The organism is Burkholderia sp. Ac-20353, assembly GCF_017104785.1.
In the GTDB taxonomy this organism is placed as follows: domain Bacteria; phylum Pseudomonadota; class Gammaproteobacteria; order Burkholderiales; family Burkholderiaceae; genus Burkholderia.
In genome coordinates this window covers 1-44,523 of the sequence record NZ_JAAGPL010000063.1, presented here as the reverse complement: position 1 = coordinate 44,523, position 44,523 = coordinate 1, and the positions used below count along the sequence as shown (strand labels likewise).

Here is a 44,523-nt window from a genome sequence, read left to right as displayed (position 1 = left end):
CGGCGCGGCCGCTGCCGCCCGACGCGCGCGGCGCGGCCGCCGAGGCTGGCTGGCCGGCCATCGTCGCGGTCGTGCCGGCACGCAACGAAGCCGACGTGATTGCCCGCGCGGCGACGTCGCTGCTCGAGCAGGACTACCCTGGCGACTTTCATCTGATTATTGTCGACGACCACAGCGACGACGGCACCGCCGACGCGGCCCGCGCGGCGGCGCTCGCGATCAATCGTGCGGACCGCCTGACGGTGCTGGGCGCGAAGCCGCTGCCGGCCGGCTGGTCGGGCAAGGTCTGGGCGCAGTCGCAGGGCATCGCCGCCGTGCAGACGCTCGGCCTGCCGGCCGATTACCTGCTGCTGACCGATGCCGACATCGGCCATCCGCCGGACGCCGTGGCCCAGCTCGTCACGCGCGCACAGGCGGAAAGCCGCGATCTCGTGTCGCTGATGGTGCGGCTGCGCTGCGATTCGTTCTGGGAAAAGGCGCTGATCCCGGCGTTCGTGTTCTTCTTCGCGAAGCTCTACCCGTTCTCGTGGATCAACGATCCGCGCAACAAGACGGCCGGCGCCGCGGGCGGCTGCATGCTCGTGAAGCGCACGGCGCTCGAGGAGGCGGGCGGCATCGAGTCGATCCGCAACGCGCTGATCGACGACTGCAGCCTCGCTGCGCAGATCAAGCATCGAGGCAGCGGCCGCCATCCGATCCGTCTCGATCTTGCCAACCGCAGCGTGTCGCTGCGTCCTTACGACAGCTGGCGCGATATCTGGAACATGATCGCGCGCACCGCGTTCACGCAGCTTCATTATTCGCCGTGGCTGCTGGCCGGCACGCTGCTCGGGATGGCGATCATCTATCTCGTACCGCCCGTCGCGGCGCTCGCCTACGGTGCACGTGCGTGGCCCGCATGGCTCGCATGGGCGTCGATGTGCACCGCGTACGCGCCGATGCTGCGCTACTACCGGCGCTCGCCGTGGTGGGCGCCCGCGTTGCCGCTCATCGCGGCGTTCTACGTCGGTGCGACCTTCGCGTCCGCGTGGCGCTACTGGCGCGGCAAGGGCGGCCAGTGGAAGGCCCGCGTGCAGGCGCCGGTGGACCGCTGAGCGCCGGGGCCCGCGCGCTCGGCGGGCGGGCCCGATGCTGATCAGGGGCGGCAAACCGAGGGGCGGCAGGTCGCCGCCCCTGTGCTGGCCAGCCTTCGGCCAGCTCCCCTGCGGATAGCCGCAGGATCGACGCCCCGTGCTTAACGCTGAGTGAGCATCATGTACATCTGAACCACCACATCCGGCGAGAACGTGAACGGCACCCAGCCGTAGCCGGTGTGGCGCGCGACCAGCAAGCGGTCGCCGTTCGGCTGCTTCTGCACGGCCATCATCGGATTCTTCGTCGACACGAACCGCCAGCCCGCCGGGATGCCCGCCGGTTGCTCGAGCTGCATCGACGCGCGCACGTGCGCGAGTTCCTCGATCAGCTGGCTCAGCTGCTCCGGATGCAGCGTGATCGATTCGCCGTTGACGGTCAGCGTCAGTTCGTTCTGGGACGGGCGCGCGACGTGCAGCGTCGAATTGTTCGCAGGAACGGCCGGTGCGTTGGTTGCGGCTGCGGAGTCGGCTGCGGCTGCGGCGGGCGCGAGTTCCGTCGCGATGGCGGTTTCGGCTTCAGTTACCGTGGGCGCAGGCGCGTCGGTGTCTGCTGCCGCTGCTTCCTGCGCATTCACCGGTTCCGCTTCGGCGGCCTCGGCTGCGACCGGCGCATTCGCCGCTTCCGCGTCTGTGGCCTCGACCGCATCCACCGTTTCCGCCGCTCCGGCTCCCTTGGTGATCGCTTCCTTGACGACGGCTTCGACCAGCGCTTCGGCGTCGGCGATTGCCTGTTCGTGACGCTGCGCGGCGGCTTGCGCTTCCGCGATCGCTTCGGCATGGCGCTGCGCGATGGCCTCTGCCTGGGCGGTGGCCTCGGCATGGCGTTGCGCGGCGGCTTCGGCTTCGGCAATCGCTGCGGCGTGGCGCTGCGTGATGGCTTCGGCTTGGGCGGTCGCGTCGGCATGGCGCTGCGCGGCGGCTTCGGCCTCGGCGATCGCTGCGGCGTGACGCTGCGTGATGGCTTCGGCCTGCGCGGTGGCGTCGGCATGGCGTTGCGCGGCGGCTTCGGCCTCGGCGGTCACATCGGCATGACGCTGCGCGGCGGCTTCGGCCTGCGCGATCGCATCGGCGTGGCGCTGCGAAGCGGCTTCTGCGTCGGCGACAGCGGCCGCGTGATGTTGCGCGGCGGCCTCGGCTTGCGCGGTGGCGTCGGCATGGCGCTGCGCAGCGGCTTCCGCTTCGGTCGCGGCGGCGTCGTGACGTTGTGCGGCGGCTTCGGCTTCGGTGATCGCGGCCGCGTGGCGCTGCGATGCGGCTTCGGCATCCGCATGGCGCTGCGCGAGGGCTTCGGTCAGCGCGGTTGCTTCCGCGTGACGTTGCACGGCGGCCTCGGCCTGCACGGTTGCGTCGTTGTGGCGCTGCGCGGCGGCTTCGGCTTCGGCGCTCGCTTCCGAGTGGTGCTGCAGCGCGGCTTCGGCCTCGGCCGCAGCTTGTGCATGGCGTTGCGCGGCAGCCTGCGCTTCGGTCTCGGCCGCGGCGTGTCGTTGGGCGGCCGTTTCGGCTTCGGCCGCGGCCGCGCGCGCGAAGGCATCCGCGCTGCGTGCCGCCTGCTGGGCGGCGCGGTGATCATGGAGGAGCTGATCGACGCCGCCATTGAGCGCATCGATCTGATCGTTCAGGTTCATGCGTGCTTTCTCTACGTAAGACCCGCGATTTTACCTGCTGCGCCGATGCCGGTCCGCACGCGCGTGTAACAAAGTGCAGGCAAAATGCCGGCGCCTGCGTTTTTGCAGGCGCCGGCATGAGTATCAGGGGAGATGAACGTGTTGCGCGCGCCGCGTGAAATGCGTGCGCGACGCGCGGAGCGCATGGCCCCGCGCGCGTCGGATCACTTCAGGTAGCCGGCGGAGCGGAACCAGTCGAGCGCGTCGCGCAGCCCTTCGCGGTACGGCCGCGCGCGGTAGCCAAGCTCGCGCTCGGCCTTCGCGGACGTGAAGTACATCTTGTTCTTCGACATCCGCAGCCCGTCCACGGTGACGAACGGCTCCTTCTTCGTCAGCTTCGCGACCGCTTCGGCACCGACCGCGAGCGGGTAGAGCGGCCAGCGCGGCAGCGCGAGCGTCGGCGCCTTGCGGCCCGTCATCTGCGCGATGTCGGCGAGCATCTGCTGCAGCGGCAGGTTCTCGCCGCCGAGGATATAGCGCTCGCCGATACGGCCGTGCTCGAGCGCGAGGAAGTGACCGTTCGCGACGTCGTCGACGTGCACGAGGTTCAGCCCCGTATCGACGAACGCGGGAATCTTGCCGAGCGCGGCCTCGACGATGATGCGGCCGGTCGGCGTCGGCTTCACGTCGCGCGGGCCGATCGGCGTCGACGGATTGACGATCACCGCGGGCAGCCCTTCGTCGGCGATCATCCGCTCGACCGCGCGCTCCGCGAGCACCTTGCTGCGCTTGTAGACGCCGATCGCCTGCTCGGGCGTGAGCGGCGCGTTCTCGTCGGCCGCGTGGCCGGCGCTCGTGACCTTCAGCGTCGCGACGCTGCTCGTGTAGACGATCCGCTCGACACCTTCGGCGCGCGCCGCGCGCATCGTCGCGAGCGCGCCTTCGAGGTTCGCGCGCTCGATCTCGAGCGGGTCCGGCGCCCACAGGCGGTAGTCGGCGGCGACGTGCAGCAGGTAGCGCACGCCGCGCAGCGCGGTGCGCATCGACGCCTCGTCGCGCATGTCGCCGGTGACGATCTCGGCGTCGAGATCCGCGACGTTCGTGCGCGGGCTGGTCGGGCGCACGAGCACGCGCACCGCATAGCCCTTCTGCTGCGCGATGCGCGCGACGGCGGAGCCGACGAAACCGGACGCGCCGGTGACCAGAACGAGATCGCGGGATGTATCAGTCATGCAAGTCCTCATGGCCGCGCGCGAGCGGCGCGGCAGTTGTGCGTCGAGCGAGATTGTACGTGGTCGGCGTGAGCGGCGACGGTTAGCGTGGCGGCACAAGGCAGCAGCACAACGTGGCAGCACAACGTGGCAGTACAAGGCGCCTGGCCGGCACTGACATGGTGCAGCCACACGACTACAATGCCGGGCTTGGACGCAACTGGAGGGCGACGACGATGAGCCGCGACGAACTGGACGAACGGATCGAGACTTACCACGTACGGGTGCGCGGCGTCGTGCAGGGGGTCGGCTTCCGCCATGCGACGGTCCGCGAGGCGCACGCGTTGAAGCTGCGCGGCTGGGTCGCGAACCTCGAAGACGGCAGCGTCGAGGCGATGATCCAGGGCCCCGGGCCGCAGATCGACCGGATGCTCGCGTGGCTGCGGCACGGGCCGCCTGCCGCGCACGTGACCGAGGTGACGTTCGAGGAGCGGCAGTCCGACAAGCGCTACGAACGCTTCCAGCAGCAGTGAGCGCGCGATGACGGGGTATCCGGAGGCCGGGCGCGGCGTCGTGCTGTCGGTGACGGCGTCGACGCTGTTTGCGCTGATGTCCGCGTATGCGAAGCTGCTGCAGCCGCTCACGGGGCTCGACATTTTCGCGTGGCGGGTGCTGTGGACCGTGCCGGGCGCGTTCGCGCTGATCGCGCTGCGCGGCCGCTGGCCGGCGCTCGTCGCGCTCGCCGGGCGGGCCGTGCGCGACTGGCGCCTCGTGATCGCGCTGCCCGCGAGCGCCGCGATGCTCGGCCTGCAGCTGTGGCTGTTCCTGTGGGCGCCGCTGCACGGGCGGATGCTCGAAGTGTCGCTCGGCTATTTCCTGCTGCCGCTGACGATGGTGCTCGTCGGCCGCTTCTACTATCACGAGCGGCTCGACCCGCTGCAATGGGCGGCGGTCGCGTGCGCGGCACTCGGCGTCGCGCACGAGGTGTGGGCGACGCGCGCGTTCGCGTGGCCGACGCTCGTCGTCGCGCTCGGCTATCCGCCGTATTTCGTGCTGCGCCGCCGGATCAACGCCGATTCGCTGGCCGCGTTCGCGCTCGAGATGGCGCTGCTGTGTCCGGTCGCGGCCGCGATGGTCGCGACGAGCACGACGCAGGTTGCGGACCATCCGGTGCTGTGTGCGCTGCTGCTGCCGGGGCTCGGCGTGCTGAGCACGCTTGCACTCGCGAGCTACCTGAAGGCGAGCCGGATGCTGCCGATGGCGCTGTTCGGCATTCTCGGCTACGTCGAGCCGGTGCTGCTCGTCGCGGTGTCGCTGCTGCTGCTCGGCGAGACGCTCACGGTCGCGAAGCTCGCGACCTACGGGCCGATCTGGGTCGCGGTTGCGTTGACTGCATGGCACAGCGCGATGCTGATGCGGCGCTTGCCCGCGCGTCGCGCGTAGCGCTACCGATCGCGCGCGTGTAACCGAACAGAAGATTCCGTTGCACTTTGTTACTTAGGGTATGCCCTGATCGGCTATTAGACTGAACGGACCGTCTTTCCTCCGTATGCAGCTTTCCGATGAACGGTCATCCCCCTGCCTGGCCAGCCGGGTTGGCGCGATACAAGCATACGTGTATCGCCGCCGACTGCGTGCGCCATCCTTTCCCGACTATCCCCGGCGCATGCTGCGCCAGCATTTCGCGGGCGCGATCATGTCCTTGAACATACCGTCCGCTGCACTTCCGCCGCCCCGCGGCGGCCGCCTGATCGAAGTCGATTTCTTCCGCGGGATCGTGCTGCTGATGATCGTCGTCGATCACATCAGTACGAGCATGCTGTCGCGCGTGACGCTGCACGCGTTCGCGCTGTGCGACGCGGCCGAAGTGTTCGTGTTTCTCGGCGGCTTCGCGACCGCGAGCGCGTATGTCGCGATCGCCGAGCGGCACGGCGCACGCGCCGCACAGCGGCGGTTCATGCGCCGCGCGATGCAGATCTATCGCGCGTTTCTCGCGACGTCGACGCTGATGCTCGTCGTGTCCGCGGTGCTCGACCATTACGGGATCGATGCGCCGAACCTCGCGCTCGACGACGTCAGCGTGATGCTCGCGTCGCCGCTCACGGGCCTCGCCGAGCTGCTGACGTTCCAGCGCCAGCCGTATCTCGCGTCGGTGCTGCCGATGTACGTGCTGTTCGCGCTGGCGGCGCCGGCGCTCGTGCCGTTCGCGCGCCGTCACCCGTGGCTGCTCGTCGCGTGCAGCGCGGCGTCGTGGCTCGCCGCCGGCTGGCTCGGCCCCGAGCTGCTCGATACCGACACGTTCCACTGGAGCTTCAACCCGTTCGCGTGGCAGCTGATGTTCGTTGCCGGCGTGCTCGCGCGCTGCCAGCCCGTCTACCGGCGGATCGCGCCCGGCCGCTGGAGCGCAGCGGCGACCGGCATCGCGTGCGCGGTCGTGCTGGGCTGCGCGAGCTACAAGCTGTTCTCGGGCTTGCCGCTGCCCGAAGGCTTGCTCAAGCGCGACCTTGCATTCGCGCGCATCGTGAACTTCGCGGCGATCGCGTGGCTGATGGCGGATTGCGTGCGTTACGGCTGGATCGCGCGGATCGCGCAGGCCGTGCGCCCGGTCGTCGCGGTCGGCCAGCGCGGGTTGCCGTGCTTCGTCGCGGGGGCCGCGATCTCGCTGGTGCTCGATTCTCTGCTGCATCCGCTGTCGCAAGGCGCGCGCCTGCCGCACCTGGTCGGCGTCGGGCTCGCGGCCGACGCGTGTGCGCTCGGCCTGATGATGGCGCTCGCGAGTTCGGGAATGTGGTTTGCGCGATGGCGCAGGGCGGCCGCGTGAGCAGCGCGGTGCGCGTGATGCCGGGCCCATTCCGGGCCGGCGCACACGTGGGGTGAACGCTAGTGAGGTGAGCCGATACGGGAGCGGGGCGCGATCGGTGCGTCGTTGGTGTCCCCTTCGCTGCACTCGTCGGACGTTGCGTCGTCGTTGCGCTCGGCAAGCACCGCGTCCGCTTCGGCGGCCGCCTTCGCGGCCCGCAGCGCGGTGCAGCGTTGCGCGCGCCGGATATCCGACAGCATCCTCAAGATCCGCGTCGTCTTGCTTTTCATGATTTTCTCCCGCCTGCCGCGCGTCTCGTCGGAAGCGCTCCCTGAAACCAGTGTAGGACGGGCGCGCGCGATCGGCAGGAGAATGTGGCGCGCACGCAGCGCGCCGAGGGATTTCACTGAGCCGCGGCGACTGCCGGCGCCGGCGCCGCTGCTTCTTCGCGGCGCTCTTCCACGCAGCGCTGATGCTGGCGCGACAGGCGCTTCATCAGCGGCAGCAGCAGCAGTGCGATCAGCATGCCGAGTGCCGCGAGCCAGCCGAGCTTCTCGAACAGCGACAGGTAGAGCGGCAGCGATTCGGTTGCGGGCAGGTCGTGCGACGGCATCTGCGCGAAGTTCGCGACCACGCTGCCGAGATACTGCGACACGCCCGTCGCGACGAAATACGCACCCATCATGAAGCCGCTCATGCGCGCCGGCACGTAGCGGGCGATCATCGCGAGACCGAGGCCGCTCACCAGCAGCTCGCCGAGCGAGTAGAGCGCGTAGCCCCACACCATGAACCACGACGACACGCGCCCGTCGACCGCGTAGCGGCCGCTGATCGTGAACACGAGGTAGCCCGCCGCAACCGCGCCGAAGCCGAGCGCGTACTTCAGCGCGACCGGGATGTCATGGCCGCGCTTCGAGAACGCGTTGTAGATCACCACGAGCACGGGGCTCAGCAGCATGATCGAGATCGGGTTGAGAGCCTGGAACTGCGCGGCGCTCCACGAGAACATCGTCGTGCCGAACAGGATGAAGCGCGGGTCGACGTTGCGCAGCGCGAACAGCGTCAGCGACGTCGACATCTGCACGTAGAAGATGAAGAACAGGATCACCTGCGCGATCAGCACGAGCGCCGCGATCAGGCCCGCGCGCTCCGAACGCTCGGACTTCGCGATCATGTATGCGAAGATCGCGAGGATCGCGGCTGCCGCCGTCCACACGCTCGCGACCGCGAGCTGCTTGTGCTCGAGCACGTACATCGTGACGAACGCGAGCGCGACGCCGCCCGCGACCACCGCACCGAGACGGCGCCACTGGATCGGCTGGTCGTCAGGCTGCGAGCCGATGTGCGCGAGCGTGCGGTGCATCAGCACGAAGTTGAGAATGCCCAGCAGCATCCCCGCGCAGCAGACGGCGAACGCGGTGTGCCAGCCCCAGTGATCCTTGATCCACGGCGTCGCGAGCATCGACACGGTCGAGCCGATGTTGACGGCCATGTAGTAGATCGTGAACGCACTGTCGATGCGCGCGTCGTCGCCTTCATAGATCCGGCGCACGAGGTTCGCGGCGTTCGCCTTGAACAGGCCGTTGCCGACCACGACCACGCCGAGCGACGCATACAGGTAGCCGAGCTGGTCGTTCGGCATCGCGAGCATCAGGTAGCCGGCGCACAGCACCGTGGCGCCGATGATCATCGTGCGGCGCGCGCCGAGCACCTTGTCGCCGATCCAGCCGCCGATCGACGGCGACGCGTAGACGAGCGCGGTGAACGCGCCCCAGGTCAGGTTCGCACGGCCGTCGGTGAAGCCGAGCTTGTCGACCATGAAGAGGACGAGAAGCGCTGCCATGCCGTAATAGCCGAAGCGCTCCCACATTTCAATGAGGAAGACCGTCGTAAACGATCGGGTTTGGGAAACAGGTGAATGCATCATCAATATCGGTTCAAGCGGGCGGCGCGGATCGCGCGCTGCCGGGGTCAATCTGGTGCCTGCGCGCGTCGGCCGGGTGGGCAGCGCGAAAGCGGCGGCAAGGTCGGTCGGGCTGCGCCGACGCCGGGGTCAGCGGCCTCCCGTGGCGGGTGGCGCAGGGCCTCGGCCGGCGCGTGACCGGTAATGTTTCCGTGCGCGGCGCGTCAGCTTCGCGCCACACCGGGTAATCCCTGACATGTCAGGTGCTTTCGGGAATATTCGTCTCGTCATGTCTTTGTAAGATTGACTTCGGCGCCTCCGAGAAATCCCGGAGAGCCGCTTGCAGCTTGCCTGTGGTGGCGGCGAGTCTGGCAAGATAGCGCGTTTCCCGGCCGGGGCCGGATGGTGTTCAGCGGATCGCGCGTGACACCGGAGACGTGCGAAGACCCGAAGACTAAGCCATATCGATCTAACTTAGTTATTTTCCATCAAACATTTTTTGACGACCACATTTCGGCCTGCTATGGTTCCCCCAACTGAAAACACGCGGTCTGCCAACGCTGCCGCCGTACTGGGCAGCAAGATTCGCGCGTTGCGCCAACGACTGAAGCGCACGCTGGATGAAACGGCGACGGCCGCGGGTATTTCCAAACCGTTTCTGTCGCAAGTCGAGCGCGGGCTCGCATCGCCGTCGTTGACGTCGCTTGCAGGTATCGCGCACGCGCTCGGTGTGACGGTGCAGTACTTCGTCGACACGCCGAGCGAGGAGCGTTCGGTTTGCCGAGGAGACCAGCTGCGCTTTTTCGGGTTCGCCGATTCGGCCAACCTGTTCGCGCGGCTGACGAACGTGTCGGAAGGGCGTCAGCTCGAGTCGATCCTCGTGCGGCTGCCGCCGGGACAGAAGCGGTCGGAGGTGACGACGCATGCAGGAGAGGAGTTCCTGTATGTGATTGAAGGGGAAGTGTCGTTGACGCTGGAGGGCAAGACGTTCGTCCTGCATGCCGGCGACAGCGCGCACTATCAGTCGACGGTCCCGCACAGCTGGGCCAACACCGGAAAGATCGAAGCGGTGGTGGTCTGGGTCGGTACCCCCAGGCTGTTCTAACGCACAGGTATTCCTTCGTTTCGACGATGGGGTATCTGTCGAAAGAAATGTAAGGAATACTAAGATGACATACGAGATACACGGGCCTCCTCAATCGCTGCGCCCGTCAGCGTCCCACGCGTAACGCGCGGCATCCGCCGCATTTCGCGCACCGAAGAACCCTTCTAAAGACTGCCACGATGAAATCCTTGCATGCCATGTCGGCCGTGCTGGCCGCGCTCGCCCTGACGACGTCCGCCGCACACGCCGTTTCCGTTCCGTCGAACGTCGCGCTCGCCGCGCAGCAGGACCTGACGCGTCAGGTGCCTGCGGAAATCGAGTCGCTCGATCCCGCTCATATCGAGTCGTGGACCGGCAACACGATCGGCCTCGACCTGTTCGAAGGGCTCGCGCGCATCGACGCGGCCGGCCAGGTCGTGCCGGGCGTCGCGCTGTCGTGGGAGCGCAAGTCGCCCGACACGTGGGTGTTCAAGCTGCGCCACGATGCGAAGTGGAGCAACGGCCAGCCGGTGACGGCCGCCGATTTCGTCTATTCGTGGCAGCGCCTCGTCGATCCGAAGACGGGCTCGAAGTACACGATCCTCGTCGAGTTCGTGAAGAACTCGAAGGACATCATCGCAGGCAAGGCCGCGCCTGCGACGCTCGGCGTGCGCGCCGTCGATCCGTACACGCTCGAAGTGACGACCGACGTGCCCGTCGCGTTCTTCCCCGAGCTGACCGCGATGGTGCCGCTCGCGCCGGTGAACAAGGACAATATCGCGAAGTTCGGCGACGCGTGGACGCGCCCGGGCAACATCGTCAGCAACGGTGCGTACCAGCTCGTCGACTGGCAGCCGAACAACCGCATCGTGATCTCGAAGGATGCGAAGTACTGGAACGCACCGAAGGTCGTGATCAACAAGGTCACGTACCTGCCGATCGAGAGCGACGAGACGGCGATGCGCATGTACCAGGCCGGCCAGATCGACTACAGCTACTCGATCCCGTCGGGGATCTTCCAGCAGGTCAGCAAGCAGTTCGGCGGCGAACTGCGCCCGGGCCTGCAGCTCGCGACCTACTACTACTACCTGAACAACAGCGATCCGGCGCTGAAGGACAAGCGCGTGCGCCAGGCATTGTCGATGGTGCTCGATCGCGACGTGCTGACGTCGAAGCTCACGCAGGCCGGCGAGAAGCCGATGTACGGCCTGATGCCGAACGGCACGAAGGGCGTGCAGCCGTTCACGCCGGACTGGGCGTCGTGGCCGATGGCCAAGCGCGTCGAGACCGCGAAGAACCTGCTGAAGGAGGCCGGCTATTCGGACGCGAAGCCGCTGTCGTTCACGCTGACGTACAACACCAACGACCTGCACAAGAAGGTCGCGCTGTTCGCGGCGTCGGAATGGCGCACCAAGCTCGGCATCAACACGAAGCTCGAGAACGTCGAGTTCAAGGTGCTGATGAAGCAGCGGCATGACGGCAAGGTGCAGATCGCGCGCGACGGCTGGTTCGCCGACTACAACGACGCGATGTCGTTCTTCGACCTGATCCGCTGCGGCAGCTCGCAGAACACCGTCGGCTACTGCAACAAGCAGGCCGATGCGCTGGTCGAGGAAGGCAACCAGAAGCTCGACGACAAGGCGCGCGCCGCGCTGCTCACGCAGGCACACGACATGGCGCTGACCGACACGCCGATGGTGCCGCTGTTCCAGTACTCGGCCGACCGTCTCGTGAAGCCGTACGTCGGCGGCTATTCGCTGAAGAACGTGATCGACATGCGTGCTTCGCAGGACATGTACCTGATCAAGCACTGAGCGGAGCGATCATGCTGGCCTACGCACTGAGACGCACGTTGTGGGCGGTGCCGACGATCCTCGCGGTCGTCACCGTCTGCTACCTGCTGCTGCACTTCACGCCCGGCGGTCCGTTCGACACGGAAAAGCAGCTGTCCGCTGCGACGCTCGCGAACCTGAACGCGAAGTACCACCTCGACGCACCGCTGTGGAAGCAGTACCTGATGTATCTCGACGCGCTGCTGCATGGCGATCTCGGCCCGTCGTTCCGCTACGTCGACTGGTCGGTCAACGATCTGGTGAAGAAGGCGCTGCCGGTGAGTCTCGGCGTGGGCGGCATCTCGATCCCGATCTCGATCGGGTGCGGCGTGCTGCTCGGCACCGTCGCGGCGGTGCGCCGCGACAGCTTCATCGACCGCGTCGTGATGCTGATCGGCAACTTCGGCAACGTCGTGCCGCCGTTCGTGCTCGGCCCCGTGCTCGTGTGGATCTTCGCGATCCTGCTGAAGACGTCGTCCGGCAACGGCTGGCTGCCGGCCGGCGGCTGGGGCAACGGTGACTGGCAGTACCGCGTGCTGCCGGTCGTGCTGCTGTCGTTCATCAACATGTCGCTGCTCGCACGCGTGATGCGCGGCTCGATGATCGAGACGCTGTCGAGCAACTACATCCGCACCGCACGCGCGAAAGGGCTGCCCGGCTCGACGATCGTGCTGCGCCACGCGCTGAAGCCCGCGCTGATGCCGGTCGTGTCGCTGTTCGGCACGGTCTGCATCTCGTCGATCACCGCGGCCGTCGTCACCGAATCGGTGTTCGCGCTGCCGGGGCTCGGGCAGCTCGTCGTGAACGGCGCGATCAACCGCGACTACACGCTGGTGCTCGGCCTCGTCGTGCTGACGACCGTCTGCGCGGTGCTGTTCAACCTGCTGGTCGACCTCGCGTACGCGTGGCTCGACCCGCGTATCCGTTATTGAGCGAGGCGCACCATGACGCCGACTACTCCCATCGTCAGCCTGCCCGTGCAGGCCGACACGCCGCCGCGCTCGCGCACGCCGCTGGCGCTCGCGATGTCCCGCTTCCTGCATAACCGCGCGGCGGTCCTGAGCCTCGTGCTGCTCGCGCTGATCACGCTCGCGTGCCTGCTTGGCCCGCTCCTGCTCACGGCTGATCCGGCCGCGAGCGACTGGGCGTCGATCAGCCTCGCGCCGACCTGGGCGAACCAGCACTGGTTCGGCACCGACGAACTCGGCCGCGACCTGCTCGTGCGCACGCTGATCGGCGGCCGCGTATCGATCGAGGTCGGCCTGCTCGGCACGCTCGTGTCGGGCCTGTTCGGCGTCGCGTGGGGCGCGACCGCGGGCTTCGCCGGCGGCCGCGTCGACGCGGTGATGATGCGCATCGTCGACATGATGTACGCGATTCCGTATCTGTTGATCGCCATCCTGATGATGACGCTGTTCGGCCGCTCGTTCATCCTCGTCGTGCTGACGATCAGCGCGTTCTCGTGGATCGACATGGCGCGCGTCGTGCGCGGCCAGACGCTGTCACTGCGCAATCGCGAGTTCGTCGATGCGGCGCGCGCGATCGGCGTGTCGCCGGCGTCGATCGTGCTGCGCCACATCGTGCCGAACCTGCTCGGCGTGGTCGTCGTGTACGCGACGGTCACGGTGCCGGGCATCGTGCTGACCGAATCGGTGCTGTCGTTCCTCGGCCTCGGCGTGCAGGAGCCGATGACGAGCTGGGGCGTGCTGATCCAGGACGGCGCGCAGAAACTGGAATCGATGCCGTGGCTGCTGCTGTTCCCGGCCACGCTGCTGTGCGTGACGCTCTACTGCGTGAATTTCGTCGGCGATGGCCTGCGGGATGCGCTTGACCCGAAGGATCGCTGAAATGGCCGCACTACTCGAAGTCGACAACCTCGGCGTGCGCTTCACGCGCAAGGATGCGCCGCCGATCGACGCCGTCAGCGGCGTCTCGTTCACCCTCGAAGCGGGCAAGACGCTCGGCATCGTCGGCGAATCGGGCTCGGGCAAGAGCCAGACCGTGATGGCGCTGCTCGGCCTGCTCGCCGGCAACGGCACGACGAGCGGCGCGGCCCGCTATCGCGGCCAGGATCTGCTCGCGATGGATACGCGCGCGCTGAACAACGTGCGCGGCGACCGGATCGCGATGATCTTCCAGGATCCGATGACGTCGCTCAATCCGTTCCTGACGATCGAGCGGCAGATGACCGAAACGCTGCAGCTGCATCGCAAGCTGTCGCGCAAGGAAGCGACGAAGCGCGCGATCGAGGCGCTGGAATCGGTGCGCATTCCGGACGCGGCGCGCCGCATCCGGATGTATCCGCACGAATTCTCGGGCGGCATGCGGCAGCGCGTGATGATCGCGATGGCGCTGTTGTCGGAGCCGGAAATCCTGATCGCCGACGAGCCGACCACCGCGCTCGACGTGACCGTGCAGGCGCAGATCATCGACCTGCTGCGCGAGCTGAACCGCGAGCGCGGCACCGCGATCGTGCTGATCACGCACGACATGGGCGTGGTCGCGGGCCTCGCCGACGACGTGATGGTGATGTACGCGGGCCGCACCGTCGAATATGCGCCGGCCGAATCGATCTTCGCGGCGCCGTCGCATCCGTACACGATCGGCCTGCTCAACGCGCTGCCGCGCCTGACCGATGCCGACGATGCGCCGCTCGTCGCGATTCCCGGCAACCCGCCGATGCCGGGCACGGCGCCGGCCGGCTGCGCATTCGCGAAGCGCTGCGCGTATGCGGAGAGCCATTGCGGCGACGCGCGCCCGGCGCTCGAAACCTACAGCGCGGCCGGCGCGGTGCGTGCGTGCCACCGGCCGGTGGCGGAATTGACAGGAGGACTGCGATGAGCGTCATCGATCTCGAGCAGGGTGGATCGGCGGACGCGCTGCTGTCCGTCCAGGATCTGAAAGTGCATTTTCGCGTGCCGCTCGGCGGCTATCCGTGGTCGCCGAAAGGCACGCTGCGTGCGGTCGACGGCGTGTCGTTCGACGTGAAGCGCGGCGAGACCGTCGGGCTCGTCGGCGAATCCGGCTGCGGCAAGTCGACGCTCGCGCGCGCATTGATCGGCCTCGTGCCGATGACGGCCGGCAGCGTGAGCTGGCGCGGCGAGACGGTCGCGCCCGATCATCTGCGCGGCACCGCGATGCGGCGCGAAGTGCAGATGATCTTCCAGGATCCGCTTGCGTCACTCGATCCGCGGATGACGATCGAGCATATCGTCGCGGAACCGCTCATCACGCATCAGCCAGGCATCGGCCGTGCCGAGGTGCGCCGCCGGGTGGTCGCGATGCTGGAGCGGGTCGGGCTGAACGCGCATCACCTGCTGCGTTATCCGCATGAATTTTCCGGCGGGCAGTGCCAGCGCGTCGGGATCGCGCGTGCGCTGATCAGCGAGCCAAAGCTCGTGATCTGCGACGAACCGGTATCGGCGCTCGACGTGTCGATCCAGGCGCAGATCGTCAACCTGCTGCGCGATCTTCAGCGCGAACTGTCGTTGTCCTATCTGTTCGTCGCGCACGATCTCGCGGTGGTGAAGGCGATCAGCCAGCGCGTGCTCGTGATGTATCTCGGCCGCGTGATGGAGTTCGGCACGCGGCAGGACGTGTATCGCGTGCCGCAGCACCCGTACACGCGGGCGCTGCTCGACGCGGCGCCGACGCCGGAGCCGGCGCGCGAACGCGCACGGCGGCCGATGCTGCTCGCGGGCGAGATGCCGTCGCCGCTGAATCCGCCGTCGGGCTGTGCGTTCCGCACGCGCTGTCCGGTTGCGGTCGACGCGTGCGCACAGGACGTTCCGCGTCCGGAAGTGCGGCGCGGCTCGGCAGCACGCGTCGCGTGCATCCGCGCAGGCGCGGACTGACGCAGCCACAAGAACCAGGCAGGTCAACAGGGGTAAGTGCGGCGCGAATGATCTTCGCGCCGCGGGTACAGGCACGTCCTTAGCAGGGCGGCCGGGGTGGGGCCGGAAGCGGATCGCGACCGGCACAACGACATCAACACAATAAGAGAACCACGATGAAAAAACACAGGACGATCGGAAACGCATCGAAAATGCTGCTTGCGTGGGGATTGCCGGCGCTGGCCGGCGTCTCGATGACGGGCGCGGCTTACGCAGACGACGCGGCGCCCGCGCCGCTGACGGTGGCACAGGCCGCACCGGGCACGACCGTTGCGCAGGCAACGACGCCGAACGCGGTGGTCAACGCGGAAGCGCAGCAGGCAGTCATGCCGCCTGACGAGCCGTCGGCACAATCGAAGTCGAAGGGCTTCATTGCGGACAGTCACCTGAACTTCCTGTTCCGCAACTACGCGGACGTGCTCGACAGCAAGGGCGGGCCGCATCGCCATGCGTGGGTGCAGGGCGTGATGGCGAACTTCGAATCGGGCTACACGACCGGGCTGATCGGCATCGGCTTCGACGCGTCGCTGTATGCGGCGCTGAAGCTCGACGGCGGCAAGGGTGCGGGCAGCATGGTGCACATCGCGAAGGGCGGCGGCGGCTCGAACCAGCTCGCGTGGGCGTACCCCGGCATCTACGACGTGAAGATGCGCATCTCGAACACGGTGATCAAGTACGGTCTGCAGGCCGTCGACAACCCGTTCATGGAGCAGCACGACAACCGCGCGCTGCCGCCGACGTTCCTCGGCACGACGATCGTCAGCAACGAATTCAAGAACGTGATGCTCGAGGCGGGCAGCTTCACGAAGACCGACGCGCGCGGCCACACGACGCTGACCAACCTGACGACGCAGTATGGCGGCACGCGCATCAACCGGCTGACCTATGTCGGTGGCACGTGGGACTACTCGCCGAACGGCGAGCTCGCACTGTATGCGAACCAGGCCGACGACGTGTGGCACCAGTACTATGCATCGCTGAAGCACAGCATCGGCGATTCGAAGTCGATCAAGTGGACCGGCTTCGCAAACGTCTACTCGACGCACGACACGGGCGATGCGCTGCAGGGCAAGATCAACAACAACGCGTACAGCCTGTCGGTGGCCGCCCAGCATGGCGCGCATGAGCTGCTGCTCGGCTATCAGCAGGTGCTCGGCGACCAGTTCTTCGACTACCTGAACGAGACGAACGGCATCTTCCTCGTCAACTCGATGGACGTCGACTACAACGCGCCGCACGAAAAGTCGCTGCAGCTGCGCTACACGTTCTACGGCAAGGAAGCAGGCCTGCCCGGCTTCAAGGCGATGCTGTGGGGCGTGACGGGCTGGGGTGCGGACGCGAGCGCGGGCGCGGCGGCCGATCCGTCGAAGTCGAGCATCTACTGGGCGAACGGCGCGCCGGTGCAGGGCCGTCACCACGAGTTCGGCTTCATCCCGTCGTATACGTTCCAGAGCGGCAAGCTGAAGGATACGAAGGTCACGTTCATCGCGATGTGGCACAACGGCTCCGCACACTACTCGGATGCGACGAACCGCGAATATCGCCTCGTCGTGAACGTGCCGCTGAACGCGTTCTGATCGATCAGCGGGAAATCGGCGGAAGACACGCGCGCGGCGGTGGCGGCGCGCGTCACGCAGCCGGCGCTCAGGCCGGCTTGTGCAGGCCAGCGACAGCGCCGTCGACAGGCGGCGCGTCCGACCCGTCAATCGGGTATGAATAGAAGACGACGAATTTCTGCGCGAGCTTATCGCGCATGAATGTCAAAAACGTCGACGCAGAATTCCAAAATTTCGAACTAATCCTATAGACCACGCCTTCGATTTTGCCTGATAGTTGGCACCGCATATCAATTGCGGAGTTGAACAAATGATGACCAATTTGTTGACTGACGATCTTGACGCCACGCGGCGGCTGTTCGAAGGGCTCCTGGGTTTCAAGGTCGAGTTCGAGGCTGACTGGTTCGTCAGCATGAGAGCGCCAACGGGTGGGCAACTGGGGGTCATGGCACGCACCAGCGAATTCATTCCGAACGGGCACCAGAAGTTGCCGCAAGGCGTGATAATCACGATTGTTGTGGACGACGTCGAGCACCTGTTCGCAGCAGCGAAAGAGCTGAAACTCGACATACTCGAAGCCCCCCGAGATTTGCCCTACGGGCAGCGTCGAATGTTGCTTCTGGATGCCAGTGGTGCGCTGGTGGATGTGTCTTCGCCCACAGCACCTGTGGACCCACGCTACACAACCTGAAGGGCGGAAAGTACGTTAAGGCCGAAAACCTCGAGTGGACAACGCTGCGCTACGATCCCCTCGATCCGGAAGTGATGTCCGGTCCCTATCCCCCTAAACTTTGTCCGCCGCCGGGCGTTCAGGCCGGCTTGTGCAGACCGGCGACAGCGTCGTCGACAGGCGGCGCGTCTCCCAATCTCCCAGCAGCCTTCCTCCAAGGCATCGTCCGCGAGCGACTCGGGCCATACGTCGAGACTGCCGCGACGCGCGAGTGCGACGGTGAAGTCGGTATCGAGCAGGCGCTTCGCCATCGGCGCGCCCGACCCATCAATCGGGTATGAGTAGAAGACGACGAATGGCTGCGCGAGTTTATAGCGCATGAATGTCAAACATCGACGTCGGAGTCACGAAATTTCGAAATAGTCCTATAGACCGCACCTTCGTTTTTGCCTGATAGTTTGCATCGCATATCAATTTCAGGATCGTATGTATCGGTTTTAGTGTCTGGTTTGGCAATGCATCTTCGGGATGAGTGGACGAGACATTGTTAGCGACCTCCGGATCAAACACCAAAGACGAGGGCGAGATGTCGACATTTTATGCGGTAGTCGCGGGAGATCCGCTGGATAGCGGAGCCGGCAGCAAGGTAATCGAAGGAACGTCCGACTGGACCATTGAGGGGCCGGACGGTTTGCTCAGAGAGAAAACCTATCTCGGGCAGGAAGCATGGTGCGATGCGTGTAAGTCGGTTGGCGTGATCGTTGCGGCGCCCGGCGCACCGAATCATCTTCGTGAATACAACGAAAGGCTGGGTGCGCAGGGAGCATTCGGCGGAGACCTGGTGCGCTGCCAATGCGAACGCCCGCCGCGGATCATTGCGACTTACGCGCGTTGCTTCACATATGTCGACGAAGGCGACCATGTGGAAGGCGCTACCGAAGCATGGGCATCATCGTGGACGATGGCGTCGAGGCAATATGACGAACAATTCAGGTTGCGTGATCGGCGAACTCACCTGCCGCTCGCGAACGTCCACTATCGGATCAGAAGTGAGTCAGGCGAGATTTCGCGCGGTGTGACGGATTCCCTCGGGAATACCGAGCGAATCGTGCTAGCCGACTCGCGTTCGCTGATCTTTGAGATCGCACACGATCGAATCTGACGGATGTCGTTTTCTGGACGTCACTCGATTGTGGGTGGGCGTTAGTGATTCGAATTTTTCAATCAATGCAATCTGCAACGGAGTTCGAATGAGTGACGTGGAGTGGCTTGAGGTGGGACGAGGTGTGACTAACACGACGCCAAATTCGATCGTTGATGTTTTCTTGACTCTCGATGGTCCCCCTATCTGTCCGAACATGACAGATGCCGAATTTCGGCGAACTGTTTTGTCGTTGCGTGATCGCGCAGTTCAGGTGATCGATGGTCGGCTGCAACGATTTGCAGAGATGGGGCGTGTTGGAGCGCAAACATGTGGCAGTATGGTTCGGTTCTGACGATGAAGCGAAACGACAGCATTTGCTTAAAGGTCTCGCGGCGTTGAATCGGGTCATGCGCGATCTAGGACCAATGAACTTTGTCCGGCGCTCCGCCGACATTGATCGGTATCTCGGTTGCATGCCGAACAACAAGCATCCTGACGGTGTGGTCGCGCACGTCTGCGGTCCCGATACCGCGACGCATACAATTAGCATCCACCCGAATTTTTGTGAAATGCGGGCGGTTTCAAGCACGAAAGATTCCATGCTTTCAACGCTGATTCACGAATGCACACATTTTGCTGATACGTTCGGCTCCAAGGATCACCGATATACGATGCGAGCGTGTTTGAGTTTTGCGAGAACGCATCCGCATCTTGCAATCGAGAACGCCGATAGTCTCGTGGGGTACGTGATTTACGACGACTAGACCGGGACTACGGATGTGGACTTCGGGGGCAACCGGAGTGATCGGAAGAGTCGTGGACAATGAAGAAACTCTTGGTTTGCATGTTGTTGACCGGCGCTGTATCTTGCGCGTCGGCCTGTTCTCCCGTGCGCACGTGGGATGTGTCCTTTGAAAGGAACTCGGCCGAAATATCGAACAACGAGATCCTGCGATTGGCGAATTGGTTGAGCGACCTCCGGGTCAGATATACGAGCCTCGACCGCGCATCTATCGGCGGTCTTGCGGAGTCGGGTGAAGAGGCCGCAGCTGTATTAGCCAAGCGACGCGCGGAAAATGTCCGTCAATTTTTGACATCGTTCGGTCTTGGCACGGCATCTGTCGATATGAATGCGAGAGTCCACCGCCCTAGTGGTGTGACAGGTATTCGGGACAACGGACGACACGTAGAAATCGACGTCCTTCCGGAGTGTCCGCACGAATGTCCTTGTCAATGGGACGCTGGCCGCGAGTCGGGCGTTGCGCAATGATGGCGTGCGAGGTGCGTGTCGGATCGAAGCCCACCAATGTCGACTTCGCTGCGAAACGGCCCGATGCAAAGATGTTTTGATCGAATGCGTCTGACGCAATCGCACCGCCGCCCGGCGTTCAGGCCGGCTTGTGCATTCCTGAAACGCTGTCGTCCGCGCGCGGAGTGTCGTTCGCAAGCGACGTGAGCTGGCGGCCCGTGTCGCGCCATGCGTCGAGGCCGCCGCGCAGCGCGAGCGCATCGGTGAAGCCCGCGTCGGCCAGGCGCTTCGCCATCAGCGCGGCCGACACTTCGTTCGGGCACGAGCAGTAAACAACGAACTTTTGCGTGAGCGGATAACGCGCGGCGATGTCGCCGATCTGACGCTCGTCGGCGAACTGCGCGCCGGGAATCGCGAACGGATCGAGCTTGCGGTGCTCGGCGGAGCGCACGTCGATGACGACCGGCGCGGCCGGGTCGCGCAGCAGCGCATCGAGTTCGTCGACGCCGATCCGCCCATGCGCGAGCTGGCGCAGCAGCGCGCGGCGGCGCATCCAGCGCACCGCCGCGTACAGCACAAGCAGCGCGGCGATGACCAGCAGCACCGCGTGGCCGAGCCGGCTCGCGCCGGCGAACAGCCAGTCGATCTGCTGGTGGAACACGACGCCGGCGACCAGACCGACGATCGTCCACAGTGCCGCGCCGAGTGCGTCGTAGCCCGCGAACGTGCGGTAGCGCGTGCCGAGCGCGCCGGCCATCGGCACCGACACGAGCGACAGCCCCGGGATGAAGCGGGCGACCGCAAGCACGCGCACGCCGTAGCGACCGAAGAAGCGCTCGGTTTTCCTCACGCAGCTGTCACGCGACAGCGACAGCCGGCAGATCGTCTTCAGTGTCGTGCCGCCGTAGCGGCGTCCGGCGACGTACCAGATCGTGTCGCCGATCAGCGCGCCGAGCACCGACAGCGCCAGCACCGTCACGAGCTGCGATCCGATCATGTCCGGATGCAGCGCGGCCATCGCGCCGAACAGCACGAGCGTTGGCATCGCCGGCACCGGCAGGCCGATTGCGGCGGCGAGCACGTTGGCGAACACGAGAAGCGGCCCATATTGGGCGACGAGGTCACGGAGCATGACGACTGCTGAAAAGGGAGGCGCACTGAAAATGCGTAGATGAGCCGATTATCGGCCATTTTCAAGACAGCGGCGGGAAAAGGAAAAAGCAGGAAGTACCGTGAAGGAGCGGGAATGAACGGAGATCAGCGGACGGGCGAATGCGTCGGTGAGCCGGCGCATCGGGCGTGGCTCACCGATCCTGGCGGGTCAGGAGGGGCTGCGTGCGAGCGACGCAGCGCCGTGGCTCTCGCCGGGCAGCTCGGCGCCTTGCGAACGGATCGCCGCGATCAGCTCGGCGGGCGTGATTTCGTAGCGGACCTCGCGATGGATGCCCGGCTTGCGTTCGTCAATATCGATCAACAGCACGCTCTTGCCGTCGCTGGTTGCTTCGAGCCGCAACGAGCGCAGCTCGCGACCGTCGGTCGGGTCGTGTTCGGTGAGCAAGGTCATTGCCCCGGATGAGCCGGTGGTGCGCATCGAACCTATCCTCGTATCGTTGGCGCCGTTATGGCGGAGATGTCGTTTTTACAAAACAGCTTGACGGAGTTTAACGCGAACAGGCGTCATGCACGGAGCATTTTCGAGAGAGGAAAAATAAGGGCGGCATCGGCGATCCTTCTGAGGTTTGGTGTTCGGGGATCGCCTATGCCGGCCCGCAGCCCGTCGTTCCGGATCGAGGTCACCGTGATACGAACATTCGTATGACAAATAGATGAATTCGGCTAAGCTCGAAGCTTTCCCCGGCACGGCAGCGACGCCCGATCCAGGGTAGCCGCGTGCGGCTTCCACCCGAGACCATCATGGCCGACATCACGATCCGACACACCGAGACGAAGGATATCGAAGCGATCCGCCAGATCGCCGCGCACCCCGCGGTCTATGCGAACACGCTGCAGCTGCCGTTTCCGTCCGTCGAAAAATGGACGCAACGCATCAACAACATACGCGAGCGGGGATTCAGCCTCGTCGCCGAACTCGACGGCGAGGTGGTCGGCCATCTCGGGCTCGATCCGGAACAGAATCCGCGCCGGCGCCACGTCGCGGGGTTCGGGTTGATGGTCAACGCGTTGCATCACGGGCGCGGTATCGGCAACCGGCTGCTCGCCGCCGCGATCGATCTGGCGGAAAACTGGCTGAACGTGACGCGCATCGAATTGACCGTGTACGCCGACAACCGCGCGGCGATCGCACTGTACGAGAAGCACGGCTTCCGGATCGAGGGCGAGTCGCCGGACTTCGCGCTGCGCGACGGCGAGTACGTCAGCACTTGCCACATGGCTCGGCTCAGGCGCACGGCCCGGCCGTCTTCCGGTAACGGCAGGAATCACGTCGCAACGGTCTCCGGTGGCGAATGACGATGCATGCGCAAGCCACGTGTCGTCCGCAGAGCCGGCGCGCGCATCTCTCCTCTTCTCCAATGGGTGTCGCGGGCCGGCATGACGATGCCCGTTCGGCAGCATTGCCGGGCGGGATCGATGATCGAGCCACGATCGTGCATGAAACGGATTCGCACGAATGCGCTGATCCGGAACGCGAATGCGTGTGGCGGGATTGAATTCAAATTCGCCAGATCGGATTCGCGTGCCCGAATCGTGAAATGAGACATTTCGAAGCATCAAATGAGACAAGATGAGGGGGGCGCGGATTGCGTGTTTCTTCGCATATTCGTCTAATAAAAGGTTTTTCAAAAAATAAGCGAATTTAATGAAAAATTTGACGATGTTTGACAAATAGTTGGCGGAAGTTTTACGGTTTCTGAAGATTCCGTCTCAAAATTGGTGGCTATAATCCGTTCGCGATTTTGATAAAAATGAGTTGATTTAATTCCGGTCGATCCATGGGTGGGCGGATTCCGGAAATCATCAAATGCCATCAATCGCATAGAACGTGGGTGACGACCGAGGGCTGACCACTCGTCACGATCGTACACTTATTAAAGCAGAGCCGGCCGAGATTAAGCGGGGCGTTCAAGGACGCAATAAATCCCGCAGGCCGTGCACGCGAGAAGAGAGACCAATTTGCTACGGGAAAGCATCAAAATGCCGCGGAAAATCCTGTCCGTATTCGGCGCTCGACCGCAAGCCATCGGGATGGCGCAGGTCGTCAACGCAATTGCGATTGCGCCGGAACTCGAATCAATCGTTCGTGTGAACGACCTCATGCGCCCTGATGGCCCGGGGAAATAGTCCCGTCTGCCATCGACTTCGTCAGCGATCCGTCATTCGCCTGGCGAAACCGTCGAAAGTAAATCCGTAAGGCCGCGCGAGCGGCACCGATAACACGGCAATCGACCCGAGAGCCGGCGATCGTCCGCGTCGACGCGGAGGAACCGCTGCGCCCTGATTCCAGGCGAATTTTCTCGTGCCAGACCGATCAGCGATCGCTGCCGTGTTTTTCAAGAGTCCGTGAAGATTCGCAGTACTGATTGCCAACCAATGCAACGCAACGTGGAAAAGGGGAAATACTGTATGGAGAAGAAGCAGATTTCGATGCTCGTGACGGCGATGTTCGCCGGTGTCGGCATCATGAGCGCGGGTATCGTTCATGCACAACAGAGCATCAACTTCGTCAACCGCGGCAATCCGGACAACGCGCTCAACGGGGGGTGCATCGACGGCTCGAACCCGCTTTGCGTCGCAACGAATAGCGGCCAGTATGTCGCGGTGAGCACCGCGAGCTATACCGCGGGCAATAACTCGAAAGCCGGCGCCGGCGGTATCGCGATCGGCGATCGGGCCAACGCGAACAGCAAGGACACCAGCGGCAACGGCGGTGGCGCAACCGCGATCGGCACGGGCGCGCAGGCGATCGCCAACTCGGCGACGGCAATCGGCACGGTCGCCCTCGCACAAGGCAACACGGCACTCGCGATCGGTCGTCAATCGGCCGCGATCGGCGACTATTCGATGGCGCTCGGCAACGTCGCCGATGCGCATGGGAAGAGCTCGATTGCACTCGGTCATTCGGCACTCGCGCAAGGCGACCGCTCGGTCGCAATCGGCGGCGCCAATCCGACGACGAGCGACGGCGTGTCGGGCGGCGCATCGTACGACGCAGCCACGCAGACGCGCGCGGGCGGCACGCAGTCCGTCGCGATCGGCGCGGGCGCTCAAACGAACGGCGACAATCAGATTGCGATCGGCTCGGGTAGCGTCGGCGCGAACAACAACACGAGCCAGCCGGTGTTCGGCGGCACGGCCGCGCCGGTTGGCGGCGCGGTTTCGTTCGGTGCGGTCGGCAAGGAACGTCAGCTGAAGAACGTCGCGGCTGGCGTGGACAGCACGGATGCCGTCAACATTTCGCAATTGAAGTCGGTCAACGATGGCCTGACGACGAGCATCAACAACGTCGATTCGCGCGTGACGAACCTGAGCACGACGGTCGGCGGCCAGATCACGAACCTCAACTCGTCGCTGTCGACGGCGACGACCAATATCACCAACCTGCAAGCGGCCGACCAGCTGAACGTGAAGTACACGGACAGCACGCATACCGCAGTCTCGCTCGACGGCAGCGGCGGCACGACGATCAGCAACGTCAAGGCGGGTGTTGCCGACACGGACGCGGTGAACGTCGGCCAGCTGAACGGCGGTTTGTCGTCGCTCAGCACGAGCGTGACGAACAACGTCAACACGCAGATCACCAACGTCGGCTCGTCGCTGAGCACGTCGATCGTCAATGCGACGAAGGATGCGGTTCAATATGACAGCAGCGCGCACGACAGCGTGACGCTCGGCGGCACGAGCGCGACGTCGCCGGTCGCGCTGCACAACGTGGCGGCGGGCACGGCCGACACGGACGCGGTGAACGTCAAGCAACTGAACGGCGGCATCAGCACCGCGGTTGCACCGATCACCCAGAACATCACGAACCTTCAGACCTCGCTCAGCACGACCAATCAGACGGTCAACAACCTGAACACGAGCGTCACGAACCTCAATACGTCGCTGAGCACGGCCACGTCGAACATCACGCAACTGCAACAGGCGGATACGCGCAACGTGAAGTACGACGGCCAGTCGGGCTTCGATACGGTGACGCTGCAGGGCACGAACGGCACGACGATCAAGAATGTCGCGGATGGCAAGGATGTGCACGACGCGGTGAACGTCGGCCAGCTGAACGGCGGCCTGTCGTCGCTCAGCACGAGCGTGACGAACAACGTCAATACGCAGATCAGCAACCTCAGCACGACGATCAACAGCCAGATCGGCGAGGCCACGAAGAATGCGGTGCAGTACGACAACGACGCGCACACGAGCGTCACGCTTGGTGGCCAGGGTGCGAGCGCCCCGGTAAGCCTGCACAACGTTGCGGACGGTGTGGCAAATAACGATGCGGTCAACGTCGGTCAGTTGAACGGTGCGATTTCGCCGATCCAGACGTCGCTGTCGTCGGCGGTGACGAACATCACCAACCTGCAAGGCAATGTGACCAACCTGAGCACGTCGCTCGGCACGACCAACCAGAACGTCACGAACCTGAGCACGAGCCTGGCCGGCACGCAGACGGACGTGTCGAACCTGCAGGCGGCCGACAAGCGGAACGTCAAGTATGACGGCGCGGAAGGTTTCGAAACCGTCACGCTCGCAGGCCCGAACGGCACGAAGCTGACGAACGTCAAGGCGGCCGAACTGTCGGCGACGAGCACCGATGCGGTGAACGGCTCGCAACTGTACGCAACCAACCAGACGGTTGCGAAGCAGGGCGACTCGATCACGCAGATCGGCGGGCAAGTCACGCAGAACACGACCCACATCGGCGCGCTGCAACAGGATGCGCTGCAATGGTCGGCATCGGCTGGCGCATACGATGCTTCGCACGGCAGCGGTTCAGCACAGAAGATCACGAATGTCGCAGCGGGCGATGTGTCGACCACGAGCACGGACGCGATCAACGGCGCACAACTGAAGCAGGTGCAGGACCAGCTCAACACGCAAGTCGGCGTGGCGACGAAGAACGCGGTCGTGTACGACACGGACGCGAACGGCAACCGCGTGAACTCGGTGACGCTCGCCGGCGGGGTAACTGGCCCGGTGAAGATCACGAATGTCGCGCCGGGTTCGCTTGACGCGAAGAGCACCGATGCGGTCAACGGTTCGCAGCTGTACGCGACGAACCAGAACGTCGCGACGCAGACGACGCGTGTGGACAATCTGACGACGAACGTGTCGACGCTGACGAGCAATCTGTCGACGACGAACACGAACGTCACGAACCTGCAGCAAGCGGACAAGCTGAACGTCAAGTACGACGGAAGCGACAAGAACACGGTCACGCTTGGCGGCGCGGGTCATGCGCCGGTCAAGCTGTCGAACGTGGCTGATGGTGTCGCGAACAACGATGCCGTCAACGTCGGTCAACTGTCGAAGGCAACCGGCAATCTGCAACAGCAGATCAGCACGCAGGGCAACACGATCACGTCGATCGACCAACGTGTGACGACGAACACGACCAACATTTCGGCGCTCAAGCAGGATGCGCTGCAATGGAATGCGACGCTCGGCGCGTATGACGCGAGCCACGGAAGCGCTGCGCCGCAGCAGATCGCCAACGTTGCGCAAGGCGTGAAGGGCACCGACGCGGTCAACGTCGATCAGCTGAATGACGCGGTGAAAACCGGTGTCGGCGCACTCGATTCGCTCGCGGTGAAGTACGACGATTCGAGCAAGCGGCAGGTTTCGCTCGGCGCCGGCAACGGCGGCGTTCCGGTGCGCGTGACGAATGTCGCGGAAGGCGGCGTCTATGTCGGCAGCAATGACGCGGTGAACGGCTCGCAACTGCGCTATTCGACCGACAGCGTCGCGGCTGCGCTTGGCGGCGGTGCAACGGCGAACACGAACGGTTCGATCAATGCGCCGAAGTACGACGTCGGCGGCGGTACGTTCAACAACGTCGGCGACGCGCTCAGCAACATCGACGGTCGCGTTGCGGGCAACACGACGACGATCCAGAACCACGAAACGCGCATCAGCAACGCCGAAACGAACATCGTCAACAACACGACGGCGATCGCAGGCTTGCAGAAGGACGCGCTGCAGTTCGATCCGAGCATCGGCGCGTACAACGCAGCGCGCGGCGGCGCGGCAACGAAGATCACCAACGTGGCCGACGGCAGCGTCGCGGCGGGCAGCACTGATGCAGTGAATGGCGGTCAGTTGTTCGGCGTGAAGTCGGATCTTGAACAGCAGATCACGAACGTGTCGAACCAGACCGGGGAGGCCGTGAAGAATGTCGTGAAATACGACGTGGACGCGAACGGCAAGCGCCTGAATTCCGTTTCGCTCGTCGGTGGTGACACGGCCTCGCCAGTTGTGCTGAAGAACGTCGCAGCGGGCGTGGACGATACCGATGCGGTGAACGTGAAGCAGTTGAAGGGCGTGCAGTCGAGCCTCAACCAGCTTGGAGCACTGGCGGTCACGTACGACGACAGCTCGAAGAGCATCATCACGCTCGGCGGTGGATCGGGTGGCACGAAGATCACGAACGTGCAGGCCGGTACGCTCAGCGCAACGAGCACGGACGCGGTGAACGGTTCGCAACTCTACGCGACGAATCAGCAAGTCACGAAGAACACGACCGACATCACGAACCTGCAGCAGAACGTGACCAACGTGACGAACGGCAAGGCCGGCCTCGTGCAGCAGCAGGATCCGAACGGCCAGATCACGGTCGGCGCGGGGACGGGCGGTACGTCGGTGAACTTCGCCAACGGTTCGAACGCGGATCGCGTGCTGACGGGTGTTGCAGCGGGCGTCAACAGCAATGATGCGGTGAACGTCGGCCAGCTCAACAACGCGCTCAAGGACGTCAAGACCAATCAGGACATCAAGGCTGCAGCCACCGATGCGAATACGACCTGGATCGCGCGTGCGGATGCGGGCTCGTTCGGGTCGACGTCAACCGCAACCGGCAAGAACTCGGTGGCGGTGGGCCAGGGCTCGGTCGCGGATCGCGACAACTCGTTCTCGGTCGGTGCGAAGGGCAATGAGCGTCAGGTCACCAACGTTGCGGCCGGTACGGCGCCGACCGATGCGGTGAACGTGCAGCAGCTGAACGACAACGTCGCGGCGTCGTCGGCGGCATCGCGCAGCTACACGGATCAGCGCGTCGGCCAGGTGTACAACGACCTGAACACCGTCAAGAAGGACATGTTGGGCGGCGTTGCATCGGCGATGGCGGTTGCCGGTCTTCCGCAACCGACGGCGCCGGGTCGTTCGATGGTGTCGGCAGCAACGGCGAACTACCGTGGCCAGCAAGGCTTCGCGGCGGGTTACTCGTATGTGACGCAAAACGACAAGTGGGTCGTCAAGGCGTCCGTTACGGGCAACACGCGCTCGGACTTCGGCGCGGTGGTTGGCGCGGGCTACCAGTTCTGACGCAAGCTGTCTCGTGACGACGCACTTTCATCGCGTGCGTGGCTAGCGGATGTTGCGTGCCCGTCCGGGCAAGCAACATCCGCGGACGCTGCAGCAAAGGTTGCAACGCCGGATCGGCGGAACAATCTCGTTGCTGGTGGTCCGTCGCGCATCCCGGCAGCCGTTGCAACCCGCTGCCCGGCGATCGCGACCGCCGCCCCTCCCGTCCCACCTGCCGGCAACGGCTTGCGGCGCCGCACCCGCGGCGCCGGACCGTGGACCTTCGGCCGGGCGACCGTGCGACATCGTCCTTCACCACTCGCGCTCCACGACAACAACATTCGCAAGGAACAATGCGAGGAGAACATGGCATCCGGGGAAGTCTTTTTATCGACCGACCAGGTCGAGCCCGCGTTGCGGGATGAATACTGGCGCGACGTGACGCGGCCCATCGCGGAAACGACGCCGGTTGCGGATCGCGGCGACGCGCGACTGGCCGGTACGCTCGTGTCGCGGATGTTCGGCGAGATGCTGCTGTGGCGCGCATCGGTCAACGCCCAACAGTACCGACGCGATCGCCGCACGATCGAGCAGAGCGGCCTCGACCATTACATCGTCCAGTTCGTGCATTCGGGCGCGCACGTCGGCAATTTCAACGGCATCGACGCGCGTGCGCACACGGGCGACATCTATCTGATCGATCTCGGCCAGCCGCTGAGCAGCCGCGTGGACGCGGGCGCGTCCTTTGCGGTCGTCGTGCCGCGCGACGGGCTCGAGCTTGCGGCCGACGGACGGAACCTGCACGGTGCGGTGCTGAGCGCGAACAGGGGAATCACGCGCCTGCTTGCCGACTATCTGATGGACATGCACCGGGTGGCCGCGCACGTATCGGCGCCTCAGGCCATCGCGGTGCAGGATGCGATGGTGGCGCTGCTCGCCGCGGCGCTGCTGGATGCGCCGCACGCGGACGGCAAGCGCTTCGCGACGCACGGCGCCGCGCTGCGCAGGCGGATCGTGCAGTACATCTCCGATCATTTGACGGATCACGATCTCGGCCCCGAAGCGCTGATCACGCACTTCCGCATTTCCCGTGCACACTTGTACCGCGTGTTCGACGCGGACGGCGGTGTCGCGCGTTTCATCCGCGACCGCCGCCTCGATCTTGCGTATCGGGCGCTCGTCGATCCCCGGTCGAGCGGGCAGTCGATCAAGGAAGTCGCGCTCCGCCACGGCTTTTCGAGCGGCGACCGGTTAGTGCATGCGATGCGTCAGCGCTTCGGGATGACGGCGCGCGAGGTCAGGATGGGGCAAGCGAAACGCACGGCGGCCTCACACGATCTGTCGCGCCTGCATGGTCACTTCGCGCGCCATGCGGTGCCGTCGAAGCCGACGCCGGATACGCGTGGCCTATAACCATCGGTATGACGAAGGGTGGCGCGCTGCGTTGCGTGCGATGTCCGGTTTCAGCGGCCACTTGATCGACAGGAACGCTGTCGTTGCCATCCGCTCGGCCAAAAAAAGAAGCCACACGAATGTGGCTTGCGAATGGCACAGAAAATACCGGACACGGGGTGCGTCCGTGTCGTTATTTTCACATCCTTTCTTATTGAAATGAATGGACGGAGGTTTCGATTTGTCTCCTGAATGCCATTGGAATTTCCCATTTCGGCAGACGACCTGCGGAATCCGGATTCGAACGCGCATTGGGTCGGCGATTTGACGTCAAGATTCGACGTCAACGAAGAATGTCATTGCGAACCGTATGGCGCGTCAATCCTGAGCGCGCGATCCGGTAGCCGGCGCCGAATGATAGTTCGCGAAATGACGTTGCAGCAAATGCGAGCCGTCGCCGGGCGCTACCGCGGGCATCACGCCTTCCCGCTTCGCGTCGCTGGGCGTGAAGCCGAAGTGCGAGCGGAAGGCCCGCAGAAACCGGGCGCTGCTGGAGAAGCCGCACTCGGTCGCGATCTCCGTGATCGAACGTTCGCGCCCGCGATGATGCGTGAGCGCCAGGTAGGCCGCATCGAGGCGCTTGTTACGAATGAGCGTGCCCACGCCGCCGTCTTCAGTGAAGGCCCGATACAGATGGGCGCGCGAAATCCGGAACCGGCGCATCAGCAGCTCGGGGCCGAGCTCCGGACGCGTGAGGTTCGCATCGATGAATTCGATCACGCGTTCGCGCAGCACTTCATTGAGCGCCGACGGCGCAGCGTGTCCCGTGATGTCCTGTCCGGCGAGCCCGGCCGCGAGCAGCGACACCATCGCGCCCTGCGCGGCGAACGCCTCGCTGGCCGACAGGCGCGCCGATACGGCAATCAGGCCTTGCAGAAAATCGATCAGCAGTTGCGTCATCGGTGCGCCGGCCTTCAGCACGGCGCCATGCAGGTCGCGCCGTCCGAGTGCGTTTTCCAGATCCTTGCGCGGCACGGCCATCGTCATCCTTGCGCCGGTGTCGACGCGGCTCTCGAAGGTCCGCGTGAAATCCATGATGCAGATGTCGCCCGGTTCGGCTGTCACGCTGCGCCGGCCGAACGTGCCGCGCATCGTTCCCGCGGTCAGCATCTGGATCATGTAATGATCGAGGCCGCCCTGTGCGATCACGCGCCGGTCGCGCCGGTAGCGCTGTGCATTGAAGCTGACCGTGCCGATCAGCAGCCCGCCGACCGGCCGGCTGTGGATGGCGCCGCAGAGCGGCGTGCTCGTCGTACCGTCGACAGGCGTGGTGTCGAATACGGGAAACGTGACTTCGCGCCAGAAATCATTGCGCAAGCACGGCTCGACCGCATCGGTGGAAATGATGATTTCTGGCTGTGTCATCGCACGTACCGCCCCGGATTCGGTGAATCGTTCTGATTCGCACGTGAATACGAAGAATACCGGCGCGCAACCGGATCGATTCCGGGCGCGGGAACGTGCGAGTTTTATTGAAGGCGAAACTATACACGGATACATGAATGCCGAGTAGCTAATTGAGACGAATGCAGGCGTAAGATGATTAAAATTTTCTAATACGATGAGAGGCGGCCGTATCAATTGACTGGTGATGGCCTGACGAGCCGTCGTGTGCCGGCCGGCGTGTGGAAATGCATAATTTGAATTCGGCGGGTGATAACCGCTCGATAATCAATCCGGTTTACGACATATGCGCGCGCTGTATTGTTGGATGATTTGACATGCGGAACGCATGGCGCGTTTAATAGACAACGTTTGCGCTGGCTGAAAATCGCGCATTCCTGCTCACTCCCACAATTTGGCGGGCCGGTCCGGCGCATTCGCATCGGCCATCATTCAACTTCTGCAACACTCCGACACCATGCCCCATCTGACGCTTGAATATTCCTGCAATCTCGACGGGTTCGACGCGACGGCGACGCTGATCGCGCTCAACGAGGCGCTCGTCGCGTCCGGCCATTTCGACGAGCCCGACATCAAGAGTCGCGCGCTGCGTTTCGACGAATTCGTCGTGGGGACGACCGGCGCGCCGCGCGCATTCGCACACGCGAAGCTGGCGCTGCTGAGCGGCCGGTCCGTCGACGTCAAGCGCGATCTGGCCGAGCAGGTGCTGGCGGTGCTGAAGGTGCGCTGTCACGCACCATCGGGCACCCACTTGCAGCTTTGCGCCGAAATGGTCGAGATCGAAAGCGAGTCGTACGCGAAGGTGAGCATCGCGCCGCGCTGACGCGTCCGTCCGGCACCGCATCGTCGTGCCGGCGACCGGAAGCCGCGCGGGAAGTCGTAACGGGGCGCTTCGGATACCGGATTACTGCGCCGATTCCGTTGCGGCGCCGTGAGCGCTGCCGTATCCGGAGCCGTCGGCTTGCGACGGGTTTTTCTGTTGGGCCACCTTTGCTTCGGCCGCGAGGATGCTCGCGGGATAGAACCAGTCGCTCGGCTGGAAGCCGGCCTTCTTGAGCGCGAGCACTTCGGCGTGAACCTGTGCGCGCGTAAGCGGCTGGTTCGATTGCGCGTGAGCGACGAGCGGGGCAGAGAGGGTCAGGGCCAGGGCAAGTGCGCGGACCAGGGATTTCATGATCGTTACCTCCACGTTTCCTGATGACACGATGTCGTGTCGGTCGTGGAAGCCAGTGTAGGCCGCGCCCGAAGCACCATAAATGGCGCGGCACCCAACGCAGTGTTCCGCCGTAAACAACAATGCGCGCGGCGCTGCGTATCGGCCGGGGCGTGGCCGAGCGCGATGGAAGCCGGTTGGCGAGCGTGGCCGCCGGGGCCGGAACGCGTTCGCGCAGCGTGTGCGCTGGCCGGCTGGCGGAAACGAAGCCGGCCGCTGACGCGGCCGGTGACGGGAGATGCCGGGCGGCAGCCCGGCGAATGTCGTCGAATGTCGTTACACGAGGCCCGTCGTGTAATACACCGCGATCACGAAGAACACCGCGAGCGTTTTGATCACGGTGACCGCGAAGATGTCGCGATACGACTCGCGGTGCGTGAGGCCCGTCACCGCGAGCAGCGTGATCACCGCGCCGTTGTGCGGCAGCGTGTCCATGCCGCCGCTCGCCATCGCGACGACCCGGTGCAGCACGTCCATCGGAATGTTGGCCGCCTGCGCGCCCTTGATGAACAGATCCGACATCGCGGCGAGCGCGATGCTCATGCCGCCCGATGCCGAGCCGGTGATGCCGGCGAGCGAGCTGACCGACACGGCCGCGTTGACGAGCGGGTTCGGAATGCTCTTCAGCGCATCGCCGACGACGAGGAAGCCCGGCAGCGCGGCAATGACGCCGCCGAAGCCGTACTCGGACGCGGTGTTCATCGCGGCGAGCAGCGCGCCGCCGACCGCGGCCTTCGAGCCGGCCGCGAAGCGGTCGCTGACTCGCCGGAACGCGGTGGCGACGACGAGCAGGATGCCGAGCAGCAGTGCAGCCTCGACCGACCAGATCGCGACGACCGTCTTGATCGACGTCGTCACCGGCGTATGCACGCCGGGCAGCACCTCCGGCGTGACCGTATACGACGCGGTGCCGTACCACGTCGGGATCAGCTTCGTGAACGTGAAGTTCGACACGCCGACGAGGATCAGCGGCAGGATCGCGAGCGCGGGATTCGGCAGCGACGTCGCCTCGACGCGCTCGGGCTCGTTCACGAGCGACGTGCCGTAGCCTTCGCCCTTCGCCATCGCCGAGCGGCGGCGCCATTCGAGATACGACAGGCCGACGATCACGATGAACACCGAACCGATCGTGCCGAGCGCGGGGGCTGCCCACGCAGTCGTCTTGAAGAACGTGGTCGGGATGATGTTCTGGATCTGCGGCGTGCCGGGCAGCGAATCCATCGTGAACGAGAACGCGCCGAGCGCGATTGCGCCGGGCATCAGCCGCTTCGGAATGTTGCTCTGGCGGTAAAGCTCGGCCGCGAACGGATAGACCGCGAACACGACGACGAACAGCGACACGCCGCCATAGGTGAGCAGCGCACACACGGCGACGATCACCGCATTCGCACGCGAGCGGCCGATATAGCGGATCGCGGCGTGGACGATCGATTCCGAGAAGCCGGACAGTTCGATCACCTTGCCGAACACCGCGCCGAGCATGAACACCGGGAAGTACAGTTTGACGAAGCCGACCATCTTCTCCATGAAGATGCCGGAGAAGACCGGCGCGACGGCGGCCGGATCGGTCATGAGCACGGCGCCGAGTGCGGCGATCGGCGCGAACAGGATCACGCTGTAGCCGCGGTATGCGGCGAACATCAGGAACGCCAGCGCGGCGAGGACGATCACGAAAGACAAGGGAGTCTCCTAATGGCTTTGGTTGTTGTTCGGTCGTGCGGCGCGCCGCGCCGCGGACCGGCTCAGGTTCGTGCAGGTTTCGTGCCATCGGCCGGATTGCACCGCCGGACGTGCGTCCGCCGGAAGCCGGCGGGCCCGCGCCGGTCAATCGTCAGTCGATTCTACAGAAAACGTCTCCAGAGGGAGACGAATTGTCCGTTCGGCCAGGCCGGAAATGCGTGCCGGGCGCGCCAGATCAAGGTATTGCGGGTTGTCTCCGGAATGAGATAATCCGTCTCGTTCTGGAGACAGCCGATAACGATACGTGGAGACGACGACACGATGATGAACGACTGGGCCCGACTGCCCGTCGATTACGGCGACCTGCTGCGGCGCGGCGCCGAATCGCTGTTCAGGACCTTCGAAGGGTCGAGCGCGGGCACGCTGATCGTCGATCGCGACGCGCGGATCGTGTGGATAAACGAGCGCTATGCGGCGCGCTTCGGTTTCGCCAATCCGCAGCAGGCGATCGGCCTCGATTGCGAGGCGGTGATCCCGCACAGCCTGATGCGCGAAGTCGTGTCGACCGGGCAGCCGATCCTGCTCGACATCATGGAGACGAGCCGCGAGCCGCTCGTCGTGACCCGCCTGCCTCTGAAGAACGACGCCGGCGAGACGGTCGGCGCAATCGGCTTCGCGCTGTTCGACGAACTGAAGACGCTCACGCCGATCTTTTCCCGTTACGTGCAGCTTCAGCAGCAACTGATCGCGACACAGCGCTCGCTCGCGCAGGCGCGCCGCGCGAAATACACGTTCGCGAGCTTCGTCGGCACGAGCGCGGCGAGCCTCGAGACCAAGCGCCAGGCGCGCCGCGCCGCGCAGGTCGATGCACCGGTCCTGCTGCTCGGCGAGACCGGTACCGGCAAGGAGCTGCTCGCGCATGCGATCCACGCGGCGTCGGCGCGTGCGCTCCAGCCGCTCGTGACTGTCAACGTCGCCGCGATTCCCGACACGCTGCTCGAGACCGAGTTCTTCGGCGCGGCGCCCGGCGCCTACACCGGCGCCGATCGCAAGGGGCGGGTCGGCAAGTTCGAGCTGGCTGACCGCGGCACGCTGTTCCTCGACGAAATCGGCGACATGCCGCTGTCGCTGCAGGGCAAGCTGCTGCGCGTGCTGCAGGACAAGGAATTCGAGCCGGTCGGCTCGAACCGCATCGTGCGCGCCGACGTGCGGATCATCGCAGCGACATCAGCCGACCTGCCGGCGCTCGTCGCCGCCGGGCGCTTTCGTGCGGATCTCTATTACCGGCTCAATGTGTTGACGATTCACGCACCGCCGCTGCGCGAGCGCGCGGCCGACATCGCGGCGCTCGTCTACGCAACGCTCGAGGAGCTTGCCGCGCAGCATGGACGCGCCGCGCACTGTGAGCTGACCGACGACGCGCTGCGGATGCTGTGCGCGCACCCGTGGCCCGGCAACGTTCGCGAACTGCGCAACACGCTCGAACGCGCGTTGATGCTGTCGGACCGATCGGTGATCGACGCCCGGGCGCTAGCGCCGTTCCTCGGGCCGTCGCGTGCGGCGCCCGACGCGATGCCGCCGGCGCACTTAGTGCATCCAGCGCATCCAGCGCACCCTTCGGCGGCGCTGCAGGAGACGCGCGACGCGGGGGCGCCGCCTGCTGCGGATGCGAAGTCGTATGCGGATGCGTTGGCAGCATGGGAGCGTCAATTCCTGACCGACGCGCTCGCTGCGTGCAACGGCAAGGTGGTGGACGCGGCTGCGCGCATCGGCATCGGCCGCGCGACGTTTTACAAGAAGCTGGCGGCGTTGGGCATCGAACTGTAGCGTCGTGTGTGCCGGCGCTGCCGAACGCAAGGAGGCGACGATGAAGCGAACCTGGATCGCGTGGTGGCTGGCCGCGACGCTCGCGGCGCCCGCGCTCGCGCAAACCGATGCGGCCGGCGAACCGCAGGCGCGGCGCAACTGGTACAACGATCCGTTCGTTGCGCTGTCGCAGGATTTCGCCGAATGCCCGCTGCCGCTCGGGCCGTGGATGACGAAGGCCGAAATGGCGGACGACGCACACTATCGCGCCGAGCGTGGCACGACGTGCTGGCTGGCTCACCGTTGCACGAAGCCGAATTCCTACCTGTACGACGCGCCGATCGCCGATGCAGCGAAAGCACATTTCACCGGCAGCGCGCGACTGGAAGGCACGAGTCTCTGGATCACGGTGCAGCGGCGTTTCATCTATGTCGAAGGATGCGCGAACGCGTCGTTCGATCGCGCGGCATTGGCTCGCGCACTGGAGGCGCTGCCCGACGTCGAGCAGGTGTTCGTTCGCATCACCGACGATCCGCGCCGGAGCCTGCCGTACAAGACCCGCGCGCGGCCGGACCGCGTGCCCGATTGACGCGAATGCTTGGGCGCATGGCATACTCGCGGCATTCAAAAAAGGGTTGACGGAAAGAACAATGAAACACATGCTTGCGTCGGTCTGTCGGCGGCCTGGATCGTGGTGGAGGCAGGCCGGGGCGATTGCTCTGTTGGCGGCGCTCGGAGGGTGCGGTGGCAGTGCCCCGCTGTTCACGTCGGATGGGCGCCCGACCACGCTGGTGCAATGCACGAGCGGGAGTGGGTGGAGCAATTGCACCGACAACGCGCGTGCTACCTGCAATGGTGAATTCGACGTGCTCAAGCAGTCGGAAGAGGGTGGCGTGCGGAGTCTGCTCTTCGCATGCAGGAAGAAAAGTCCGTATTGATCCCGTAATCGGATCCCGTAATCGCAGGCCGAGAAAACCCCGAATCGGACCGGGCACTTTTCTATTTGCTTCGTGTCACCTATTTTTATAGATAACATTCAGGGAATCCAAATCATATGGCGACCTACAGGCAGCTGACAGCGCAACTCGAAAAACTCCAGCAGAAGATTGATAAGGAACGCGAAAAGGCGATTGCCGACGCGATCGCATCGATCCGCGCGAAGATCGAGGAATTCGACATCACGCCGGAGGAGCTCGGTTTCCGTCCGCTGGGTGTCGAAGTCAAGACCAAACGTCCGTTGCCGGCGAAGTATCACAATCCGAAGACCGGCGAAACCTGGAGCGGCCGCGGCCGTGCGCCGGCATGGCTCGGCAAGAACCGGGCGCGTTTCCTGATCAAGGACTGATTCCCGAAAAATCTCACCTTTCGTGCGCTGACTGACGGTGCGAACGGCCATGCGGCCGTCGCACCGTTTTGTTTTGGCGCGACGGCGGATCGTGTCGTGCGGTTGAACCGCCGTGCGGCATCGCGTGACCGGCGCGCGCCATTCCGCCCAATCGCCGCGATTTATCCGCGTATCACGTCGATTTCCGGTAAACAGTGGCGCAATTGCGCGCGTGATGTGCATGCCCCTCCGCGATTCGAAGGGTGCGTGCGAATTGGATACCTTCATCACTTTTTGCCTTTTCGCGCATTCCCGCGCGCAATTCCCGAACGTTCTCACCTTTGCTCCTGTAAATCCTCACCTTTGCCGGCCGCACCGGATCGTTGCAAGCGCCGTTGTTGTTGCCGTCGGGACCGTGACCGAGATCGGGGCGATCGGATTCATGCGTCAGTGCCGGCAAGTCGAGGCGCGCTGCGAGCAATTGCATGTTGCAGCGTTTGATTCGCGTCGGGTAGCTGTCCGTTCGGCATATAGGCAGCCGCAGGCGCTTCGCCTATGCTTGGAGTTCGCATCGCCCGGCGCGCTGCTTGCCGGGCCCGGTTCGAATTCCGCCAATTTTCGTTACCGTATTCGTTACCGCATTCGTTACCGTATGGAGCCGATGTGACCGTTCGCCATCTCGATGCCCTGTTTCAGCCGAAGTCCGTCGCAGTCATTGGCGCGTCGCCGCGCGCAGGCAGCATTGGTGCGATGGTGTGGTCGCGCGTGCTCGATGGCGCGTTCCAGGGCCCCGTGTGGCCCGTCAATCCGAAGTACGACTCGCTCGATGGCTACAAGGTCGTGCCGGACGTCGACCGGTTGCCCGCACCGCCGTCGGTCGCGGTGATCTGCACGCCGCCCGCGACGTGGCCCGGCATCGTGCACAAGCTCGGCAGCCTCGGCGCGCGTGTCGCGGTGATCGTCGGCGAAGCGCGCACGGCCACGGATCGCATGGCGCTCGAGCGCACGCTGAAAGCCGCGAAGCCGTTCGTCCTCCGTATCGTCGGGCCGGGCAGCCTCGGTGTGCTGTCGCCCGCGCGACACGCGCATTTCGGCGCGCCGGCCTACACGGTCGGCTCGGGCGGCGTCGCATGGGTATCGCAGTCGAATGCGCTGACGAATGCCGTGCTCGGCTGGGCGCACGCGCGCGGGCTCGGCTTCTCGCATGTGGTCGCGCTCGGTGACGAAGCCGACGTCGATGCCGGCGACGTGCTCGATTACCTCGCGAGCGATCCCGGCACCCGCGCGATCCTGCTCGAACTCAATACCATAAGCGCTGCACGCAAGTTCATGTCGGCGGCGCGTGCGGCCGCGCGCAACAAGCCGGTGCTTGCGCTGCGCACCGGCCGTGCGGATTCGGGCGATGCGTTGTATACGGCCGCGTTCCAGCGTGCGGGGATGGTGCGTGTCGACGCGCTCGACGATCTGCTCGACGAGATCGAGACGCTTGGCGTCGGTCGCGTGACGGCGCGCGGTGCCGCGACGCTCGTGACGAGCGACGCGGGGGTCGCGAAACTCGCGGTCGACGCGGTGGCGGAGGTGCGCGACGTGCTGGCCGACTGGTCGCCGGCGGCGACGGCTGCGGTGTCGAATGCGCTGCCGCATCTCGATGCCCCGGGCAATCCGCTGACGCTCGGCGACGACGCGCGTCCCGAACACTTCGCCGCGGTGATCCAGGCGCTCGCGCCGTTTCCGCAAACCGGCACGCTGTTCGTCGTGCATTCGACATCGCACAGTGCACCTGCCGACGAGGTGGCGCGTGCGCTGATCGAGTCGCGCCAGCACGCACATCGCGGCATCCTCGCGTGCTTTTTCGGTGCGGTCGATGCGGCCACACGCGACGCGCTGCATGCGAACGGCATTCCGGTGCACACGACACCGCAGCGGCTCGCGCGCGCATACGCGCGTCTCGTCGACTACAACCTCGGCCGCGAGCTGCTGATGCAGACGCCCGAAGGCACGCCGCCACAGCCGGCTGCCTGCGTCGCGTCCGCACAGGCGCAGGCGCGGCGGTTGCTGGACGCGGGGCAGCACGAACTGACCGGTGTGCCCGCCACGCAGTGGTTGACCCATTTCGGTCTGCAAGGCGAGCGAGGTGCCGACAAACCGGCCGAGACGCCGATCGTCGACGTGACTGTCGACATGCACGACGACCCGAACTTCGGTCCGGTGTTCCGTTATGCAGTGCCGCCAGCGGACGGCGTGTCGGCGCCGTTCGTCATCTACGGGCTTCCGCCGCTGAACTCCGTGCTTGCGCGTGCGGTGATGGAGCGCTCGCCATACGCGCGCCGCGCACCGGTCGAGGCCGCGCTCGGCGCGTTCACGGCGCTGTCGCAGGTGGTGTGCGACGTGCGCGAGGTGGTGGCGATGTCGGTCACCTTGCGCATCCTGGCCGACCGGGTGCAGGTGATCGCGCCGCGGATCACGCTGGCGGCCGGGCGCAGCCGGCTGGCGATCATGCCGTATCCGCGCCATCTCGAGCAAACGCTCGCATGGCACGGCGAGACGATGACGCTCAGGCCGATCCGTCCGGAGGACGAAGCAGCCCACAATGCATTGCTCGGAGCGATGACGCCGGAGGATTTGCGGATGCGTTTCTTCGGCGCGGTACGCGGCTTCGATCATTCGCAACTGGCGCGCATGACGCAAATCGACTACGACCGCGAGATGGCGTTCATCGCGTCGGTCGGCGACGGAACCGGCAATGCGCAGACGCTCGCGGCGGTACGCGCGGTCACCGATCCCGACAACGAGACGACCGAGTTCGCGATCGCCGTTCGGCCCGATCAGAAGGGCAAGGGGCTCGGGCGCCTGCTGATGGCGCGCATCATCGAATACGCGCGGTCACGCGGCACCAGATGGATGGTCGGCGAAGCGCTGCGCGAGAACACCGCGATGATTTCGCTGGCAAAAGCGTGCGGCTTCGCGATCACGTCGACGGAGGAACCCAGCGTCGTCGGCTTCCGGATGAAGCTGCAGCAGACCTGATGCGCGGACGCGAACGAGCATGCCGCGATGCCGCAGTCGCATCGAAGGTGAGCTTTTTCGGGGCCAGAAAGTGAGCCTCTCCGGGAGCACAAGGGTGAGCTGTTACGGGGGCTTTCGGTGAGTGTTTCCGGGAGCAATAGGTGAGGGTCTCCGGGAAGGATCGGTGAGCTTTTTCGGGAGGCTATGGTGAGCCTTTGCGGGAAGTGCTAGTGAGTGTTTACGGGGAGCGCCGGTGAGCCTTTGCAGGAAGTGCTGGTGAGCCTTTACGGGGGAGCACCGGTGAACCTTTGCAGGAAGTGCTGGTGAGCCTTTACGGGGGAGCACCGGTGAACCTTTGCAGGAAGTGCCGGTGAGCCTTTACGGGGAGTGCCAGTGAGCCTTTACGGGGAGCGCCGGTGAGCCTTTGCAGGAAGTGCCAGTGAGCCTTTACGGGGGGCGCCGGTGAGCCTTTGCAGGAAGTGCCAGTGAGCCTTTACGGGGGCGCTGGTGAGCCTTAACGGGAAGCGCCGGTGAGCCCTCTGCGGGAGGCGCCAGTGAGCCTTTACAGGAACCGCCAGTGAGCCTCTGCGGGAGATATCGGTGAGTTCTTCCGGGAGGCATCGGTGAGCATATCCGGGAACCCGGGGCTGAGCGTCTGCGGGACACGTCAGTGAGCCGATACGGACGTTGAGGTGAGAGTTTTCGGGAGCCCGTGTTCGCGCGGCTCCCGAGAGGGGCGACGCCGGCCAGCGCGCTCCGCGCACGGGCCGGCCTGGCGAGACGATGCCGTCAGGTGGCCAGTTTTGCCGCTGCGTCGTTCACCAGTTCGCGCGAGATCGACAGTTCGGCAAGGTGCGCGTCCGCGTAGACGCCGCCCGTTTCGCGCTCGAGGCGGGCGATCGTCAGCGCGCAGCGGGCCACATCCTTCGGCATCGCGATGAAGCGCTTGACGGATTCGCCGGACGTGAACGCGTCGAACAGCGCGCCGCGGACGTCGTCCGGGAGCGTCTTGGTCCATTGATGCGGCTTGCCGTTGAAGGTGATCGTCGGCGGGAGCGTGCGCTCCTTCTTCGTCGCGGTGATCAGGCCGTACGTGCGGGCCGCGTCGCCGATCTGGTCGGGCGAGAAGAGTTCGTCGGGCGTGATGTCGAATTGCTCGATGTAGTTTTCGATCGCCTGCATCGCGGCAGCGCGGTCGTCGCGCTTCTGTTGCGCGCGCGCGACGATGTCGCGCAGTTCGTCCGCCTCTTCGGGGGTGATCGTGAAGCTTGCCTGCTTCTGCTGAAGTTCGGAGAAACGCTGGAATTCGAGATCGCTCAGAAGTTTGGCCATGACATCCATCGGGTACGACGGCCGGCCGGCCCGGCCGTCGCAGTGTTTGAAAGGGCCGCTATTCTAGCGTAGCGCCGCGCGCGTCAGTCCGCGTCGACGCGGCACATCGACAGCGTGTCCGCCGTGTGTTGCAGGCGCTCGACCACCGCATCGGCGGACGGCGCCGCATGCGTGTCGATGCGGCGCATGAACGGGCAGGTCAGCACCGCGATCGCATGGCCGGACGGGCCGAGAATCGGTGCGCTGAGGTCGGTCACGCCGTAGGCCTGGCGGCTGTCCTGACGCAGGAACCCGGTCTGGCGGATCGACTGGCACGCGTGCGCGAGTTCCTGTTCGTTCAGCGGGGCTTCGCCTTTGACCTTGCGATGTTCGGACAGCATGTGCGCGCGCTGGTCAGAAGGCTGGAACGAGAGCATCACGCGTCCCGACGCGGTATCGACGAGCCCGACGCGCGAGCCGAGCCGGACCGACACGCCCCACGGGCCGGGCCCGTCGACCTGCGCGATCACGAGCAGGTTGCCGCGATCGTAGACGCTCAGGTGGCACGATTGCTCGGCCGAATCGGCGAAGCGCTGCATTTGCGGCAGCGCCTCGCCGACGAGCCGGTTCATCGGTGGATGGCGATGCGCGAGTGCGAACAGCTTGAGACTGAGCGTATAGCGGTCGCCGCCCGTCGAGCGCATCACGTAGCGGCGGGCAACCAGCCGTTCGAGCATCCGGTAGATTTCGCTCGCATTGCGGCCGAGTTCCTTCGTGATTTCGGTGCGGGTGAGGCCTTCTTTCTGCTCCGCCAGCAGCTCGAGAATGTCGAGCCCCTTGTCGAGCGCGGGCGCGCGGTAGCGGTCGATTCCGGCTTGGTCTCCCTGGGCGTCGTTGCCGGAGAACCGGGCATGTGTCGTTTGCATTGTGTTGGTATGTGGTCGGTGAAATGCAGTCGATCTGTCGACGACGCACGTTTGCCGGCTTTGCAACGCCCAAGTGTAAAGCCTGTACGTGTCGGTAAATTTGACACGGTCGAGCTTAACAACAAACAACGAGTGCGCAATACGGCGTCTGCTTACAGATCGTTACCAAACAGGAACGGATGAGACCCCACTTCCGATGACAAACGTTTGCCAAAGATGTGCGATTCATGCCTGATTTGACTGTGTTTCAGCGCAGATTTGATGCGCGTGAACGGAATTTCACGCGTCTGTGACGCGTGCCGGACAGTCGGGGCGCCCGACCCGCAGCCGGCGCGGCGGCGTTGCTGCACTGCAAGGCCAGCATGCGCTGCAATAGTCGGTATCCGTCGAGTGCCATTTCACGGCGGGCCGCCGATGGTACAAAGACTGGCGGGCAAGCGGCGACGCGGCCGCGCACGCGATCGCTGCGCCCGCGCGATCCCGCGCGTCGAACGGCGCGCCGCGCGCTATCGGCGATCGACGATCGACGATCGACGATCGACGATTGAGTCCGGCGCGTGGCTGCAGGAAGCCGCATTGCGCCGGTATCCTGTCACATTCGATATGAGAGGTTGAGCTCGATGAAACTGCTTCGCTATGGCCCGTCCGGCCAGGAAAAACCCGGCATCCTCGACGCGGACGGCCGGATTCGCGACCTGTCGGCGCACGTGCCGGATCTCGCCGGCGACGCGCTGTCCGATGCCGGTCTTGCGCGGCTGCGCGCGATCGATCCCGCGACGCTGCCGCTCGTGCCTGGCGAGCCGCGCATCGGCCCGTGCGTCGGCCGCGTCGGCAAGTTCATCGGGATCGGCCTGAACTATGCGGACCACGCGGCGGAGGCCGGCATGCCGGTGCCGACCGAGCCGGTCGTGTTCGGCAAGTGGACGAGTTCGATCTGCGGTCCGAACGACGGCATCGACATTCCGAAAGACTCGGTGAAGACCGACTGGGAGGTCGAGCTGGGCGTCGTGATCGGCGCGCCGTGCAAGGACGTCGACGACGCGCGCGCACTCGATTACGTCGCAGGCTATTGCGTGGTCAACGACGTGTCCGAGCGCGAATGGCAGATCGAACGCGGTGGTCAGTGGGACAAGGGCAAGGGCTTCGACACGTTCGGCCCGATCGGCCCGTGGCTCGTCACGCGCGACGACGTGCCCGACCCGCAGCGGCTCGACCTGTGGCTCGAGGTCGACGGCCACCGCTATCAGAACGGCAACACGCGCACGATGGTGTTCACGGTCGCGCAGCTCGTCGCGTATCTGTCGCGCTGCATGACGCTGCAGCCGGGCGACGTGATCACGACCGGCACGCCCCCGGGCGTCGGCATGGGCATCAAGCCGGCGCCGGTGTTCCTGAAGCCGGGGCAGACGGTGCGGCTCGGCATCGAAGGGCTCGGCGAGCAGTTGCAGCGCACGCGCGGCGCGCTGTAACGCGGAAGATGCGGCGCGAGGTGCGGCGCAAGGTGCGGTTCAAGACCGCCCGGACACGCCGCACGCCCGATCCGCGAGCGACTGCCTGATCGTCGTTTGCCGGTCGGGCGGTTCGCTCGCACCGCTTCGCCGACACCGACACCGGCCCCACCACGGCTACTTCGCCGACAGCTTCCGCCACAGCGTCGTCTTGCTGATGCCGAGCATCGCGCACGCGCGGTCGCGATCGCCGCCGCACGCATCGAGCGCCGCGCGGATCTCGTCGGCCTCCGCGCGTCGGCGGCGCGCCTGCAGTGTCAGCGTGTCGTCCGGGTCGGCGGCCGCGTCTGGCGCCGCGAACAGCTCCGGCGCGATCGTCTGCAGCGCGTCGGGATCGAGTAA

38 protein-coding genes are annotated in these 44,523 nt (G+C 65.1%); 25 read left to right on the top strand and 13 right to left on the bottom strand.

The features are described from left to right. A partial coding sequence (locus tag G3N94_RS19430) for a glycosyltransferase (RefSeq protein WP_205794205.1) occupies positions 1-1,094 on the top strand: 1,094 nt, incomplete at its 5' end. A 140-nt stretch (positions 1,095-1,234) separates the two neighbouring features. Here G3N94_RS19430 and G3N94_RS19425 read toward each other — a convergent pair. Further along, complete coding sequence (locus G3N94_RS19425) at positions 1,235-2,758, bottom strand: phage tail protein (RefSeq protein WP_205794204.1); 1,524 nt, start codon at positions 2,756-2,758, stop codon at positions 1,235-1,237. 203 nt (positions 2,759-2,961) lie between these two features. Further along, complete coding sequence (gene hpnA / locus G3N94_RS19420) at positions 2,962-3,969, bottom strand: hopanoid-associated sugar epimerase (protein ID WP_205794203.1); 1,008 nt, start codon at positions 3,967-3,969, stop codon at positions 2,962-2,964. 215 nt (positions 3,970-4,184) lie between these two features. On the opposite strand from hpnA, the gene G3N94_RS19415 reads away from it, so the two are divergent. The 3 genes from G3N94_RS19415 to G3N94_RS19405 all read left to right on the top strand — a co-directional run bounded on the left by G3N94_RS19415 (position 4,185) and on the right by G3N94_RS19405 (position 6,769). Next, a complete protein-coding gene (locus G3N94_RS19415; protein ID WP_205794202.1) occupies positions 4,185-4,481 on the top strand; it encodes an acylphosphatase in 297 nt (98 codons plus the stop codon). 7 nt (positions 4,482-4,488) lie between these two features. Then, positions 4,489-5,391: an EamA family transporter RarD gene (rarD, locus tag G3N94_RS19410; RefSeq protein ID WP_205794201.1), complete on the top strand. Its 903-nt coding sequence runs from the start codon at positions 4,489-4,491 to the stop codon at positions 5,389-5,391. A 253-nt stretch (positions 5,392-5,644) separates the two neighbouring features. Further along, positions 5,645-6,769 carry an OpgC domain-containing protein gene (locus G3N94_RS19405; RefSeq protein ID WP_205794200.1) on the top strand — a complete coding sequence of 375 codons (1,125 nt, stop codon included), beginning with the start codon at positions 5,645-5,647 and terminating at the stop codon, positions 6,767-6,769. Positions 6,770-6,828: 59 nt separating this feature from the next. Here the strand turns inward: G3N94_RS19405 and G3N94_RS19400 are convergent, their stop codons facing one another. Continuing rightward, on the bottom strand, positions 6,829-7,038 hold the full coding sequence (locus G3N94_RS19400; RefSeq protein WP_205794206.1) for a hypothetical protein: 210 nt from the start codon (positions 7,036-7,038) through the stop codon (positions 6,829-6,831). A gap of 113 nt (positions 7,039-7,151) precedes the next feature. Beyond that, entirely contained in the window at positions 7,152-8,675 is a 1,524-nt protein-coding gene (locus G3N94_RS19395) for an oligopeptide:H+ symporter (protein WP_205794199.1), read from the bottom strand. 499 nt (positions 8,676-9,174) lie between these two features. Between G3N94_RS19395 and G3N94_RS19390 the strand changes: the two genes are divergently transcribed. From G3N94_RS19390 to G3N94_RS19340, 11 genes are all read left to right on the top strand, one after another. Continuing rightward, positions 9,175-9,756 carry a cupin domain-containing protein gene (locus G3N94_RS19390; protein ID WP_205794198.1) on the top strand — a complete coding sequence of 194 codons (582 nt, stop codon included), beginning with the start codon at positions 9,175-9,177 and terminating at the stop codon, positions 9,754-9,756. Between the two features lie 179 nt (positions 9,757-9,935). Continuing rightward, a complete protein-coding gene (locus tag G3N94_RS19385) occupies positions 9,936-11,549 on the top strand; it encodes a peptide ABC transporter substrate-binding protein (protein ID WP_205794197.1) in 1,614 nt (537 codons plus the stop codon). An 11-nt stretch (positions 11,550-11,560) separates the two neighbouring features. Then, positions 11,561-12,499 carry an ABC transporter permease subunit gene (locus G3N94_RS19380; RefSeq protein ID WP_205794196.1) on the top strand — a complete coding sequence of 313 codons (939 nt, stop codon included), beginning with the start codon at positions 11,561-11,563 and terminating at the stop codon, positions 12,497-12,499. A gap of 12 nt (positions 12,500-12,511) precedes the next feature. Continuing rightward, entirely contained in the window at positions 12,512-13,414 is a 903-nt protein-coding gene (locus tag G3N94_RS19375; RefSeq protein WP_205794195.1) for an ABC transporter permease subunit, read from the top strand. 1 nt (position 13,415) lies between these two features. Beyond that, positions 13,416-14,408, top strand: a complete 993-nt coding sequence (locus G3N94_RS19370) for an ABC transporter ATP-binding protein (protein ID WP_205794194.1) — start codon at positions 13,416-13,418, stop codon at positions 14,406-14,408. Further along, positions 14,405-15,421 carry an oligopeptide/dipeptide ABC transporter ATP-binding protein gene (locus G3N94_RS19365; RefSeq protein ID WP_205794193.1) on the top strand — a complete coding sequence of 339 codons (1,017 nt, stop codon included), beginning with the start codon at positions 14,405-14,407 and terminating at the stop codon, positions 15,419-15,421. The genes G3N94_RS19370 and G3N94_RS19365 overlap by 4 nt, the downstream gene beginning before the upstream one ends. 155 nt (positions 15,422-15,576) lie before the next feature. After that, on the top strand, positions 15,577-17,037 hold the full coding sequence (locus G3N94_RS19360; protein ID WP_205794192.1) for an OprD family porin: 1,461 nt from the start codon (positions 15,577-15,579) through the stop codon (positions 17,035-17,037). 289 nt (positions 17,038-17,326) lie between these two features. Next, on the top strand, positions 17,327-17,707 hold the full coding sequence (locus G3N94_RS19355; RefSeq protein ID WP_205794191.1) for a VOC family protein: 381 nt from the start codon (positions 17,327-17,329) through the stop codon (positions 17,705-17,707). Between the two features lie 565 nt (positions 17,708-18,272). Next, on the top strand, positions 18,273-18,848 hold the full coding sequence (locus G3N94_RS19350) for a hypothetical protein (RefSeq protein WP_205794190.1): 576 nt from the start codon (positions 18,273-18,275) through the stop codon (positions 18,846-18,848). A gap of 260 nt (positions 18,849-19,108) precedes the next feature. Beyond that, positions 19,109-19,594, top strand: coding sequence for a M35 family metallo-endopeptidase (locus G3N94_RS19345; protein ID WP_241021948.1), 486 nt, complete (start codon positions 19,109-19,111; stop codon positions 19,592-19,594). 59 nt (positions 19,595-19,653) lie between these two features. Next, positions 19,654-20,100 (top strand): hypothetical protein, encoded by a 447-nt coding sequence (locus G3N94_RS19340; protein ID WP_205794189.1) that lies wholly within the window; start codon positions 19,654-19,656, stop codon positions 20,098-20,100. Positions 20,101-20,218: 118 nt separating this feature from the next. Here G3N94_RS19340 and G3N94_RS19335 read toward each other — a convergent pair whose 3' ends face one another. After that, on the bottom strand, positions 20,219-21,211 hold the full coding sequence (locus tag G3N94_RS19335; protein WP_205794188.1) for a DedA family protein/thiosulfate sulfurtransferase GlpE: 993 nt from the start codon (positions 21,209-21,211) through the stop codon (positions 20,219-20,221). A 189-nt stretch (positions 21,212-21,400) separates the two neighbouring features. Beyond that, positions 21,401-21,670, bottom strand: a complete 270-nt coding sequence (locus tag G3N94_RS19330) for a hypothetical protein (protein WP_205794187.1) — start codon at positions 21,668-21,670, stop codon at positions 21,401-21,403. Between the two features lie 323 nt (positions 21,671-21,993). Here G3N94_RS19330 and G3N94_RS19325 point away from each other — a divergent pair, with 323 nt between their 5' ends. The 3 genes from G3N94_RS19325 to G3N94_RS19315 all read left to right on the top strand — a co-directional run bounded on the left by G3N94_RS19325 (position 21,994) and on the right by G3N94_RS19315 (position 29,964). Next, positions 21,994-22,548 carry a GNAT family N-acetyltransferase gene (locus tag G3N94_RS19325; protein ID WP_205794186.1) on the top strand — a complete coding sequence of 185 codons (555 nt, stop codon included), beginning with the start codon at positions 21,994-21,996 and terminating at the stop codon, positions 22,546-22,548. Between the two features lie 1,113 nt (positions 22,549-23,661). Beyond that, complete coding sequence (locus tag G3N94_RS19320) at positions 23,662-28,572, top strand: YadA-like family protein (RefSeq protein ID WP_205794185.1); 4,911 nt, start codon at positions 23,662-23,664, stop codon at positions 28,570-28,572. Positions 28,573-28,917: 345 nt separating this feature from the next. Further along, the gene (locus tag G3N94_RS19315; RefSeq protein WP_205794184.1) at positions 28,918-29,964 is read left to right on the top strand and encodes a helix-turn-helix domain-containing protein; all 1,047 of its coding nucleotides are present in this window, start codon (positions 28,918-28,920) and stop codon (positions 29,962-29,964) included. A gap of 357 nt (positions 29,965-30,321) precedes the next feature. Here the strand turns inward: G3N94_RS19315 and G3N94_RS19310 are convergent, their stop codons facing one another. Further along, positions 30,322-31,368 carry a helix-turn-helix domain-containing protein gene (locus tag G3N94_RS19310; protein ID WP_205794183.1) on the bottom strand — a complete coding sequence of 349 codons (1,047 nt, stop codon included), beginning with the start codon at positions 31,366-31,368 and terminating at the stop codon, positions 30,322-30,324. Positions 31,369-31,864: 496 nt separating this feature from the next. Here G3N94_RS19310 and G3N94_RS19305 point away from each other — a divergent pair, with 496 nt between their 5' ends. After that, positions 31,865-32,230, top strand: a complete 366-nt coding sequence (locus G3N94_RS19305; RefSeq protein WP_205794182.1) for a 5-carboxymethyl-2-hydroxymuconate Delta-isomerase — start codon at positions 31,865-31,867, stop codon at positions 32,228-32,230. An 81-nt stretch (positions 32,231-32,311) separates the two neighbouring features. Here the strand turns inward: G3N94_RS19305 and G3N94_RS19300 are convergent, their stop codons facing one another. Together G3N94_RS19300 and G3N94_RS19295 are read right to left on the bottom strand one after the other, a co-directional pair. Next, positions 32,312-32,581, bottom strand: a complete 270-nt coding sequence (locus tag G3N94_RS19300; RefSeq protein ID WP_205794181.1) for a DUF4148 domain-containing protein — start codon at positions 32,579-32,581, stop codon at positions 32,312-32,314. Between the two features lie 315 nt (positions 32,582-32,896). Next, positions 32,897-34,300 carry a GntP family permease gene (locus G3N94_RS19295; RefSeq protein WP_205794180.1) on the bottom strand — a complete coding sequence of 468 codons (1,404 nt, stop codon included), beginning with the start codon at positions 34,298-34,300 and terminating at the stop codon, positions 32,897-32,899. Positions 34,301-34,621: 321 nt separating this feature from the next. Between G3N94_RS19295 and G3N94_RS19290 the strand changes: the two genes are divergently transcribed. The 4 genes from G3N94_RS19290 (at position 34,622) to G3N94_RS19280 (ending at position 37,451) form a co-directional block, all read left to right on the top strand. After that, on the top strand, positions 34,622-36,127 hold the full coding sequence (locus G3N94_RS19290) for a sigma 54-interacting transcriptional regulator (protein WP_205794179.1): 1,506 nt from the start codon (positions 34,622-34,624) through the stop codon (positions 36,125-36,127). 40 nt (positions 36,128-36,167) lie between these two features. After that, positions 36,168-36,695 carry a BON domain-containing protein gene (locus G3N94_RS19285; protein ID WP_205794178.1) on the top strand — a complete coding sequence of 176 codons (528 nt, stop codon included), beginning with the start codon at positions 36,168-36,170 and terminating at the stop codon, positions 36,693-36,695. Between the two features lie 61 nt (positions 36,696-36,756). Continuing rightward, on the top strand, positions 36,757-37,044 hold the full coding sequence (locus tag G3N94_RS42495) for a hypothetical protein (protein WP_241021947.1): 288 nt from the start codon (positions 36,757-36,759) through the stop codon (positions 37,042-37,044). Between the two features lie 116 nt (positions 37,045-37,160). Then, a complete protein-coding gene (locus G3N94_RS19280; RefSeq protein ID WP_205794177.1) occupies positions 37,161-37,451 on the top strand; it encodes an H-NS histone family protein in 291 nt (96 codons plus the stop codon). Positions 37,452-37,623: 172 nt separating this feature from the next. Here G3N94_RS19280 and G3N94_RS19275 read toward each other — a convergent pair whose 3' ends face one another. Continuing rightward, on the bottom strand, positions 37,624-37,917 hold the full coding sequence (locus G3N94_RS19275) for a hypothetical protein (RefSeq protein WP_205794176.1): 294 nt from the start codon (positions 37,915-37,917) through the stop codon (positions 37,624-37,626). 176 nt (positions 37,918-38,093) lie between these two features. On the opposite strand from G3N94_RS19275, the gene G3N94_RS19270 reads away from it, so the two are divergent. Continuing rightward, complete coding sequence (locus G3N94_RS19270) at positions 38,094-40,457, top strand: GNAT family N-acetyltransferase (RefSeq protein ID WP_205794175.1); 2,364 nt, start codon at positions 38,094-38,096, stop codon at positions 40,455-40,457. Between the two features lie 768 nt (positions 40,458-41,225). Here G3N94_RS19270 and G3N94_RS19265 read toward each other — a convergent pair. Together G3N94_RS19265 and G3N94_RS19260 are read right to left on the bottom strand one after the other, a co-directional pair. Next, positions 41,226-41,777, bottom strand: a complete 552-nt coding sequence (locus G3N94_RS19265; RefSeq protein ID WP_205794174.1) for a hypothetical protein — start codon at positions 41,775-41,777, stop codon at positions 41,226-41,228. Positions 41,778-41,851: 74 nt separating this feature from the next. Beyond that, positions 41,852-42,673: an IclR family transcriptional regulator gene (locus tag G3N94_RS19260; RefSeq protein ID WP_205794173.1), complete on the bottom strand. Its 822-nt coding sequence runs from the start codon at positions 42,671-42,673 to the stop codon at positions 41,852-41,854. Between the two features lie 620 nt (positions 42,674-43,293). Between G3N94_RS19260 and G3N94_RS19255 the strand changes: the two genes are divergently transcribed. Further along, positions 43,294-44,142, top strand: coding sequence for an ureidoglycolate lyase (locus tag G3N94_RS19255; RefSeq protein WP_205794172.1), 849 nt, complete (start codon positions 43,294-43,296; stop codon positions 44,140-44,142). Between the two features lie 156 nt (positions 44,143-44,298). Here the strand turns inward: G3N94_RS19255 and G3N94_RS19250 are convergent. Further along, a partial coding sequence (locus G3N94_RS19250; RefSeq protein ID WP_205794171.1) for a helix-turn-helix domain-containing protein occupies positions 44,299-44,523 on the bottom strand: 225 nt, incomplete at its 5' end.

Excerpts from the sequence above, each read along its gene's own strand:
- G3N94_RS19400 (WP_205794206.1), bottom strand. The coding sequence starts at position 7,038 with ATGAAAAGCAAGACGACGCGGATCTTGAGGATGCTGTCGGATATCCGG.
- G3N94_RS19335 (WP_205794188.1), bottom strand. The coding sequence starts at position 21,211 with ATGCTCCGTGACCTCGTCGCCCAATATGGGCCGCTTCTCGTGTTCGCC.
- G3N94_RS19340 (WP_205794189.1), top strand. The coding sequence starts at position 19,654 with ATGAAGAAACTCTTGGTTTGCATGTTGTTGACCGGCGCTGTATCTTGC.
- hpnA (WP_205794203.1), bottom strand. The coding sequence starts at position 3,969 with ATGACTGATACATCCCGCGATCTCGTTCTGGTCACCGGCGCGTCCGGT.
- G3N94_RS19300 (WP_205794181.1), bottom strand. The coding sequence starts at position 32,581 with ATGAAATCCCTGGTCCGCGCACTTGCCCTGGCCCTGACCCTCTCTGCC.
- G3N94_RS19275 (WP_205794176.1), bottom strand. The coding sequence starts at position 37,917 with ATGCAATTGCTCGCAGCGCGCCTCGACTTGCCGGCACTGACGCATGAA.
- G3N94_RS19265 (WP_205794174.1), bottom strand. The coding sequence starts at position 41,777 with ATGGATGTCATGGCCAAACTTCTGAGCGATCTCGAATTCCAGCGTTTC.
- G3N94_RS19255 (WP_205794172.1), top strand. The coding sequence starts at position 43,294 with ATGAAACTGCTTCGCTATGGCCCGTCCGGCCAGGAAAAACCCGGCATC.
- rarD (WP_205794201.1), top strand. The coding sequence starts at position 4,489 with ATGACGGGGTATCCGGAGGCCGGGCGCGGCGTCGTGCTGTCGGTGACG.
- G3N94_RS19315 (WP_205794184.1), top strand. The coding sequence starts at position 28,918 with ATGGCATCCGGGGAAGTCTTTTTATCGACCGACCAGGTCGAGCCCGCG.
- G3N94_RS19390 (WP_205794198.1), top strand. The coding sequence starts at position 9,175 with ATGGTTCCCCCAACTGAAAACACGCGGTCTGCCAACGCTGCCGCCGTA.
- G3N94_RS19325 (WP_205794186.1), top strand. The coding sequence starts at position 21,994 with ATGGCCGACATCACGATCCGACACACCGAGACGAAGGATATCGAAGCG.
- G3N94_RS19405 (WP_205794200.1), top strand. The coding sequence starts at position 5,645 with ATGTCCTTGAACATACCGTCCGCTGCACTTCCGCCGCCCCGCGGCGGC.
- G3N94_RS19370 (WP_205794194.1), top strand. The coding sequence starts at position 13,416 with ATGGCCGCACTACTCGAAGTCGACAACCTCGGCGTGCGCTTCACGCGC.
- G3N94_RS19425 (WP_205794204.1), bottom strand. The coding sequence starts at position 2,758 with ATGAACCTGAACGATCAGATCGATGCGCTCAATGGCGGCGTCGATCAG.
- G3N94_RS19260 (WP_205794173.1), bottom strand. The coding sequence starts at position 42,673 with ATGCAAACGACACATGCCCGGTTCTCCGGCAACGACGCCCAGGGAGAC.
- G3N94_RS19285 (WP_205794178.1), top strand. The coding sequence starts at position 36,168 with ATGAAGCGAACCTGGATCGCGTGGTGGCTGGCCGCGACGCTCGCGGCG.
- G3N94_RS19320 (WP_205794185.1), top strand. The coding sequence starts at position 23,662 with ATGGAGAAGAAGCAGATTTCGATGCTCGTGACGGCGATGTTCGCCGGT.
- G3N94_RS19355 (WP_205794191.1), top strand. The coding sequence starts at position 17,327 with ATGATGACCAATTTGTTGACTGACGATCTTGACGCCACGCGGCGGCTG.
- G3N94_RS19350 (WP_205794190.1), top strand. The coding sequence starts at position 18,273 with ATGTCGACATTTTATGCGGTAGTCGCGGGAGATCCGCTGGATAGCGGA.
- G3N94_RS19395 (WP_205794199.1), bottom strand. The coding sequence starts at position 8,675 with ATGATGCATTCACCTGTTTCCCAAACCCGATCGTTTACGACGGTCTTC.
- G3N94_RS19385 (WP_205794197.1), top strand. The coding sequence starts at position 9,936 with ATGAAATCCTTGCATGCCATGTCGGCCGTGCTGGCCGCGCTCGCCCTG.
- G3N94_RS19365 (WP_205794193.1), top strand. The coding sequence starts at position 14,405 with ATGAGCGTCATCGATCTCGAGCAGGGTGGATCGGCGGACGCGCTGCTG.
- G3N94_RS19415 (WP_205794202.1), top strand. The coding sequence starts at position 4,185 with ATGAGCCGCGACGAACTGGACGAACGGATCGAGACTTACCACGTACGG.
- G3N94_RS19330 (WP_205794187.1), bottom strand. The coding sequence starts at position 21,670 with ATGCGCACCACCGGCTCATCCGGGGCAATGACCTTGCTCACCGAACAC.
- G3N94_RS19380 (WP_205794196.1), top strand. The coding sequence starts at position 11,561 with ATGCTGGCCTACGCACTGAGACGCACGTTGTGGGCGGTGCCGACGATC.
- G3N94_RS19305 (WP_205794182.1), top strand. The coding sequence starts at position 31,865 with ATGCCCCATCTGACGCTTGAATATTCCTGCAATCTCGACGGGTTCGAC.
- G3N94_RS19280 (WP_205794177.1), top strand. The coding sequence starts at position 37,161 with ATGGCGACCTACAGGCAGCTGACAGCGCAACTCGAAAAACTCCAGCAG.
- G3N94_RS19310 (WP_205794183.1), bottom strand. The coding sequence starts at position 31,368 with ATGACACAGCCAGAAATCATCATTTCCACCGATGCGGTCGAGCCGTGC.
- G3N94_RS19375 (WP_205794195.1), top strand. The coding sequence starts at position 12,512 with ATGACGCCGACTACTCCCATCGTCAGCCTGCCCGTGCAGGCCGACACG.
- G3N94_RS19345 (WP_241021948.1), top strand. The coding sequence starts at position 19,109 with ATGGTCGGCTGCAACGATTTGCAGAGATGGGGCGTGTTGGAGCGCAAA.
- G3N94_RS19290 (WP_205794179.1), top strand. The coding sequence starts at position 34,622 with ATGATGAACGACTGGGCCCGACTGCCCGTCGATTACGGCGACCTGCTG.
- G3N94_RS19360 (WP_205794192.1), top strand. The coding sequence starts at position 15,577 with ATGAAAAAACACAGGACGATCGGAAACGCATCGAAAATGCTGCTTGCG.
- G3N94_RS42495 (WP_241021947.1), top strand. The coding sequence starts at position 36,757 with ATGAAACACATGCTTGCGTCGGTCTGTCGGCGGCCTGGATCGTGGTGG.